This is a genomic window from Lysinibacillus sp. G1-3, assembly GCF_056322905.1.
The window spans coordinates 230,685-288,355 of sequence record NZ_JBWHYQ010000002.1; the positions used below are offsets into that span (position 1 = coordinate 230,685).

At 35.7% G+C, this 57,671-nt stretch carries 50 protein-coding genes and 1 riboswitch (2 of these 51 cut by a window edge); of the genes, 18 read left to right on the forward strand and 32 right to left on the reverse strand.

Features of this window, described 5'->3' with window-relative positions:
* On the forward strand, positions 1-326 hold the 3' portion of the coding sequence (locus ACVYAD_RS03090) for an alpha/beta fold hydrolase (protein WP_476424510.1). 1,531 nt of this gene lie to the left of the window's left edge; the window shows 326 of its 1,857 coding nt (coding positions 1,532-1,857); its start codon lies off the left edge, out of view; the stop codon is at positions 324-326.
* A 975-nt stretch (positions 327-1,301) separates the two neighbouring features.
* Complete coding sequence (locus ACVYAD_RS03095) at positions 1,302-2,864, forward strand: glycoside hydrolase family 10-like protein (RefSeq protein WP_476424512.1); 1,563 nt, start codon at positions 1,302-1,304, stop codon at positions 2,862-2,864.
* A gap of 506 nt (positions 2,865-3,370) precedes the next feature.
* Here the strand turns inward: ACVYAD_RS03095 and ACVYAD_RS03100 are convergent.
* From ACVYAD_RS03100 to ACVYAD_RS03145, 10 genes are all read right to left on the reverse strand, one after another.
* Entirely contained in the window at positions 3,371-3,841 is a 471-nt protein-coding gene (locus tag ACVYAD_RS03100; protein ID WP_476424514.1) for a DinB family protein, read from the reverse strand.
* Positions 3,842-4,134: 293 nt separating this feature from the next.
* A complete protein-coding gene (locus tag ACVYAD_RS03105; protein ID WP_476424516.1) occupies positions 4,135-5,061 on the reverse strand; it encodes an alpha/beta hydrolase fold domain-containing protein in 927 nt (308 codons plus the stop codon).
* A 369-nt stretch (positions 5,062-5,430) separates the two neighbouring features.
* Complete coding sequence (gene arcC / locus ACVYAD_RS03110) at positions 5,431-6,363, reverse strand: carbamate kinase (protein WP_349657991.1); 933 nt, start codon at positions 6,361-6,363, stop codon at positions 5,431-5,433.
* A 5-nt stretch (positions 6,364-6,368) separates the two neighbouring features.
* On the reverse strand, positions 6,369-7,139 hold the full coding sequence (locus tag ACVYAD_RS03115) for an oxamate carbamoyltransferase subunit AllH family protein (RefSeq protein ID WP_476424518.1): 771 nt from the start codon (positions 7,137-7,139) through the stop codon (positions 6,369-6,371).
* Positions 7,136-8,401: a YlbE family protein gene (locus ACVYAD_RS03120; RefSeq protein WP_349657993.1), complete on the reverse strand. Its 1,266-nt coding sequence runs from the start codon at positions 8,399-8,401 to the stop codon at positions 7,136-7,138. The genes ACVYAD_RS03115 and ACVYAD_RS03120 overlap by 4 nt, the downstream gene beginning before the upstream one ends.
* The gene (locus ACVYAD_RS03125; protein ID WP_476424521.1) at positions 8,401-10,158 is read right to left on the reverse strand and encodes an acyl-CoA synthetase FdrA; all 1,758 of its coding nucleotides are present in this window, start codon (positions 10,156-10,158) and stop codon (positions 8,401-8,403) included. Before ACVYAD_RS03125 ends, ACVYAD_RS03120 begins: the two co-directional genes overlap by 1 nt.
* 17 nt (positions 10,159-10,175) lie before the next feature.
* Positions 10,176-11,225: an ureidoglycolate dehydrogenase gene (gene allD / locus ACVYAD_RS03130; protein ID WP_349657995.1), complete on the reverse strand. Its 1,050-nt coding sequence runs from the start codon at positions 11,223-11,225 to the stop codon at positions 10,176-10,178.
* Between the two features lie 124 nt (positions 11,226-11,349).
* On the reverse strand, positions 11,350-12,153 hold the full coding sequence (gene allE / locus ACVYAD_RS03135) for a (S)-ureidoglycine aminohydrolase (RefSeq protein WP_349657996.1): 804 nt from the start codon (positions 12,151-12,153) through the stop codon (positions 11,350-11,352).
* A gap of 25 nt (positions 12,154-12,178) precedes the next feature.
* Positions 12,179-13,408, reverse strand: a complete 1,230-nt coding sequence (gene allC / locus ACVYAD_RS03140; protein ID WP_476424523.1) for an allantoate deiminase — start codon at positions 13,406-13,408, stop codon at positions 12,179-12,181.
* Between the two features lie 289 nt (positions 13,409-13,697).
* On the reverse strand, positions 13,698-15,320 hold the full coding sequence (locus ACVYAD_RS03145) for a lactate permease LctP family transporter (protein ID WP_476424525.1): 1,623 nt from the start codon (positions 15,318-15,320) through the stop codon (positions 13,698-13,700).
* A gap of 291 nt (positions 15,321-15,611) precedes the next feature.
* Here ACVYAD_RS03145 and ACVYAD_RS03150 point away from each other — a divergent pair, with 291 nt between their 5' ends.
* The gene (locus tag ACVYAD_RS03150) at positions 15,612-17,225 is read left to right on the forward strand and encodes a PucR family transcriptional regulator (protein WP_476424527.1); all 1,614 of its coding nucleotides are present in this window, start codon (positions 15,612-15,614) and stop codon (positions 17,223-17,225) included.
* 913 nt (positions 17,226-18,138) lie between these two features.
* Here ACVYAD_RS03150 and ACVYAD_RS03155 read toward each other — a convergent pair.
* The 10 genes from ACVYAD_RS03155 to ACVYAD_RS03200 form a co-directional block, all read right to left on the reverse strand.
* Positions 18,139-19,392 carry an MFS transporter gene (locus tag ACVYAD_RS03155; protein ID WP_476424528.1) on the reverse strand — a complete coding sequence of 418 codons (1,254 nt, stop codon included), beginning with the start codon at positions 19,390-19,392 and terminating at the stop codon, positions 18,139-18,141.
* A gap of 424 nt (positions 19,393-19,816) precedes the next feature.
* Positions 19,817-20,191: a cupin domain-containing protein gene (locus ACVYAD_RS03160; RefSeq protein WP_476424530.1), complete on the reverse strand. Its 375-nt coding sequence runs from the start codon at positions 20,189-20,191 to the stop codon at positions 19,817-19,819.
* A 107-nt stretch (positions 20,192-20,298) separates the two neighbouring features.
* Positions 20,299-21,258: a 2-hydroxyacid dehydrogenase gene (locus tag ACVYAD_RS03165; RefSeq protein WP_476424532.1), complete on the reverse strand. Its 960-nt coding sequence runs from the start codon at positions 21,256-21,258 to the stop codon at positions 20,299-20,301.
* 636 nt (positions 21,259-21,894) lie between these two features.
* Positions 21,895-23,091, reverse strand: a complete 1,197-nt coding sequence (locus ACVYAD_RS03170; protein ID WP_476424534.1) for an MFS transporter — start codon at positions 23,089-23,091, stop codon at positions 21,895-21,897.
* 93 nt (positions 23,092-23,184) lie between these two features.
* Positions 23,185-23,733, reverse strand: a complete 549-nt coding sequence (locus tag ACVYAD_RS03175; protein ID WP_476424536.1) for a MarR family winged helix-turn-helix transcriptional regulator — start codon at positions 23,731-23,733, stop codon at positions 23,185-23,187.
* A gap of 383 nt (positions 23,734-24,116) precedes the next feature.
* Entirely contained in the window at positions 24,117-24,506 is a 390-nt protein-coding gene (locus ACVYAD_RS03180; protein WP_476424537.1) for a hypothetical protein, read from the reverse strand.
* Between the two features lie 258 nt (positions 24,507-24,764).
* Positions 24,765-25,457, reverse strand: coding sequence for a stalk domain-containing protein (locus ACVYAD_RS03185; protein WP_476424538.1), 693 nt, complete (start codon positions 25,455-25,457; stop codon positions 24,765-24,767).
* Positions 25,458-25,592: 135 nt separating this feature from the next.
* Positions 25,593-25,781, reverse strand: a complete 189-nt coding sequence (locus ACVYAD_RS03190) for a hypothetical protein (RefSeq protein ID WP_476424539.1) — start codon at positions 25,779-25,781, stop codon at positions 25,593-25,595.
* A gap of 498 nt (positions 25,782-26,279) precedes the next feature.
* A complete protein-coding gene (locus ACVYAD_RS03195) occupies positions 26,280-28,604 on the reverse strand; it encodes an ABC transporter permease (RefSeq protein ID WP_476424541.1) in 2,325 nt (774 codons plus the stop codon).
* A 2-nt stretch (positions 28,605-28,606) separates the two neighbouring features.
* Positions 28,607-29,311, reverse strand: coding sequence for an ABC transporter ATP-binding protein (locus tag ACVYAD_RS03200; RefSeq protein WP_476424543.1), 705 nt, complete (start codon positions 29,309-29,311; stop codon positions 28,607-28,609).
* A gap of 787 nt (positions 29,312-30,098) precedes the next feature.
* On the opposite strand from ACVYAD_RS03200, the gene ACVYAD_RS03205 reads away from it, so the two are divergent.
* A complete protein-coding gene (locus tag ACVYAD_RS03205; RefSeq protein WP_476424545.1) occupies positions 30,099-30,947 on the forward strand; it encodes an MBL fold metallo-hydrolase in 849 nt (282 codons plus the stop codon).
* Between the two features lie 74 nt (positions 30,948-31,021).
* Here the strand turns inward: ACVYAD_RS03205 and ACVYAD_RS03210 are convergent, their stop codons facing one another.
* On the reverse strand, positions 31,022-31,609 hold the full coding sequence (locus tag ACVYAD_RS03210; RefSeq protein ID WP_476424547.1) for an SCO family protein: 588 nt from the start codon (positions 31,607-31,609) through the stop codon (positions 31,022-31,024).
* 589 nt (positions 31,610-32,198) lie between these two features.
* Between ACVYAD_RS03210 and ACVYAD_RS03215 the strand changes: the two genes are divergently transcribed.
* From ACVYAD_RS03215 to ACVYAD_RS03235, 5 genes are all read left to right on the forward strand, one after another.
* Positions 32,199-32,534: a DUF485 domain-containing protein gene (locus tag ACVYAD_RS03215; RefSeq protein WP_476424549.1), complete on the forward strand. Its 336-nt coding sequence runs from the start codon at positions 32,199-32,201 to the stop codon at positions 32,532-32,534.
* Entirely contained in the window at positions 32,535-34,088 is a 1,554-nt protein-coding gene (locus ACVYAD_RS03220) for a solute symporter family protein (RefSeq protein ID WP_349658010.1), read from the forward strand.
* 486 nt (positions 34,089-34,574) lie between these two features.
* A complete protein-coding gene (locus ACVYAD_RS03225; RefSeq protein ID WP_349658011.1) occupies positions 34,575-34,913 on the forward strand; it encodes a DUF485 domain-containing protein in 339 nt (112 codons plus the stop codon).
* Positions 34,914-34,921: 8 nt separating this feature from the next.
* Positions 34,922-36,466 carry a solute symporter family protein gene (locus tag ACVYAD_RS03230; protein ID WP_476424593.1) on the forward strand — a complete coding sequence of 515 codons (1,545 nt, stop codon included), beginning with the start codon at positions 34,922-34,924 and terminating at the stop codon, positions 36,464-36,466.
* Positions 36,467-36,565: 99 nt separating this feature from the next.
* Entirely contained in the window at positions 36,566-36,748 is a 183-nt protein-coding gene (locus ACVYAD_RS03235; protein WP_476424552.1) for a hypothetical protein, read from the forward strand.
* Here ACVYAD_RS03235 and ACVYAD_RS03240 read toward each other — a convergent pair.
* The 4 genes from ACVYAD_RS03240 to ACVYAD_RS03255 form a co-directional block, all read right to left on the reverse strand.
* Positions 36,745-37,167, reverse strand: a complete 423-nt coding sequence (locus ACVYAD_RS03240; protein ID WP_349658013.1) for a DUF5360 family protein — start codon at positions 37,165-37,167, stop codon at positions 36,745-36,747. The two genes, ACVYAD_RS03235 and ACVYAD_RS03240, sit on opposite strands and share 4 nt — an antisense overlap.
* Before the next feature lie 13 nt (positions 37,168-37,180).
* Positions 37,181-37,756 (reverse strand): TetR/AcrR family transcriptional regulator, encoded by a 576-nt coding sequence (locus ACVYAD_RS03245; RefSeq protein WP_476424554.1) that lies wholly within the window; start codon positions 37,754-37,756, stop codon positions 37,181-37,183.
* Between the two features lie 196 nt (positions 37,757-37,952).
* Complete coding sequence (locus ACVYAD_RS03250) at positions 37,953-38,615, reverse strand: MBL fold metallo-hydrolase (protein ID WP_476424595.1); 663 nt, start codon at positions 38,613-38,615, stop codon at positions 37,953-37,955.
* A 130-nt stretch (positions 38,616-38,745) separates the two neighbouring features.
* Positions 38,746-39,669 carry a DMT family transporter gene (locus ACVYAD_RS03255; protein ID WP_476424556.1) on the reverse strand — a complete coding sequence of 308 codons (924 nt, stop codon included), beginning with the start codon at positions 39,667-39,669 and terminating at the stop codon, positions 38,746-38,748.
* A gap of 113 nt (positions 39,670-39,782) precedes the next feature.
* Here ACVYAD_RS03255 and ACVYAD_RS03260 point away from each other — a divergent pair, with 113 nt between their 5' ends.
* On the forward strand, positions 39,783-41,201 hold the full coding sequence (locus ACVYAD_RS03260) for an aminotransferase-like domain-containing protein (RefSeq protein ID WP_476424557.1): 1,419 nt from the start codon (positions 39,783-39,785) through the stop codon (positions 41,199-41,201).
* A gap of 232 nt (positions 41,202-41,433) precedes the next feature.
* Here the strand turns inward: ACVYAD_RS03260 and ACVYAD_RS03265 are convergent, their stop codons facing one another.
* Genes ACVYAD_RS03265 through ACVYAD_RS03285 form a run of 5 tightly spaced genes read right to left on the reverse strand, consistent with a single transcriptional unit; the run spans position 41,434 to position 44,957 of the window.
* Complete coding sequence (locus ACVYAD_RS03265; RefSeq protein WP_476424558.1) at positions 41,434-42,183, reverse strand: TatD family hydrolase; 750 nt, start codon at positions 42,181-42,183, stop codon at positions 41,434-41,436.
* Positions 42,173-42,922: an ABC transporter ATP-binding protein gene (locus ACVYAD_RS03270; protein ID WP_476424559.1), complete on the reverse strand. Its 750-nt coding sequence runs from the start codon at positions 42,920-42,922 to the stop codon at positions 42,173-42,175. Before ACVYAD_RS03270 ends, ACVYAD_RS03265 begins: the two co-directional genes overlap by 11 nt.
* Positions 42,900-43,670 (reverse strand): ABC transporter permease, encoded by a 771-nt coding sequence (locus ACVYAD_RS03275; protein WP_476424561.1) that lies wholly within the window; start codon positions 43,668-43,670, stop codon positions 42,900-42,902. The genes ACVYAD_RS03270 and ACVYAD_RS03275 overlap by 23 nt, the downstream gene beginning before the upstream one ends.
* Complete coding sequence (locus ACVYAD_RS03280) at positions 43,670-43,960, reverse strand: thiamine-binding protein (RefSeq protein ID WP_349658021.1); 291 nt, start codon at positions 43,958-43,960, stop codon at positions 43,670-43,672. Before ACVYAD_RS03280 ends, ACVYAD_RS03275 begins: the two co-directional genes overlap by 1 nt.
* 1 nt (position 43,961) lies before the next feature.
* Complete coding sequence (locus tag ACVYAD_RS03285; protein ID WP_476424563.1) at positions 43,962-44,957, reverse strand: ABC transporter substrate-binding protein; 996 nt, start codon at positions 44,955-44,957, stop codon at positions 43,962-43,964.
* 177 nt (positions 44,958-45,134) lie between these two features.
* A riboswitch (TPP riboswitch) is annotated at positions 45,135-45,245 on the reverse strand.
* A gap of 275 nt (positions 45,246-45,520) precedes the next feature.
* On the opposite strand from ACVYAD_RS03285, the gene ACVYAD_RS03290 reads away from it, so the two are divergent.
* Together ACVYAD_RS03290 and ACVYAD_RS03295 are read left to right on the forward strand one after the other, a co-directional pair.
* A complete protein-coding gene (locus tag ACVYAD_RS03290) occupies positions 45,521-46,129 on the forward strand; it encodes a TetR/AcrR family transcriptional regulator (protein ID WP_476424565.1) in 609 nt (202 codons plus the stop codon).
* A 227-nt stretch (positions 46,130-46,356) separates the two neighbouring features.
* Positions 46,357-47,643, forward strand: coding sequence for an MFS transporter (locus ACVYAD_RS03295; RefSeq protein WP_476424567.1), 1,287 nt, complete (start codon positions 46,357-46,359; stop codon positions 47,641-47,643).
* 160 nt (positions 47,644-47,803) lie between these two features.
* Here the strand turns inward: ACVYAD_RS03295 and parC are convergent, their stop codons facing one another.
* Positions 47,804-50,236: a DNA topoisomerase IV subunit A gene (parC, locus tag ACVYAD_RS03300; protein ID WP_349658026.1), complete on the reverse strand. Its 2,433-nt coding sequence runs from the start codon at positions 50,234-50,236 to the stop codon at positions 47,804-47,806.
* Positions 50,233-52,209 carry a DNA topoisomerase IV subunit B gene (gene parE / locus ACVYAD_RS03305; protein WP_476424568.1) on the reverse strand — a complete coding sequence of 659 codons (1,977 nt, stop codon included), beginning with the start codon at positions 52,207-52,209 and terminating at the stop codon, positions 50,233-50,235. Before parE ends, parC begins: the two co-directional genes overlap by 4 nt.
* Before the next feature lie 694 nt (positions 52,210-52,903).
* Here parE and plsY point away from each other — a divergent pair.
* The 6 genes from plsY to ACVYAD_RS03335 all read left to right on the forward strand — a co-directional run.
* Complete coding sequence (gene plsY, locus ACVYAD_RS03310) at positions 52,904-53,506, forward strand: glycerol-3-phosphate 1-O-acyltransferase PlsY (protein ID WP_349658028.1); 603 nt, start codon at positions 52,904-52,906, stop codon at positions 53,504-53,506.
* A gap of 19 nt (positions 53,507-53,525) precedes the next feature.
* A complete protein-coding gene (locus tag ACVYAD_RS03315) occupies positions 53,526-53,816 on the forward strand; it encodes a HesB/YadR/YfhF family protein (protein WP_349658029.1) in 291 nt (96 codons plus the stop codon).
* 127 nt (positions 53,817-53,943) lie between these two features.
* Positions 53,944-55,491, forward strand: coding sequence for a spore germination protein (locus ACVYAD_RS03320; RefSeq protein WP_349658030.1), 1,548 nt, complete (start codon positions 53,944-53,946; stop codon positions 55,489-55,491).
* 14 nt (positions 55,492-55,505) lie between these two features.
* On the forward strand, positions 55,506-56,705 hold the full coding sequence (locus ACVYAD_RS03325; RefSeq protein WP_349658031.1) for a Ger(x)C family spore germination protein: 1,200 nt from the start codon (positions 55,506-55,508) through the stop codon (positions 56,703-56,705).
* A 3-nt stretch (positions 56,706-56,708) separates the two neighbouring features.
* Complete coding sequence (locus tag ACVYAD_RS03330; RefSeq protein WP_349658032.1) at positions 56,709-56,942, forward strand: hypothetical protein; 234 nt, start codon at positions 56,709-56,711, stop codon at positions 56,940-56,942.
* Between the two features lie 35 nt (positions 56,943-56,977).
* Positions 56,978-57,671: the start of a GerAB/ArcD/ProY family transporter gene (locus tag ACVYAD_RS03335; protein ID WP_476424570.1), read on the forward strand. Its footprint extends 704 nt past the window's final position; only the first 694 of its 1,398 coding nucleotides appear in the window; it begins with the start codon at positions 56,978-56,980; its stop codon lies off the right edge, out of view.

Below are 57,671 nucleotides of genomic sequence, written 5' to 3' on the forward strand. Positions count from 1 at the left end.
GTTATTTATTAAGTAATGGTTTATTTGAAAGTACGGAGAGTATCCCTGAACATTATATTGAAAAAATAAGTAAAAGTTTTACTTCTCCTAGAATTTTAAATACTACCGTTCAGCTTAACAGTTTACTATCAAAAAACGTTCAAGGTGATTTCAATGAAGTAACAAAGTATAATCTTCGCATTATTTGGGGGGATTATGACAGAGGCTATTCTGCTCCTTCGCATCTGGGTAAGGTTGATGTTGTTCCATATGGTCATCATTTTCCTCTTAACCATCCGAGTGAAACGGCTAATTTGGTAATAAAAAATAGTAGTACTAGCAGATGAGAGTGTGGGATAAATAAAAAGCGTGTAGTAAGATCGTTGTGTCTTTGAAATAAAGTCGTACTGTTTGAAAAAAAAGATTGTCTACATGAACGCTGGATATATTTACTTAAGAATCTAACAGCTAATCTATTACAGCGTACATATCAGTATCCTGAGGTAGTAAAATGAGAATTGAACAAAGTATTGCTCCTTACGCATGGCATGTAATCACCTTGTGAAAAAATATACTTAAACTCCCATGAAAGAACGTAATAATCTTTCATAAAACAAACAGATTATTATATGTTGCATGTAGTCGAGCCATTAAATCCCTAGTGCTGATTATTTATACAGCCGACCAGCAAAAAGTAAAGTTTAAAGAAAATGAATTTGCAAAAGAAGATGAGATCTTGCTTCTGTAAAAACTAATGTTGAGTATCCTTTTTACAGGTAGAAGTAAAAATTGCTAATATATTACAGTCGAAAAAGTATACACCTAACCAGTTGTCGAAATTTATTTGACGACTGGTTATTTAGTATTGTTCTTCAGAATAATAAAAATCATCTCTACAGTTATCCTTTGAGATGATTTTTTTATTGGACATTTATGTTAAACTGATGTTTATCTTGTGAAGAATTTCTTCCAATCCTTCCAACGTATGGTCCACTTTATCAAACAAACTTAACAATTGAGCAAATAATTGCTATTCAACGCTATCATAAAATTGGCGTCAAGAATTTAATTAAATGGAGATTACCGGTGAAGGGAGAATAATTGGGGATTTGTGGTATTATATAGTGAGCGAAGATACAGAATAAAATTTTCCATCGAGCTTTGCAAACAATTGAAATTACCAATAGGGGGTCCTGCCGACAAAATTTAGAAGGATAAATCAGTTCCTACTTTTATAGAATAGGCTGAAATGGTATTTACTTAGGTTATAGTAACAGCTAGGTTTTAATAGCTGAGAATTAAAAGGAGAGATTTCATTAATTATGTTTAAAATTTTTTATGGAAAGTGCTTAGTAACTTTTTTTGTTTTACTTTTACTTATTCCTATTTTTACAAATCAAAAGGCTACAGCTAATTCACTACCTAAAAATGAAATGCGTGCAGCCTGGATTGCAACAGTATCTAATATTGATATGAAGGCAGGTATGAGTAAAACCCAATATACTCAATGGGTTCAAAGTACCTTAGACAAATTAAAAGCTGATAACTTTAATACAGTTATTTTTCAAGTTAAGCCATTAAATGATGCACTGTACCCGTCTAAGCTTGCTCCATGGTCATCGTATATAACAGGCAAGACACAAGGGACCAATCCAGGTTTTGATCCATTGCAAATAATGCTGGACGAAGCACATAAGCGAGGATTAGAACTTCATGCTTGGGTAAACCCATATAGGGTCACTATGCCATCGCAATCTTTGACTAATCTTGCTGCCGATAATGTAGCCCGTAAAAATTCTAATTGGGTAGTGAAATACGGTAAACAATATTATTTAAATCCTGGTTTGCCGGAAGTTCAAAATTACTTATTATCAACCATAGAAGAATTAGTAAGAAACTATGATATCGACGCTGTACATATGGATGATTACTTCTATCCTTATAAAATAAAAGGAGAGACTTTTCAAGACCAACAAACTTTTAAAAAGTATGGTGGCTCATTCAAAAATATTGAAGACTGGCGCAGAAATAATGTTAATCAATTAGTAAAAAAGGTTTATGCCAGCATTAAGGCAATTAAACCTCATGTTCAATATGGAATATCTCCGTTTGGAATTTGGCGAAACAAAGGGCAAGATTCTACTGGTAGTAACACGAATGGAATGAGTAACTACGATGATCTTTATGCTGATACAAGACAGTGGATTAAAGATGGAAGTATCGATTATATTGCTCCTCAAATCTATTGGTCCAGAAATCATAAAGCAGCAAATTACTCAGTTTTACTAGATTGGTGGGGAAGAGAAGTTCAAACGTACGCAAAAGTCCACCCTATTAATCTATATATTGGCATGGCCAATCATAAAGTTGAAAATGATTCTGATACTGCATGGAATAATAAGACGGAACTTATCAGCCAAGTAATCGCCAACAGAGCAAATAAAAATGCTCAAGGACAAATGCATTTTTCTCTAAGAAGTATTAACAATAACGCTCTTGGATATGCTTCTTATCTAAATCAGCAACTATACAATTATAAAGCTTTAACACCAACAATTTATTGGAAAGGCTCTGCAATACCTTTATGTCCAACTGATGTTAAATTGAGTAAAGAGTCTTTCGGCAGGAAACTTACTATTACAGATGAAAATAGTACTCAACCAAGGAAATATGTAATATACCGATTTGATGGAACAAAAGAAGGATCATATGAAGACGTTAAAAATATAGTAGACGTGGTTTATAACACACAAGGTAATACTGTTTATGTAGATACTATTGCAAATAATAGTAAAGTATACACATATGGTATAAAGTCTATATCTGCTACAGGTGTGGAAAGTAAAACTGCTTTTGTTCTAAAAGATGGAAATCCTCACCAGTAGCAATAGAGCCAACACCTGAAGGGCCAGAGCAACCAGAAAAACCTGTAAATTCAAAGCCTGTTGGTAGAAAAAAATCGATCTTTTTTATAAAAACCAACCTTAAATTTGAGGGATAAGAATCCATTTTGAGCAATCTTTTTTCAAAATGGATTCTTTTTATTTATCGTAAAATGCTGGCTTGTGAAGAATTTTTGAACAAACTTTATTTTAAAGCAACATTTTAATGAATTTTTATTAAAAGACTACACTTAATTTTATATGAGTGTCTATATACAGATGTCCATGTACAGTAGTAGACGAATCCAAGCCCTCCTCCACGACAAATGATTTTAGTTTACATAATATAAATTATAGGAAGTTACGTATCAATGAAAAGTATACTAATAATAGTGAGACGAAACAGCTAAAAAAGTTAATTTAATTAGTATTGTTGTTTTTTAAGTATAAAATCTGGGAACATCCAAATCGGACGTTCCCATTCTTAGTATGAAATCTCGTTTACCTGCCTAAGCTCCTTGTATTTTACTTAGAAAGACAATTTGCCCAATATGGTATGCGTCATGTAATGCTAAACTCTTCATTTCAAGCACTAATGATCTTTCTCCAGGAATTTGTCGATACAAATCTTCTTGTTCTGCTTTTACTAGTATTTTTTCAAGTTCACGATGAACTTCATAATATTCTTGTTTGGTTTCATTCCAATTTTGAAGCGTCATCGTTGGTAATCGAAATGTTGATTCGTTATTATCTGCCTGTGGTTCATTCGCTGTATCACCAAAAAATCGCGTCAAAAGTCTTTTTTTATAGAAAAATAAATGACAAACTATTTCCCAAATGGAATTCATTGCTCCTTCAGTTGGTTTCCAAATTGCCTGTTCAAAAGTAATTTCCTCCAGTACTTTTTCAAGTGCTGGAAACCAGTCTTCTTCATCTAAGCAGCTTGCCCATTGTTGTAACAATAGTGTCTTTGCATCCATTGTTTGTTCCCTCCAATTTAATCCCTTTAATACATAATCCACTTGAACTACTTTTACCGACCAAACGTCCATATATCGCCAATAATTTCCTTTTATTTATAATACATTCGTACTTCTATGCCCTTTTATGCTCGAAATGATCAGAGTCTGCGATTTCATCAGCTGCAGTTAACCTTCAATTGGAGAATAAAGGTTAAGACATTTATAAATTGTGACTTCTAATAAACCATATTCGCTAGTTTAAATATAAATACGCACAAAGAACATATGTTCTTCACTTGAAAAAACAGCACTTAATTATTAATTATAGAAATAATTTTCTGTTGAGCATCTAGAGCTTCAGGGATTGGCATAACAACAAACACATGATTCATTTTCGGATAAACAAAAGTATTGAGTTCAATTCCCTGTTCAGTTAGTTCTTCATCAAGTCTTATTGCATCTGGATATAAACATTCGTGCGTTCCAATAAAATGAGTTATCTTTCCAAGTCCTTTAAAGTCACCGAATATTGGACTAATCAATGGATCTTTTAAATCTTTATCAGCTGCCCATAACTTAGTAATGACTACCATTCCTTCACTTGCTAACATCGGATCGATTTCTTCATATTCAGCTATAAGAGGATTTTCAAAAGTCAAATCAACACTTGCTGATAATAAAATAATGTCTTTCGGTTGAGGCAAATTGTTCAATTTTATAACATGGGCCAGGCCTAGTGCTATATTACCGCCCGCCGAATCCCCCATGATCGTTAATTGATTTGAATTTTCAGCAGTTGCAAGCATTTCTTTATATAGGTTTAGAATTTTCGGGTAAGTATCCTTATAGTTAAAATGAGGCACTTTAGGATAAATCGGTACAATTATTTTCGCATTCAAAGATTGCGCCATTTTATCCAAGAACAACCAATGGAAACTTAAAGGTTGCTCCGTCCAAGCACCACCGTGTAGATATAAAATAGCTTTTCGCTTCAAAGACTTTTCGTCATTTAATGTGAAAACTTGCATTCCCTCGAATACATGCTCCTTAACTTCACTTAAAAATGTAACATCCTCTCCAATAACATATGGTTTAGTGTTTTCAGTTCCTCTTTCCTTAACAAACTGTTCAGTATTTGCAATACTAGAAAAACTCTCTTTATTACTTTCAGCAATTATCCATTTTTCGAATTGAATACTTTCTTCAGAACGTTCTCCGTTATAAATAGTTACACTCATCTTTTAGTTTTCTCCCCTTTAAATAATCATTTTTATCGTCCATTTTGTTTCAAAACACAGAATAATGATATGTAATAGCCGTAAATCTTAGAAGTTTTCAAACTGTTTTACATCTTCATTATACTTTATTATCCTTTTTTTCCTAAATATAAAAAAGCCCAAAACTATTTCTCCACTTTTAAGACAAATAGTTTTGGACTCTTAAATTAAAACAATCGATTCATATACTTTCCTCTAGTTCGTTTAAAGGCTATTAGAATCCCTTTTAAGAGCAATTCAATAATTTCGAAGTAAGTAAACGACAAGAAGTTTGCAACGTCTAGAAAACGCTATATTTCGCTCTAGGACGTTGCAAACAACTAATTTAGCTTATTTTGTTATACGTGTACCTGCTTTTCCGTCTAATGCAGCTATCGCTTGATCTAATGAACAAATAATTGCCTCTTTACCTAATTTCGCAAATTCTATAGCTGCTTGCATTTTTGGTAACATACTTCCTGCTGGGAATTGTCCTTCTGCAACATACTGTTCAGCTTCTGCTACTGTAATGTGGCTTAATTTTTGCTCATTTTCTTTCCCAAAATTAATATAGACATTTGGTACATCTGTTAGCATCATGAAAACATCCGCCGCCACTTGTTGTGCAAGCTTTAATCCTGAACGATCTTTGTCAATGACTGCTTCAATACCATGTAATTGACCATTGTCTTCACGATATACAGGTATACCGCCGCCACCAGATGAAATAACGATTGTATCATCAATTAAACGTTTAATTTCGTCTATACCATGAATGACTTGTGGTTCTGGTGAAGGGACTACTCGTCTGTAACCCCGTCCTGCATCTTCCGCCATCGTAAAGCCTTGCGCTTCTAGACGTTTCGCTTCTTCCTCCGAGAAAAATACACCAATCGGTTTAGTCGGATTTTTAAACGCTTGATCTTCCTTGGCCACTTCAACCATTGTGAGCAATGTCACCACGTTTGTAGCAATGCCTCGTTCTTTCATATGGTTTTTTAAAGCTGTTTCCATCATATAACCAATGAACCCTTGTGATTCTGCGTTACAAACATGGATTGGTAGTGGTTCAACAACATTTTTTGCAGCTTCGTTCTGAGCAATAATATTTCCTACTTGCGGACCATTGCCGTGTGTAATGACAATTTTATGCCCCGCTTCTCGAATTTCCACCATATGGCCTGTTGCCGACACTACGTTTTTAAATTGATTATCATAAGTTGCTTCTTGTTTTGGCTGTAAAATGGCATTACCGCCCAAAGCAATAACTACACTTTTCCCCATTTCTTTCACTCCTTAGTTAATGACATATAAATGCCATATAACGTATCCATCCCGGATGATGATCCTACATCTATCAGCCGTTTCATGCTTTCTAAAGATGGATCATGTTGCAATGCTGTAATCTTCGAACTAAATAGACCATCTAAAGCACATGTTATAAAACTCTTGCTAACAATGGTCGTTAACGGTTCCTTCATTAAAGCTTTTAACGTTTCGAGATGTTTATGTTCGATAAAATAATTGATAAAATGCCCGTACAAAATGCCGACCAGTATATCGTCACCAGTTGGTGTTAGGCCTTGTCCACGTCCAATGAAGTAACGAAATGTCTCTTCAAGATTTTCAGTTGGATCGTGTAATCGATTGATCAAGGACAACACACGTGCACGTTCAAAATCTGTTGATTCATAGCAATTAAATGAAATGTCTTGAAAATTTTCTTTTAATTGAGTAATATTTGCATGTTCAAAATCCATATTTAAAGGGAGTGTTTTTGAATTAAACAACATGTCAAAACCGTTATGAGACAGACGATTATGACGAACTGTTAACGTATCTCCCACTTGAATAAAGGCCTTCATCGTTTCTTTCGTTTGTGGATTAAGCAATATACCAAACGGAAATGTCCCATTTTCATCGGTACCAGCAAATATCAATTCACCATTTTGATCAACGATATTCAACCCTTTTTCAAAAATACTATGCACGGAAAAGGTATTACCTTCATTTAACAATTGAAGTGCGGTTAAACCAACCGCACTTGCTTGTAAAATCATCCTTTAAAACCTAGCTTTTCAGCATAAGCTGTAATAGCTTTCTCGAAACATTCGATTGGTGGATGGACTGTACCGGCACCAATTTGTCCGTAACCCGCAATTTTGTGGGCAATACCTGTGTTGATGACTGGAGTGATTCCTGTTTCAACAACTTTCCTAGCATCGATACCTAAACATGCGCCTTTGAAGTCCCAAGTTGGGATGACAAAGTTCGGGTTTTCACTAATACAAATTTCAGTCATTTGATTACTAGTTTCAAGCGCATCATTAAATCCGCCCGTACCTACAAAGCGTGTAACTGCAGGAGCTGCAATCATTGCCATACCGCCAACGCCAATTGTTTCAGTAATCGCTGAATCACCCATATCTGTGTTTGCATCTTCTGCTGAGTAACCAGTGAAATATAATCCTTGTGGCGTATTAACAGGAGCCGTAAACCATTCGTCTCCCATACCCGCAATGCGAATACCAAAGTTTTCACCGTTTCGACACATCGCAGTAACAACTGTACCGTGTTCGATCGTACGTGCTGCATCCATCATCGCTTTACCAGCCGCCATGGCAATGTTTAAGAAAAATTGGTCTGTGTCAGCTAAGAACTGGATTACTTCTGTACATTGTTCTTTTTCAACGTCTTCTAATGACGTAATGATTGGCGCTATTTCTTTTAAAAACGCAAGTGAAGCAGCAATATTACGTTGGTGGAATTCATCACCCATGGCAATCGCTTTCGCAAACAATACGTTAACGTTCAAGCCTTCATCCAATGTTCTTAATGCTTTACTTAACACTGGACCTAATACGTCTTTCATCCAATGTAAACGGTTGATTACTTGCTCATTATAAGCACCAAAGCGTAATACGGCTCCAATGCCTTCGTTCATTTGACAGTACGCCTCGTGACCACTCTCTTTGTTAACAACGACAAGGACTGGCATATTAGGTGATGTGATACCACCCATTGGCCCAACCGCATTCACATGGTGACATGGAATGAATGTAATCTGATCGTTTTCAAGTAAATCACGTGCACCCTCCTCGTCTTTTGCCCATCCTTCAAAAAGGATTGCGCCAACGCAGGAACCTTGCATAGGATCTGTCATGTTTTCATATTTCATTGGAGGTCCAGCATGTAATAATACATACTCTTTTAATTCTGGAATAACAGACTTAGCAGGTACAACATCCGTTAAGAACGGTGCTGCTACTATGATCTTTTGAATAACGGCTTCGTTCGCTTCATTTATTGTTCTGAAACCCATTAGATTGTACCTCCTTCATAATAGTTTAAGAATTGAAGTACTTTCATTAACTTCTCATCGCCACCAGCAATAGGACGCCAGTTAAATTGAACACACTCCGAGCCACTGTTTTGAACAGCTTCTGTAAAGCTTTTTAGCCCAATATTGATCACGCTTGGTTTCATATTGATTAAGGACATAATTTTCTCATCCACTACTAAGTTTTCTTTTGTATAGTCAAATTTTTGTACATCAGTAATAGGTTGTTCCACTTTGCCGCCAACAAGTTGGATAGCAGTGCGAACCATTTGGTCGTTTGTCTTACAAATAATTGCGCCACTCTCTTTTAAGATCTCAATTTGTTTATCGTAACCTTGGATGTCCTGTGCTGTACCTACAACTGTTGCAAGCACTGCAAGTTGACGACCATCTTGACGTGCGCTGTCTAAAATACGTTTGATTGCTGGTGCTAGTTCACTGGCCATATCTTCATGACCACCGTTACCGATTACGTTATCAATCATAATGACCGCTGTTTCAGGATCGTTAACGGATTTTTCAAGCATTTCGATACGTTTTTCAGGATCAATCATCGGGTGTGGTTTGCCTTTTGTATAAACATCATCACCTAAATCGATAATTTCATGATTTTTTGTTTTTAAAACAAAGTTATCGTTCTGTTCTTCCGATATCGTATCTTTGAAAGCATCTCTCACTAGCATCGCTGCTTCAGATGCTAACGTACCGCCTGAATAATAACCTTTTATACCAACTTGTGATTCTTGTAATAAAACGTTTACACGTTCAGCTGTTGTTGGTTCAAAATTCGGTTTATCCCCATTTGATAATTGGACAGCTACAACTGCTGCTTCTTCAAGTGTATAAGCATGATAGATGTTCTCTTCTTGATAGGAAGGTTTGTCACCTAAAAATAGCGTAACAATTGGTTTATCAATATTTCTTAATAAGTTTAATACTTTGCGTTGTACTTCCTCCGCAGGTGGTTTGGAGATCACTGTAATTACTTTTACTTTCGGATCTTGATTTAACGCTTTGATGCTATCTAACATAGTGATGGCACCAACTTCCGTCGATAAATCACGTCCACCTGTACCAAGAGCGTTTGTAACACCTTTACCATAACGGTCAATAATTGTTGTGACTTCTTGGATTCCTGTACCAGATGCCCCAACAATACCGATATCACCTTCGTTGACGTTATTTGTAAAGGCAAGAGGTACGCCGTGAATAAGTGCAGTACCACAGTCTGGACCCATCACTAATAACCCTTTTTCATGCGCTTTTTGTTTCAATTTCACTTCGTCTTCTTTCGAAACATTGTCACTGAACATGAATACATGTAAGCCTTCGTTCAATGCGTTTTCCGCTTCCATTGCTGCATATTGACCAGGAATTGAAATTAACGCTAAGTTCGGATTGTTCGCGAGCTCCATTGCACGTTTCCAGTTATGTGCTTCTTGATCTTTAGACGTATTTTGTGAATCTGATTCACCTTTTAAAGCGATCTCAACTTCTTCTTTCACTTCGTCTACTTTTTCTTCTTGATCTGTATCTACAACGATGACAATATCATTTGGCTTTGCGTTTTCTAATTCATCCGTACCTAAGCCAGAAGATTTAAAAATGTCTTTGTTCGCTGGTGTTCCCATCATGATTGATACTTTGTTTACACCATCAATTGCAGATAATTTATTTGATAAAAGCATTAACACGATAGAGTCTTTATAAGTGTTTTCTTTTATAATTGTGTATAACATGATGATCCTCCAATTTATTATTCTGCAAATCTGTTTTTTCCATGATAACGATCGTAATGAACGTCGTCTGACACAAGATAGTTGTAAATGTCGTCTACGATTTCAATACCTTCCTTATCATATTCTTTACTTCTTAATATACCGCGTTCACCTGGATAATAAATTTCTCCATAGCCCTCTGCCGCTGGCTGCGCTTTTAATTCATTAAGCATCGTTGTAATTTGTTGTTTAAAAGTATCTAAATTTGTGAAATAGGCAGGGTTAATCACGATATGAATTTGACCTAAATCGCGCCCTTTAGTTAAGTCTTGATACATAGAAGACACATGTATACCATGTGGGACTCCTAGAAGACTACCTGATAAAATATCTACCATCATCATCAAGCCGTATCCTTTTGGACCTGCAATTGGCAGGAGTGCATGAACATCTCTTGCATTCGTTGTTGGCGCACCAGTAGCATCAACAGCCCATGTATCTGGAATCGATGCATTTTTACTTCTTGCATCTAAGATTTTGCCCCATGCTTGGACAGTAGTCGCCATATCAAATGTAATGATACGGTCATCAGCAGAAGGTGCACTATAGGCAATTGGATTTGTCCCAAAATAAGGTTCTGTTCCGCCAAACGGTACAACCATTGGATCTGATTGACACATACTTAGAGCAACCATATCTTGTTCCGCTGCCATTTCAACAAAGTAACCTAATGCACCACTATGTGAGATATTTTTCATACCAACTACGGCAACACCTGATTTTTTAGCCATTTCAATCGCTTTTTCCATCGCTTGTTTTGCTATTTGGTGACCTGGACCATTATCCCCACCAAAGACAGCAGAGCAAGGTCCTGTTTGTTCAAATGTATAGTTTGGATTTGTTGTAATACCACCTTTTGCAATTCGTTCAGAATAGTATTCAACACGTACGGCACCATGGGAGTGAATACCTCTATGATCGGCGTATGTTAATACGTCTGCAACATCATGTGCCGCTCCTTCATTTAATCCCGCTTTTATAAACTTTTGTTTCATTAAATTAAATAGTTCTTCCTTCGATACACGCATATTGTCAGCCCCTTCTCTTACATCACTAAAATATTTTGTCAGATTCTACATAAGTGAATTTCTTTTGTAACGGATATACCTAATGAACCTTTCAATAGCTTCAAAGATTCATTAGGCCTCCTCTTTATAGGTCAATGTCTCGGTTAGCATCTTTAGAATAAATGTATGAGAATGGTTCATCTAAACCAATTGCATAAGTTGCCTGAGGTACATAAGCGCCCATAAAGATATAGTCCCCTTTATCAACTGGCATCCATTCGTTGTCTAAGTTGTACATGCCTCGCCCACTTAAAACGTACGCGCCGTGTTCTTGGACATGTGTTTCAATGTAACCATGTGAAGCACCTGGTTTGAATGAAAGAATATGAATATTCATGTCATATCCAATTTCTTTTGGTAATAAATCTTGGATTAATACTTCTTTCATACCTTCATAAGCTTCTTGTTTAATGTCGTTCACATTACCTGTCACTACATCAGGTGTATGCCCTTTAAGTGGATGGCCTTTAAGTGGTTGATAACGTTTTTTATATAAAAATAAGCGGCTATCCTCACCGTTATTATTATTTTCAAAAGTTAACTGTAAGTGTGGCGGTACATATAAGTATCCACCTGCCGTTAATTCGTATTTTTCACCAGCTGCATAAGCGTTGATTGTGCCATAAATAACGTATACAAACGATTGAATACCTTCACCAGCGAAACCAGTTTTATTTCCACCTTCGTTTTTAACCGTTACTAAGTAATCTACGAATCTTGCGCCTAAACGTGGAGATCCTAAGATTGTTACGTCACAATCTTGAAAGCCAGGTACAACATTATTCACTAAGCCGTCTGGTGTGATTAATGCGTAATTATCTTTTTTAATGACAGAACGTGTTTCTAATAAACCTTCTCTGTATCCTTGATTTAGATTTAAGTAACCCATAAATAAGTCCGCTCCTGTTCAATGTTTATTCTTTATACGCCAGTTCATAAAGTACTTCTGCTAATACTTCGATACCTTTAACAAGGTCTTCTATCTTCGTCTCTTCTGTAATATTGTGACTAATTCCACCAATAGAAGGTACAAACAACATCGCCGTTGGAACATATTGCGCGAAGATTTGTGAGTCATGTCCTGCACCAGATGGCATCACTTTATAACGATCACCTACATTATTCTTTGCTGCTAGTTCAATGATTTGAACGATATCTTTGTCCATCAATGTTGGTGCCTCATCCATCCATAAATTAATGTCGTAAGTCATGCTATTTGCTTCGGCGACTAATTTAATTTTGTCTTCGATTTCTGCTGCAAAATCATTTAGTATTTGCTGATCAATATGACGACAATCTATTGAGAACGTAATTTCACCTGGAACTACATTTACTGTGTTTGGTACAAGTGTGACATGACCGAACGTTAACACCAGTGGTTCCCCAATTTCTCTAGCACGTTTTGTTAAGTCCGAGACAATTTCACTATAGGCAACAACTGTATCGCGACGTAATGACATTGGCGTAGTACCAGCGTGGTTTGCTTCACCTTTTAAGTTAATCGTGAAGCGTTTTTGACCGACGATGCCATTAACAACACCGATTGTTTTGTTTTCTGTCTCTAACACTTTACCTTGTTCAATATGAATTTCAACAAATGCTTTGATGTCCTTACGAACGTCAGTAGTTTTTCGATAATCAAAGCCTGATTGACGCATCGCATCTTCGAACTTAATACCCTCAGCATCTTCAATTGTGTCAACATCCGATTTTTCAGCTAGGTTAAAGAAGTTTTTGCTACCCCAAAATGTATAAGGGAAACGACTACCTTCTTCTTCTGCAAGTGATAATACTTCTAGAGATCGTAGTGGTTGACCATATTTTTCTTTTAAATATTTCACAGCAACAAGTGCAGATAAGATACCGTATTGCCCATCCAGATGCCCACCTTCAACAACTGTGTCGATATGTGAACCTGTCAAAATTGTTTCTTTTGGATATTTACTTCCAACAAGACGTCCAGATAAGTTCCCTATGTCGTCAAAACTTGCTTCTAATCCTTCTTCTTTGAATGTTTTTTCCAGCTCACGAACTGCCTCATTCCATTCTTGAGAATATAAAAGGCGTGTAATTCCACCTTGTTCTAAGCCACCAAAACCTGTGAATTTCTTATCTAAAGCTTCAAAAGTTAATTGAATATCCATTACTCTTTCACTCCTTCCTTCTACACTTTTATTATAGGTCCTTCCTCATAACCATTCATTGACACAACGAACAATAATGGAGGGTCGTTTTATGCACTTTAGACAAAAAAATTGGTAAAGAGCTGTGAGGTAAAAAAGAATGCTGTTCGCTATCGATTATGTAAAGGTACTAATAAGGCGTTTGAGCGGAGCAAATAATCGAGTTTATCTTTATGTAAAAACAAAAACCACATAGTAAATCTATGTAAAAACTTAGATTTACTATGTGGTATATTCATTATTTACGTCATTAGAGGATAAACGATAACCCAAGTGTCATGATACATACGAGTAGAAGCAAGCCTAAACTGTATCGTATTGTATATTGAAAGATTTTTGACTCATTCCCGGTTTGATTAACAGCTGCCGCAGCAATCGCTATAGATTGTGGTGAAATCAATTTTGCTACGCTTCCTCCAGCAGTATTAGCTGCCATTAGCAACGATGGTGAGATGCCGATCTGCGTTCCGGTAACTACCTGCAAGCTGCCAAATAATGCGTTATTATTCACAACAGACCCCGTGAGAAAGACACCAATCCATCCTAACACTGGACTAACAAATGGGAAAAATTCACCCGTTTTAGCAAGCGCCAGTCCTAGAGAAGTGCTAAGACCAGAAAAGTCCGAAAGATTAGCAAAAGCCATTACAAGTACGATTGTAAGAATCGGTAACCATAGTTCTTTAATCGTGTCACCTAACAAATGAACGGATTGTCTGATGTTTAACGCAGGAAACAGGACACTTGTTAAAATGATGGCCAATAAAATTGCCGTTCCCGTAGCAGAAACAAAGTTAATATTTAAAATAGCTGGTATAGAATTTGCTTCTGTTACGATCGGTGGTGTACGCATAATTTGATCATGTAATCCTGGAATTTTCAAAGCGACAGTCGTAAAATCAAGTACACCACCATCTACAAATAATTGTTTAAATATAGGCAAGCTCCAAATGGCAATAACACCTGTAAGTATATAAAATGGTGACCATGCTACCAAAATCTCTTTCATCGTATAGTTTTTTAATTTACCTGTAAGTTCTACTCCGGGCTCATGGTAAATCGTTTTCGGTTGCCATTTCCTTAAGAATAACGCTAAAGCAACCATACTAACTAAAGAAGGAATAATATTCGCAAGCTCCGGACCGATCATAGTAATTGTCAGTAAATGAAGCACTGAATAGACACTACTAACGACTAAAATAGCTGGGAATATTTCTTTTATTCCCTTGATTCCATCTAAAATAAAAATGAGGAGAAAAGGTACGAGAAATGAAATTAAAGGTAATAGATAGGCTGTCATTCTTGACAGTTCTAACGTTTCCAACCCACCTACTTCAGCACCAGTAATGACTGGAATTCCAACTGTACCAAATGCGCCCGTAGAGGCATTGGCGATTAGACAAAGTCCAGCAGCTTTAATCGGATTAAAACCAAGCGTCACAAGTAAGGCTGCACAAATAGCGATTGGAACACCTAATCCGGCCGCTCCTTCCAAGAAGGCATTAAAACAGAAACCAATGAGCAATAATTGCAGTCTTTGATCCTCGGTAATATTCGCTATACTACCACGTACGATTTCAAATTTTCCAGTTTTCACAGAAATTTTGTACAACCAAACAGCCATTATGACGATATAACCAATAGGCCACAGCGCTTTGCCTGTTCCTAGAAGAATGGCCGCGAAAGCTTTGCCAATCGGCATATCAAAAATTCCGACTGAAATGATCATAGTAACCCCTAAAGTTAAGGCTGCTGCATAAATCCCTTTTAACTTAAAGATTGTTAAACTAAGTAGAAATAGGAGTATAGGAAGAAAGGCTATGATGCCACTCACTATTTCGTTTCCAAGTGGATTGTATTGTTGATCCCACATCGTTGTCACTTCTTTCTAACATGGTTTAGTTGAGTAAAGGTGATTTCTTTGTTCGAGCTACTTTATCATGCTATCCTTGTTGTAACCCGCTTTTCAAAAACAAAGCATTACATAGAATATTTTGACCTAGTTCAGCATATGAATCTCCTTTACTATTTCGAAATAAAGAATTATACGTATAATAACCTTCGAAAATAGTATACAATCAGAGAGATAGCTTATCCTTGTAGCATCTTACATATTTAAATAATATTTTGGCTTTTTCTAACAAAGATAGAGGAGATGATTCTTGTGACAACATTAAAAGAAATTATGTCTGTCCAACAATTTTCTGATTTAATATTGTTAAATGATGAGGGCGATTTAGAAAGAGAAGTAGAAATGGTTGATATTACGGAAACGCCTGACATTAAAGATTTCACAGCACCACATTCATTTATCGTCACTACGGGTATGTGTTATCAAGACGACCAATCCGGATTAATAGATCTCATACGAGAATTAAATGATATACAAGTTGCCGGTATAGGCGTTAAGTTATCGCGCTTTTTAGAAAAGATCGACGAGGAAGTATTAGAATATGCAAATGAGTTAAAATTCCCCATTATCAGAATCCCTGATAGTTGGAATCTTGGATCCATTACACACCATATATCATCCTATATATTGGATGAAGAAACTGAAAAGTTATATTTCGCATTAGATATCCAACAAGAATTAAATACAATGCTTATGAGAGGTTTGAGCTTGGAAATGATGATTGAACGTATGAGCAGACTCCTCAGAGTCCCGGTGATGCTCTTAAATCCTTTCCATCAAATTAAATCGATGAGCCATCACTTCCACGAACACTCAGAGCAAGTTCAAAAAAATCTTAGTTACTTCAAAAGATGCGTTAATTCCAATCAAATTTCACCTAATAATAAAGCATCTTTCCAAGAAGAACATATTATATTTGAGGTTCCAGCATTTAAATATTTTCCATATTATTTGATGGTCTCAAATGTCAATACGCTTACGTATCCATTTAGTTTGCTTGCCATAGAACAAGCTGTCAATACACTCAGTCTTGCCATCTATAAAAATAGTAAAATCAAAGAAGCGGAACAACAAGATGTAAACCGCTTTTTCGAAACGTTAATGTCTGAACATCCTGATAATCTTATTTCAGTTAAACAACACCCTGAGTTTTTAAAAAAGCATCTTATCCAACCATCTAATTTCTATCAAGTGATCGTTTGTGCAATTGATCAAGAAAGAGATGTGGAAAATAATATTTATTTGAATGAGCGCTATCAGATGACCTTTGAATGGCTCACACATAAGTTGACGGACATTGATCCTTCTATCAGTGTCTATAGGTCTCCAGGGAATCATCGGTTTACGATACTATTACAAACGAAACATCAATATTATTTAGATTACTGCAAATATATCCAAAAAGAATATCAAAAACTTTTTAATAGTACACTTTCATTTGGTATTGGAAATGAAGTCACTGAATTCTCACAGTTACCACTCTCTTATTTCGAAGCGAATGAAGCTTTTGATCACAAGTCTGAAAGTGGGAAAATAGAATTTATAGAACTCTATAAATCTAAAAGTGTAGAAGAATTATTACAACTTATTCCAGCCAATAAATTAAAGCCGTTTATCACGTATACGCTAGGTTCATTAGCCTATCCGAAAACAACGAAAGAAAAAGAACTAAAACATACATTGAAAATCTATTTGGCGAACCATTGTGATCTTACAAAAACTTCAGAGGATATATTTATTCATCGCAATACGGTCAAATATCGGATTAAAAAATGTGAAGAGATTTTAGGCCAGCCTATCGAAGCGCCTGATATTTCACTGGATTTACGATTAGCGTTATTTGCATCAGAGAAAATAACGTTTTAATGTTAAAAACCCGCTAAAAAGCTGTTATGAATGCTTTTTAGCGGGATTCTTATTGCCTACTTTACCGCTACACTTGCTTCCCCACCTCAATTATGAGCATGCAAAATGTAGTAGCTCCTCTTCAGCTAAAGCTCCAGTTAACCATCCGTGAAGCACAAAAATCAGCACTTTACCACAGAAAATGAAAGATGATTATGTTCTTTCGTGGGAGTTCAACATCAATAGTTCATTAATTTTTTATTTTCCTTTATGTAGAAACTTCAAATATAGAAAGAAGGAAATTAATAATACTATTGCATAAAACCAAATTGAAAGATACCAAACATTTTTAAATTCTACCCAAAAACCCCTTCCACCTAGTTCTGGAGGCAAAGCTGAATAAATTGACACTTCCATATATAGCATTAAACTGAAAAATAAGAATAAAGGAAGAAAAAATACCCACATTAAAAGATTGGATTTCATAAAAGTCTCCTTTCTATTTCACAAAGCTATTAATAGCAGTATAGAATTTAAAAGTTTAACGTTTATCATTGGGTGAAAGTTCCAATTTTAAAAGAAGATTGTACTCCAACTACACTGCTTAGTTAGCTCAATAAGAAAAATGAATCCATGTTGCGGTTGGTGATCCTGCCGAAAAACACTGCCAAACCAATAATAGATAAAATACTATATACACACTAAATCGAAAAGGCAGTAGTGACAAGAATTTGTTTCTTGTTACTACTGCTTAATTCAGTTGTTATATTGAACACGGATTGCATGGGGTTGTACAACTCTTGTTTTATATAAATTTAGAACATTAGCTTGTAAGACTTCGATAAATTCCGCTAGCTTTAGACAGGAATTAGGAATAACAAAACTACCTATCAGCGGGAGAAGTATTAAACCTCCACTGATAGGTAGCTTTACTTTATTCATTAATTAGGGGGTTGATTGTTTTCTTCTCTTTCAACATCACGACAAGGAAGAATAAAATCGTTGCTGCTACAAGAAGTATTGCTGCAATATAGAATGCCAATACTTTCGAACCAGTGATATCACCAATATAACCAGTAAGAGTTGGCGCGATAACTGATGAAGTCATCCCAAAGAAGTTAAAGATACCTAGTGCTTTAGCCATGCTGTTGGAAGGTACTGAATCAGTTACATATGTGATTAAAACTGGATCAATAGCAAGTTTACCTAATAAACCATATAAAATTAGTGCTCCATAAAGGACAGCAGGGTTAGGTGCAAATACGGTTAAACTAATTGTTACGGCTGCACCAATTAACAAGAAGATAATTAATTTCTGACGCATATGTGCATTTTTATCAATATACTTAGAAAATATCAATGCACCAGGTACTGCTGTGACTGCAACTAAAGCAGCTACATATCCTACTGAACCTTGTTCGAATCCTTTTTCTGAGACAAGGAATGATGGTAACCACGTCACAATCATGTAATAACCATAACATGTTGCAAAATATACGAAATAAATAACTAATTTTTTTGGCGAGAATAATTCTACGCCTTGAGATACTGTGTTTTGTGCTGTTTTCTTATCTTCAGATGTTTCATTTGTAGCTGTTTTTTTGTCTTGTTTGACAAATAACATAAACACAAATGTTACAGCTACTATTAAAACTGCTATAATATACAGCATGAAATTCCATTTAATTTCAAGACCACCTACTAATACAGATGATCCTACTAGACCAATGACCATCCCTAATGCCGAACCACTGTTGATGATCGCATTAGAAAAACTTTTCTTATCTTTTGGCATATGTTTAGCTGATAAGGAGAACGCTGCACCATAATATGAACCAGTCGAAAGACCTGCCATTAAGGCGCCTATATAAACTTGAGTAATTGTCGTGCTTGATCCAATGACGAATGCTGCTAATGCAAAAATGATAAACGCAGGGATTAATACTCGTTTTTGTCCAAATTTATCGACGAGTATTCCTGATGGAATTTGCATACCAGTATAGGCAAAGAAATAAATTGAAGCAATAAGTCCTACTTGTGTATCGCTAATATTACCAAGCGATTCTTGAATTTGTGGATAGATTGGCGTAAGTATTGTACGATAAATCCAAATAACTACCCAACCTAAACATAGTGCAAAAATGATTTTTTTGTAATAATTCGGGTCATGTTTAACTGTTTGTTCCATGGTTGACACTCCCACTTTTTTAGTATTTACTGCTGTTATTACTTAACTTGATTGTAGATTACGAGTAGGTAAATAACATTGTTCACTTTGAACAAAAATAAAAATGACTTTAAACACTTTAGACAAAAGAGCATTCTCAAAATAAATAAAATTTCGTCTAAACCTATAAACCCTTGCTTTATGTTACTGTTGAATCTTTGAGAGGCTGTCTAAAAAGCCGAAAAAAAGCGGATTGAGAAAAACCTTTCGTTTCCTCAATCCGCTTCTCTAATTATTATGAAAAGGCTGATAAACAGTCAGATTTTGATCTGACTGTTTGGACAGCCTCGTTCTAAGATTCACATATGCCTGTGAAATATGTTAACCTCTCTTTTTTACGATGAAAACTAGTTAACCAACAGACGTGAAAGTTAACTCAATACTATTAATGCGGAATAAAACCAATTGGTGTTGGACCCGCAATTCCTAACATTACAAAATCTTTATTAGAATTATTTGTCATACCGTGCTTTTCACCCGGACGTGCAACAACAACATCACCAGCTTTAATTTGCACCATTTCACCACATTCTGGATAAAAATCTGCAGTTCCTTCAATAACAATCCAAATATCATCCGCTTGCTTATGCGAGTGAATGGGCAAATCTTGTCCTGGACGCATGCACCAGATAGCTCCAACTGTATTAGGTGTTTCATAGAAAATATGTTTTGTCGCTTCTTCATCTCTAAACTCTTGAATATCTGGCCAATGGAAAATACGATTTTTCAAATCATTTCTTGCTACTTTTTTAAATGTCATAGTATTTTCTCCTTGTTTCAAATTTCCAACTTCACCATACCCAAATGATTTAGCGTTATTAAACAACAAATAAAAACTTGTCGGATTTGCAAAAATACATCAAGGAATTATCTATTCATAATATTTTGAGGTTTACCCTCTAAAAATGCGATCGTGTTATCGAATGCAATTGTAGCACGCAATTCCATCGCTTCATTAGTAAGGAAACCTACGTGTGGTGTTAAAATTACATTTTTAGCGTGTAATAGTTTATAGTCTTCAGGAATAGGTGGTTCCATATCAAAAACGTCGATACCAGCCCCTGCAATTCGCCCTTTATTTAATGCATCTGCCAATGCATCATTATCAACAATCGGACCTCGTGCGCAGTTGATTAAAATAGCTGATTCCTTCATTAATTCTAATTTTTCTTTAGAGATTAATCCCTTTGTACTTGGTAGTAACGGAATATGTAAGGATACAATATCAGATTGTTTTAATACCTCATCTAATTCCATATACTCGATTCCTAAAGCTTCAGCTTCTGGATTTCTTCGGGATCGGTCTGCAGCCACAATTTTTGCGCCAAATGCTTTAAACAAATGAGCCGTCATCATGCCAATTTTACCTGTACCAATCAAACCAACTGTTTTCCCTTTAATTTCACGACCTTGGAATGCTCCTGGGAAATTAGCGAAACGAATCTCTTTATCCCCCTGAGTAATATGACGATACACATCTAATACTAAACCAATTGTTATTTCCGCAACTGCTTGATTTGCATAACCAGCCGCATTACATACCATAATATCTTGGTTTTTAGCTTGAGCGATCCCTACATGATCAACACCTGTAAAGGCAACATTGATTAGTTTTAGATTGTCGTTTTTATCAATGACTTCTGTAGGATAAGGATTATTAGCAATCATAATAACATCTGCACCTTCACTACGTCTTGCTAATTCTGCCGAATCTGTTGTTTTCTCGTTGTAATAAACAAATTCATGACCTCGCTGTTTAATTGGTTCCGCTAATTTTTCAATGATCGAATCCGAAACATTTAATGGTTCTAATAATTTAACTAACATGTCATCAATTCCCTCCTATTATTTTGCAATACGTCTGTTGATTAACTAGGTACCATAGTTTAAAAATAGAAAGATCCCCGTTAAAATCACATATGAAGAGGTGAATGAAATTTCAGTTTTCACTTTGTATATTTTGCACAAAAAACAAAGTATTTTCATTTTTACTCACTTCTACTTTCTCCTATTTCCTTATGGTATTCCTTAATGCAATTGTAAGATAGGAGCATTTAAATAACATTGTTCACTTTTAACAAAAATAGAAACAACATTACATGTTTTTGACAAAAGCAAATATGAATAATAACTAAGGAACTATGTTTTATCGACCTTTTGAGTACTTTCTCTTTCTGCTTTCCGCGCGGTATTTTTTTCTCTACATTCAATAAAAAGCCCGTCTACCTCAAAGGTAAACGGACTGTTATAGCAAGTTTAATTGAAAAGTTTATAGTAATATTGCCAATTTTAAATCCCTCTTTTCATTATTAAGTAAGTAGCTATTACTAGAACAAACCCTCTCTCGCAACAATAAAAAGGGGTTTGTTTAGTCTGAAGCAACCATTTTTAATTGCTTTCTAAAACAAGTTGCCTTATTTTAAAAGTCAATGATGCTTTTTGATGCTGATAGTCCATTAATAATCAATTTAGTATTTTCTTTGTTTGCATTTTTATCATCATTGCAGAAACTAATCCGATACTAAGTGTTGTAGCAAGAAGAATGAATGCTAATGTAAAGCTACCAGTTTTCATAAAGTAAACAGATATAATGGGCGCAACACTTGTTCCAGCAAATAAAATAACCGTGTACATAGAGACTGCAATGCCACCCATTTTCCAGCCTAATTGACTAACAAGTGTCACTAATGAAGGGACAGCAAGAGCAATTCCACTAACAAATATGATACTAATGATGGATAAACCAATTATGTTTGAAATAACGCTCATCATGATTAGTGCGATAATCGAAAGAGTCAAGGCAACTTTAAGTACAAACAACACATTGAATCGTTTTGCTAATTTTCCTGCAAAAGGTGACATTATCATTCCTAAAATACCAAAAGATCGAATGTAAATTAGTTTCTGACTACTCATTCCAAAAGAAGCACTCGTAAGATACTCACCCAAAATAATATACATACTGACAAAAGACATTAATAGAACGAATGCAATTATATAACTGAATAATAAATTTCCATTGGTAAAAATAGTACCGATCTTTTTCATGGGCTCCCATATATTTTTGGTTTGCTTATGAACCACTCCTTTTGGTATAAACCACGATACTAGGAAGGCAGTAAAAATATACACTATAGAAAGAACATAAAATATTACATGCCAATGAGTATGTTCACTAACATATCCGCTAAATACCTGACCGACAATACCAGCTACAAGAAACCCCGTGCTTATAAAACCAACTGCCCCTACTTTTTTATCATTTGGAAATACCTCAAGAGTATATGCAAGTGCTACTGGTGAAAATGTAGCCGCCGCAAGTCCCTGTAACCCTCTTAGTAGTAGAATTAAAGAAAAATCAGTAACCATTCCTAACAGCAACGTTATAATACTTAATGAAAAAAGTCCTATAACAATCACATTTTTTCGTCCATATTTTTCTGATATAGCTCCATAGAAAAAACACCCAGTAGCAAATCCAAGTGAAAAAATACTTGAAGTGATGCCTGCTTTGGACAATGAAATATGATAATAATCACTGAAAAGACTAATAAGAGGTATTGTTAAATATAAACTAGACATAACTACCATCCCTGACCATGATAAAATAATTGTCATCAGAGAATAATTCACTTGGTTTCCTGTAATTGCTTTGTTCATACAATAAATCACCCTTTTTAATTTGATTGACTTATAGTTAGATAATCTAATTAAATGATTAAAAAAATTAAACTGCACCAACGAAGCTACAGTTTAACGTTCCACCTCAAGTCTTCTTTGTATAGATTTTAATAATTTATTAACCAGCTTCTCAAAGACTTTTCGTTCATCGGGTTCCAAATCCATCATGTTAGAAGCACAAGACGACCAATAAGTTGGCAAAATCTCAGCAACAAAAGTACGACCTTCATCTGTTAAACTCACATAAATTTTCCTACGATCTTCTTTACTATGATTCCGTACGACAAGGTTTCTCTTTTCTAACCAATCTATCATTGAAGTTGCCGATGCCCTCGTAATCCCTAATCGTTCAGCTATAGCAGAAGGTGTCGCCCGTCTTTCACCATGTAGTGTAAGTAATATTAGTAAGTCTAATTTACTTTCTGTAATTCCGAAAGGAGCCAGCTCAATATCCATTACATCTAAAACGTAGTCACTTAACCACAACAACATTAATCCTAATTTTGCATCTTCTTGATTCGTATTACCCGAAGAAGTCGTTTGAATCAACTCAATATACGGCTCTAGGCCTAATACGGGTAAATCATCTTCATTATTGGTCATTTTTTTGAATTTTGTCATTTAATCACCTTTTAATTAGATTATCTAACTATATACCATTCTAACTAAAAATCTAAATGGATGCAAGAAGTATTATTACCATAAATTTCTTTAATCTAAAGCAACACAAAAAGCATTAATTTAGAAAGGTGCTTCCCATATTTCAAATGACCCTCACTTATTGTAGTAGTACTTCCTTTATTTCTGATTGAGGAATTTTTGCACAGCATCCGACTCATTCCGGCTTAATTTGACTCTCATGATCAATGACACAAGCCCCACCCAATACATTAATGAATACACCTACTTACAAAACAAAGAAGTACACCACTTATAAAAAAGTGATGTACTAATTATCCTATAATGTGCGACATTAAAGATAAGTTACTGTTTTTATAACACATTCACTTATCTTTAATATTACAAAGAAATTGTTTTCTTTTATTCTTTTTTGTCAAAACCAACAGGTTCATTGTATAACTTATAACCAAAATGGCGTAAATAGTAAATATATGATCAATTTTTATAAAAGTGAGCTCTGAGATAAGATATAAAATTAAAATCGACAAATATAAGATTAAGATCGTATGATATGCTGCCTTGTTTCGCAGTACCTTCGCCTTTTCATCGCCAGATTTAATCTCTTCAAAGAGAACAAAATAGGTAAAGGGGAAAAAAGCCAGAATAAAGAAGTAGCTTACTATAGATTGCTTTATAAACATATCAAGAATCCCAATGATTAATAGTAAAACAACGAAAAATAGATAGGATTTCTTATGTAAACTCCATTTCATAAACCAACACCTCCTCAAAAAATCATCTTCAATCTTTAATTTAATACTTTAAATGATACGATACCATGGATGACTTATGGATACGAGGACAAGTCAAGATATATGGTAGTAGTACCAAAACAAGCTTGATAATTAGATATTTTACGAGACCTGAAGCAAAAAAAGAAAGAACGTATGAGTGAGTCTACTCGTTCTTTCTTTTTTATCACCGAACACATGCTGTATTGGCTTCAGATTCTTCTATTTTACTTTGTCCAATTATTGAATAAATTTAGGATCTAATATACCTAAGCCACCGCCTTCCATTTCAAACTTCACTTTTGAAACTCCGTCTAACTTAACATTAACTTTTACCTTGTCTTTTATCGATCCACTATCATAAATCAATTTATTATCCGCGTAAATTTTCATATAACCTACGCCGAAAGAGCCCGCCGATAACTTTTTAACTGGTGCTAAATACATTTCGAATCCTTTGTAATTTCCATTCGCTAAGTATTCAACAGTATGATCTTGTACAGCCCCTCCACCATGATATCCACCAAGTTGATAGGATCGTTCAAACTTTTCACCTGTACTAATCACAATAGAGCTTGCGTTATGGAAGAAGTGATCCTCATCACTCCCAATAGGTTTTACATCTTTTAAAGCGACGAATTTTGGAACATCACCAATATAAACGGATTTTGATTTTCCATCCCATGTCACTTTTTTCCCTAATGATTCAGCAACAAAACGCATTGGCACATAAGTAGTACCTTCATAAATAAAGCCAGATTGACCCGCTTGTGGTTTTTTTTCAACCTTATCAAAATAGTAATTGATTGTATCCTGAAATACGCTAATCTTTTTCAAATTGCTTGCCGCTTCCGTTGTTGAGAGGTATGTAAAGGTTAATCCTCCTAATATAAAAAAGCCTAAATAACTAGTTACTATAAGTATTTTTTTCATATTGTCACTCCTTAATATACATAGTTATATGTAATTATACCAAAAATTACATACTATATTCCAAGATATTGTTCAACCATCCAAGCTTTTTATACAATTTTTATTACCCTTTTTTAAATCCCAAAAGCAGCCAGATTATTTACGATAGGCACGTCTTTCAGCATATTCAACACATAGATAACATACTTTAATTTTTTTATTTTTTTCATTCCGATAATTTCTTAAATCAGCTACTTTTCGTTTACAAAAATAGCAAGCATTTTTAGGAGGTTTCGGAGCACTAGTTATAAAATATTCTTTAATTTTAATTAATATCGACTTCATAAAGGTATTCTCCAATTCAAATATACTGTTTTAAATTTCAGTATAAATATTTCTTTGTTGTTAAATTAAACCTTTTTAACCCCTTTTTATTCTACCATATTCTTCAAGTATTTTTAATCATATGACCTAAACATAAGGGATTATCTATTACACACGAACCTTTTAACTAAATTCGAAACCTCAATACATAGAAAACATTGTGTACTTAAAAAAGTTGTCCAATTCTGTTGCCATATACAAACCCCACTTTCAAAATCGAGAGTGGGGTTTGTATACGGCCTTAAGACAGCTTTAATACTAATAAGTTCATGAAGAAATGTACTTAAACAAAACGCAGGCATAAGCTTAACAAGCCAAAATCTTTAAAGGACCTCATTCATTCGCATGTTGGCGAAAGATGAGTTATTGGAAAGTCCTCCTCAGCACTCCTGTAATTAGCTATGAACTACCTTCGCAACTTGGGTAAAACTGCTATATTGTCCGATCATCTTAAAAGGTCTATTCCACACTTTTTAATGATTCAATCATATTGATTTTCGTAACTTTTCTTCTAAGAAGTAAATTTGAAACAATCGTCAGTAAGAATGCAAGCAATACAGAAACCAAAATGATTAAAATATTTAATTTATCAGGGATTTGCTGATGGGTGCTTGATAGAGCCTTGACAATAACTTTATAAACATAACCACTAATCGGTAAAGCCACAATGACCGCAAATGAAGTTAATATAACGTTTTCCAAAAATATTAGTCTGTTTATTTTATTTTTTTGATAGCCTAGTACCTTAAGTGTTGCAAGCTCACGATTCCTTTCATAAATGTTTATGGAAGATATCGTATAGATGGCGCCAAAAGAAAGTATGATGGCACTTGTGATGAACATGATAAAAACAAAACTGTTTTGTTTCACAATGTATTGGGCTGATTTTTTCAAATCATTCTTATCCGCAATTGTTTCTACATAACGATCTTGTTCAAAAAAGTCACGGACGCTCATCAGATCCGCGGCGCTATTTGCTTGAACTAAAAGCGAGGTTGGATTGTAGTCTATGTTAAAGCTCTTTAAGTACTCTGGTGTACTATAAAACGATGGATTCGAGTATTGTGTAGATATATTTAAAACTTTCATATCTACAGTAGTGTTTTTAAGCTCGGGCGATGTGAACTTTATTTTGATAAAATCCCCTTTTGAAATATCGTATTGATCCGCGTAAGATTTGGGTACAAGTAAGCCGTTATTTTCTATAGGTATGCTATTGTTCTTTTCATCAAAGAAATGAATGAGATTGTTATTTTCTTCAGTTACAATTAAAGTAGCATTTTCTTTTTCAGCGTCTTTGATGATTTCAATAGGAAAAGTGGATAAAAAATAACTTTCTTTCATACCAGGAGGTTGTTTTATCATATTAGGAGATGTACCGATCGTATAATCTACTTTTAAATCATAGCTATAAACATCTTCAATTTGATTAGCTACTTTCAGCAAGGATGCCTGAGTACCGAAAGCAGTGATTAGTAGAACCGTGCTAACAACAACACCAATCGAACTCGCTAAAGCCTTTTGTTTATTTAAAAATATATTTCTTAATATGAGTTTATTACTGTAGGAAATTGAACTCCAGAAACCTGGAACTCTTTCTATCAATAGCTTTTTCATCTTCTTTGGTGGTTTAGGACGCATAGCTTGTGCTGCCCGTTCTTTTAATATAGCTCTACCGCTTAAGTAACATGCTAGTACTCCAAAAGCACTTGAGAAAATAATCGGAGGAATGATTGAAAATAGAGAGAGCGAGAATTTAATGTCAGGCAAAGAATAGGCCCTTGCACACGACGTCGTTACTAAAGGGATAAAAACGAAAGCTGCCAGAACACAGCCAATGATTGAGCCTAGTATACTTGCCAACACAGGGTATCCCATATAGTGAAGCATAATGTTGCTATTTTTCACACCTAAAGCCTTCATAATACCAACTTGGATTCTTTGAGAATCGATCGTCCTCGACATGACTAGAAAAAGGATAACCGCTTCAATCAAAAAGAGAACTAAAGGTATAACCTTACTCATTAAGTTATTATTATATATCGTTTGATTGATTTTAGAATAATTCAAAGTCCGTTCCTTGTTTACTTGATCTAAATAACTGAGCTGTTTAGATTGTAGCTCAATTGATTTGCCTAATTGTTCAATATCTTGCCCTTTTTTGGCATCAATGATGACCTCATTATAATAAAAGCCATCTAAGATTTCAGGTAATGTTTCTTCAGCAATATAAGCTACCCCATAAGTTTTATGGTCTTGAATTTCGTTCTTTTTTGCATATTCCACATTCTCACCCAAACCACTAATTGTAAAATCAAGATTTCTGTCATTCGCTCTGATTGTGAATTGATCGCCAACACGATAATGATGTTCTTTTGCATAGTGAGAATCTAATAAAATTTCCCCCTTGTTTAATGGGATATTCCCTTCAATGATAGTAGGCATATTTATTTCATTGTTTTCAGGGATCGAATGTATTTTTAATGCAGTTTTGTAATCTTCAAAGGCTTGCGTTCCATCAAAGGTATAACGTCCTTCAATTTTATGGATCCCTTCAATTTTACTCAAACGCGTCACATCATTTTTAGAAAGGTGACTGTAATACACATTTAAATCGCTTAAATGATGTTTTTGGAAGTAATCCTTCGTATAAGCACTTAGATTAGTACTATACGTTACTAGTCCCGCATAGAAAAAAGCACCAACTGCGATAATAATCACTATGGCTATAAATTGCCCCATAGATTGTTTGATGTCCCTCAATAATTTTAAAAACAATTTCATGTTTACCACTCAATCCCTTCAACACTTTGTTTTTCATTATTGATCGTGACGCTTTCGATGTATCCGCTTTTAACTTTAATAATTTTGTCTGCCATAGGAGCAATTGCTGAATTATGTGTGACCAAAATAACGCATTTCTTCGTTTCGCTGTTTAAATCTTGCAAAGTCTTTAATACGGACTTACCGGTTACATAATCCAAAGCACCGGTTGGTTCATCACAAAGTAAAAGCAAGGGATTTTTTGCAACCGCTCTAGCTATAGCAACTCTTTGCTGTTCGCCACCAGAAAGTTGTGAAGGGAAATTTTTGAGACGATTCTCTAATCCGACTTGATGTAAAATCTCCTTTGCATCTAGAGGGTGTTTACATACTTCAGTAGCAAATTCAACATTCTCGAGAGCATTTAAATTCGGAATTAAGTTATAGAATTGAAAGACAAAACCAATTTTCTCACCACGATATTCTGTTAACTTTTTTTCATTCAATCTAGTTATTTCTTGATTCCCAACAAATACTTGACCTGAGGTAGCCGTATCCATACCACCAAGAATATTCAAAATCGTACTTTTACCCGCCCCACTTGCACCCAGTATAACGACAAATTCCCCTTCACAAATGGAAAAATTAACACCATCAAGAGCCTTGATTGGGACTTCTCCTATTTTGTATTCTTTCGTTACGTTTATAAATTCGATAAGCTTATTCATTTATTTCATCCCTTCATATCATTTTTGGTCAACGTCAAGTAACTCTAAAATAAACAACGATTGTCGTATATTTTAGAGTTACAATTTTTTCGCTTCATTTTTGTCGATACACATTATCAAGAAGCCATTTAACCTGGCAAAATAGTAGAAATTTAAAAGCATTGCTAACGACCGTTTTTTGTAGAAGTTTCACCTGAACTGAACATGATGGCACTACCTACCTTGCAGCTTAAAGATGTTTCCATTGCGATTGATGCCGTTAAATCTCGAAATAAATTTTGCCTATAATCGGACGCCAGACGTTACATCATTCTAATAATATATAAGCTGATAAAATTAAATATATACACGTTTGGAAAAAAATACATTTAAAACTCAACGGTTTTCATGATACTTTATTTAGTTTTGGTTTTTAGTAGACATAATAAAATTATTAAGCGAAAAGGTATACATGAAGAGCTTCTATAGATCGGGCGATATTTCACTTTTTTTCTTTAAATCGTCCATAAAAAAACCACTCCATTTGCGATTAGTTACGTCACCCGAAGCGGTTTCCTTTTCTTCGATATGTATAGTGATCATACACGAAGAAAATTATTTTATTTTTCCGAAAAAACAGTTAATTCTGTTAATAATATGGTATACTTTTCCTTATTAAATAAGGAGGTACAGGTCCAATGGTAAAAAAATAAAAAAGAGAAAATCTCAAATTATTTTACATTTTTTAAAATACACATGTAGATTTTCTCTTTCATACAATGAATATGTAAAGTAGAGGAGAAATAACATGTTAAATAAATTAAGTGATACTATTTATTATTTATCCCATCAAGATGATAGAGAACGACCAACTTTAGGATTGGTATGTGGTGAGCAGCATTGTCTAATTATAGATTCTGGTAATTCAACTCAACATGCTAAAGATTTTTTACTAGAAATCAAAAAACTAAATGTACCACCTATCAAATATTTGGTCATTACCCATGCACATTGGGATCACTTCCTTGGAATGAATGAATTTGATGCAACTGTTATCGTTAATAATCAAACAAACGAACGATTAAAAGAATGGCAAGTTTATAAATTTGATGATCATTCCCTTCTAGAGTATGTGAATACTAATCAGATGAGTGCTAAGTGTATGGAGATTATACAAGCAAACATACCAAACCGCGAGAGTTTTAAATTGAACTCTCCGAATGTAATTATTGAAAATACATTAACCATTGATTTAGGTAATAAAGTTTGCATCATTGAAAGAATCAAAAGTACTCATACAGACGACTCCACCATTATTTATATTCCAGATGAAAAGGTTGTTTTTTTAGGTGATGCTGCATATGGTACAACTACAAATTCCCTTTTTCATTTCAAGCAATCATTGTTATTGCCTATGATAAAAGACATTCAAAACTATGATGCTGAAATATTCCTACTTGGTCATGAATCAATCTGTGATACTGATGAAATGAATATTTATTGGGAAGAGTTAATAACCGCAAGTCGAGCTGTACAATCTACCTCACTAGAAAATGCTATGGAGTGCTTTAAAGTAGAAAATAATAGGAACCCTAATGATAATGAATTATTTTTCATACAGGCGTTTGTGAATGACCGTATCATTCAATCCTATTAGGTGCCACTTCATTTAATTGATGAGCTGGCTAAAAAATAACTCAGAAGTTCCTCCGAACTCCTGAGTTATTTTTTTTATTTAGTTAAGGCCTTCATATCTGCCACGATCGTCTCAACTGGTACATCTGTAGTACCGTCATAATCCTTCACAACCATACCATCAGCATCCACTAAGTAGTAACTTGACATATGTACGACTTGATCAGAATTCGGATCGTTCTTTACTAAGGAATTAAACGATTTCCTCGCAAACTGTTCAATATACTTTTGTTCATAGCCAGTTAACAGTTGCCATTTGCTTGCATCGGGCACTGAATACGTTTTCAAATAATTCGTTAAAACTTCTGGCTTATCAACCTCAGGATCAACACTAAAAGCTACAATTTGATAGTCTTCCAGACCTTTATCTTTAAGCGCCTTTTGCACCTCTGTCATGTTATACGTCATTGGTGGACAAATCGTATTACAATTAGTAAAGATGAACATCGCTAACCATGGCTTACCTTTTAAGTTATTTAGGCTAACTTTTTCATTATTTTGATTTGTTACCGAAAAATCCTGTACTACTATGTTCATCTCTGGTTCAAATTTATAGCTTCCACAAGCAGCAAGTACGCTACTTAATGTTAGTATCAATACGAGCATGACACTCTTCTTTTTCATTTATTTGCTCACTTCCCTTCAATTTACCATCGATGTTTATTGTATAAATTAAAGTTGCATAATACAAGATATGAGCTTATCATTTCACTTTTTATATCCATTCAATGTATGTTGTACGATTTTAGTATAATTAACCTCCTTTGCATTCCAGATAATTCACACTTTTTTAAAAATTTTTTCAAAGCTGTTTTTTACTATTTCGGTTATTTCCCAAGAGTTCGAACATTTGTTATATAACAATATTTCATTACTTTTCAAGTTCCTCCTCATCTAATAATGGAATAATAAACCACTTAAAAATTCTCTTTCGCGCTCGATTTTTCTATTACATTCAAAATTATCATTATTAAACTATTATAGGAATATTATTCTTATAGACAATGCCATTCTCTTTCGTGCGGTTTTTTTCTACTAAACCCTTATTATTTCTATGTTATTTCCGTAATTTAGAAATGATTAAAAATTAAAAAAACTCAAAATTTAGTATTGCATTATAAGAATCTACCCCATAAAATAAGTGAATATAACGACGAACAAAAAAGAAATATGTCGTCTAAAACAGAAATATATCACTTTAGGGGGAATAATAATGGCAAATCTTTCTGAACACAAAAATATAGCATCAATTGATTATAATGCAATTGAAGCTATGGAATCGTTCAACAAGTTCGTAAAAAAGAAGAATACCTTCCTTTTCTCGATCACAGCAATTTTTTTATTACTTTATATTTTATTACCTATCCTTGCTTTCCAACCTGTACTACAACAAAAAATCATCGGAAATATTACGGGTGTTTGGATTTATTCAGCTGGATTATTCATTATGACAATTGTTCTTTGTACGGTATATGTAAAAAAAGCAGCTTCATTCGATAAAGCTGCCGCAGCAGTACTTGCTGAGTATCAGGCGAAAGGTGGAAAATAAATGAACTTAGTATCCGTTGGTTTCTTCTTAGCGATCGTTGGTTTAACACTCGTAGTAACATATATCGCAGCAAAGCGGACGTCTTCAGCGTCTGATTTCTATACAGCTGGTGGTGGTCTTAAAGGTTGGCAAAACGGCTTTGCGATTGCTGGTGACTATTTATCAGCTGCTGCATTTCTAGGGGTGTCCGGTGCGATTGCATTAACTGGTTTCGATGGTTTCTTCTTCTCCGTAGGCTATGTAGTAGCTAACTTAGTTCTTCTTTATGTAATTGCAGAACCTATGCGTAACTTAGGTCGATATACGTTAGCAGACATGCTTACTGCCCGCTTTAATGAAAAACGCATTCGTGGCGTTGCGGCGTCAGGAACAATTATTATCGTCATTCTTTATATGATTGCACAATTAGTAGGTGCAGGTGCTCTTATTAAACTATTATTTGGTATTGAGTACTGGATTGCCGTTTTAATCGTAGGTGTCATGATGACTACTTATGTTTTATTCGGTGGAATGACAGCTACTTCTTGGGTGCAAATTATTAAAGCTAGCCTTCTCTTATTCGGGACAGGCGTATTAGCTACATTAGTATTAATTAAGTTTGACTTCTCACTAATGAAAATGTTTGATACGATTGCCACGGATCATGGTGAGAAATTCCTTGTACCAGGGATTAAATATACAAGTACAATCGATTCTGTTTCAATGATGATGGCACTTGTATTAGGTACATCTGGGTTACCACATATTTTAATGCGCTTCTTTACAGTGAAAGATGCTAAAACTGCGCGTTCTTCTATTTCATGGACAACTTGGATTACAGCTATTTTCTTCTCACTAACTATTTTCTTAGGCTTTGGTGCGTTAAATTTTGTAGGGATCGATAAAATTCTTGCTGAAAGTAAAGCTGGTAACACTGCAGCCCCACTTCTTGCTAATTATTTGGGCGGTGATGTGTTAATGGCATTTATCGGTGCAGTAGCATTTGCAACTATTTTAGCGGTAGTTTCGGGCTTAGTTTTAACAGGAGCTTCTGCCATCTCCCACGATATTTATGGTGAAATCATTAAAGGTGGTAAATTAACAGAAAGGCAACAAGTTGTAGCAGCTCGTACTGGCTCTATTTCTATTGCCATTGTTTCTATTATCCTTGCGTTATTTGCGCAAAACTTGAATGTATCATTTTTAGTATCCTTTGCATTTTGTATCGGTGCTTCAGCAAACTTACCAGTTATTCTTTACACAATTTACTGGAAAAAATTCAATTCAACGGGTGCAATATCAGCGATGGTAACTGGTTTAGTATCTTGTTTAGTGTTAGGTGCTATGGGGCCTAATGTATGGAGTCCTGTTGAAGGTGCAGCCATTTTTGTTGGTAATCCTATCGTTCCGTTAGCCGTTCCAGCAGTTATTACGATCCCACTTGGCTTTATCGCAGGTTATTTAGGTTCTGTTCTTACTTCTAGTAAAGTACCACAGGAAGAAGCAGAACGTATTTACAAGGAAATTCGCGTTAAAGCAAACACTGGTGTATCAGTTTCTGATATCTCTCACTGATCCATTCTGAACATCCAAATTATTGAAAAAATATCTATCATTTATCCTATCCATATTAATAAAAAACTCGATTTTTCATCGAGTTTTTTTATGTTTTCTTTCGAAATATTTCCCAATTTACTTATCTAGCAATACTATTCTCTTTCAAAAAAAATGAGAAAAGAAATGATTTTCACTAAATAAACAGTGTTTATTTTTTATAAAAAACCATTTCTTTTTTTAATTTTTTTCCATATTCCTCCCTCAAAAATCTAGAATTGACCTACCTCTGTTTATTTATCAGAATTTTCTAAAACCCCTTTATTTCTTAGCTTTGGCACGTATATTCTCTTTCAAGACTTTTTTTCACAAAAATTATTTTTTCATAATTTTTCTGAAATGTATTGCAATTTTGTGAACTCTCTCATAAAATGAAGATGTGAATTCACTAATCTAGCAAAATCAAGTCTTTAAGCAGTAAAAATAAACACAAAATGGGGAATGTTAATGGGGAACAATAAAGCTAGCAAAAGTGTCGTGATTGACTATGATGCGATTGCAAATCAAGAATCATTTAAAGCACTTGTTCGAAGGAAGAATTCATTTCTTTGGTTAATGACCGCGATCTTCTTAGCAGCATATATGTTGCTACCAGTTCTGACTTCGTACACGAAAATACTACACCAAAAGGCATTTGGGGAAATCACTTGGGTGTGGGTATATTCAGCGGGACTTTTCATCATGACTTGGACATTATGTCATTTATATGTAGCAAAAGCGAATAGCTTTGATAAAGAAGCAAAGGCAATTATCGCTGAGTACGAGAATGGAGGTGGCCGCCGATGAATAACGGGATGAGTTTAACAGCCATATTCTTCTTCGTATCCATTGTTGGTTTAACATTAGTTATTACATGGTGGGCATCAAAACGAACTTCATCTGCAAGTGATTTCTACACTGCAGGCGGAGGGTTAACAGGCTGGCAAAATGGACTAGCCATCGCAGGTGACTACTTATCAGCAGCATCTTTCTTAGGAATCGCCGGTGCAGTTGCATTATTTGGATTTGATGGATTCTTCTTCTCTATCGGTTATTTAGTAGCTTACTTAGTGGTTCTATACATCGTCGCTGAGCCATTACGTAATCTTGGTAAATTCACATTAGCTGACATGATTACAGCGCGTTTTGATAGCGCTAAAGTTCGTGGTACAGCAGCTTTAAGCACTATTACAATTGTATTATTCTACATGATTGCACAACTAGTTGGTGCAGGAGCACTTATTCAATTACTTTTAGGAATTGATTATTGGATTGCAGTTTTAATCGTTGGTTTTATGATGACGACTTACGTACTATTCGGTGGTATGACTGCAACATCTTGGGTACAAATTATTAAAGCTTGTCTTTTAATGTTAGGTACAGTTATTATTTCATTCTTAGTATTAAAAGAATTCGGCTTTAGCATTGCAACGATGTTCAAAGAAATGGGAACTGCAACTGATAGTGGTGCAGCTTATTTGAATCCAGGTCTTAAATATACAAATGGTATTGATACTATTTCAATGTTAATCGCTTTAGTATTAGGTACAGCTGGTCTTCCACATATCCTAATGCGCTTCTTTACAGTAAAAGATGCGAAAACAGCTCGTTCATCAGTTATCTGGGCTACTTGGATTGTAGGTATCTTCTACATTCTTACAATCTTCTTAGGCTTCGGTGCAGCTAAATTCGTTGGTAAAGAAGATATTATTGCTGCAAACGCCGCTGGGAACATGGCGGCTCCACTTCTTGCGGAAGCACTTGGTGGCGACATTTTATTCTCATTCGTATGTGCGGTAGCATTCGCAACAATCTTAGCGGTAGTAGCTGGTCTTGTACTTTCTGGCGCATCTGCCCTTTCACATGATATTTACGGTCAAATTATTAAAAAGGGCAAAATTACAGAAAAAGAGCAAGTACTTGCAGCTCGTATCGGTTCCATCACAATCGCTGTTATTTCTATCCTTTTAGCACTTGGTGCACAAACATTAAACGTAGCATTCTTAGTATCACTAGCATTCTGTATTGCAGGTTCAGCTAACTTACCTGTAATCATCTATACAATCTACTGGAAACGCTTTAATACAGCTGGTGCTATAACGGCAATGTTAACAGGTCTAATCTCTGCTTTAGCTCTTGTTGCTGTTTCACCAAATATTTGGAATCCAGTAGAAGGAAAAGCAATTTTCGTTGGTGATCCGTTAATTATGTTGACGAACCCAGCAATCATCTCTGTTCCACTTGGCTTCCTAGGAGGCTTCATCGGAACAATGCTTTCTAAGGAAAAAGATGATAAGAAATATCGTGAAGTGGATGTTAAAGCGAACACAGGTATTTCTGTACAGGACGTATCTCACTAATAATACGACAACCGCCTCGTAAGTTAACACTTACGAGGTTTTACTTTTTATTCCTTATTCGGTATTATATTCACAAATGACAGTTGGGGGTAAGAAAACATGACAAACTCAAAAGCAAAAAAGAAACGTATGCATGTAAAGCGCACTAAAGGGAAGGACGTTGAAAGAAATCGTCAAACTTCCTCTTTCAGTACACATGAGCGTGTAACGAAAACGAAAAAAGAAAGCATTGAACAAAATTTTACAAAGCACAAAAAACACAACCACATTGAGGATTGTTAGTGGTTGTGTTTTGCTTGTAATGAGACATTTTGCTGTTTAGAAGTAATAAGTTTTGGAATAAAGTACAACGGATATAGTAATAAGAAAAGGTTTGGTAACCACCACATAAGTTCAAAATCAAGTTTTATAGTCCAAAAAGCAATCGCCTGTAATCCAGAACAACTTGTGAGTGTTAAAGATACTAAGGCAAAGCTTCTCCACTTTTCATTTTTTATTTTAAATAGATAGAGACTAATAAAACCGGTAATTGAGATCAAAATATCTAATGGAAAAAACGACCAATTCCATATAACTAATAATTCATTTTGATAATCCTGATATAAATACTCTTCTGGAATCAAATGAAAAAAAGTGACAAGCCAATAGAGTATAAAAAAGAAATCTGTACCTAAAAATAGCATTCTTAAAGTTTTACTCATTTACAGCCCCCATTTAGTTTTCTTCATGAACGTTACCATTAAGAATACCAAGCATAAGAATATCCACCATTTCCTGCATCGTATCCTGAAGTGAAATCATATTTCTGTTTTTGGATGCATGATCCATCAATCGATAAAGCCCTCCAATATAGACTTCTATAAATATCTCTTTATTAAAGGGACGTATTTGATTTGCCACAATCCCTTCATCAATTAACGTAATAATGCCTGTCCATTGTTCTTGAATAAATTGATCAACTGTTTCCCATTGCTTTGGATAATAGCGTTGAAGCTCCTCTAAATACTGGAGCTGAGCAAATGTAAAATCAGCTGGAATTAATACAAGACATTTCTGAAGTTTTTCTAGAAGATTTAACGTTGAATCATGCAGTATTTCATTTTCTTTCAACTTCAATTCATGGATTGCAAAATCTATCATTTCATTGAGTATTTCTTCCTTTGAGGGATAGTAACTATACAATGTTTTCGTGCTCATACCTAGTTGCTTTGCTAAATCCCCCATCGTAAATCGGAATCCTTTTCGTTCAGCTTCACTTATTGATACTTTTAAAATTCTATCTTTCAACATGATCACCTGCTTTCAGGAAAACGAAAAAAGTTTCTTATTTTCCTTGTTTTCCATTTAATGATAGAACCAAATGAAAATAATGTCAAGGTTATATCATTAAAGTTAAATACTTCTAAAGCGCATACCCCCGTCCTGTTTTGGATGGGGGTAAAATAAAGTTTTATTCAACACTCGCGCCCGTTTTAGTTCTGGAATTTTAATATGACATTACTTTTTGTATCTGTTCATTAATATTCATCTTAGTTAATCCCCCGTGGTAACAAACCACAGATTCAATGTCGAGGTCTAGGTATTTCTTCAAAGAGAGTAGAGCCTCTTTGAAATCCAGTACGGTCGGGACATGAATTCCCCCAATTACTCCGTCTACACTGTACATCGAATCCCCGGCAATCAGTGTTTTAGTTTGTTTCAAATATAGGCTGATATGGCCAGGAGTATGCCCGGGAGTATGAATGACACAAATTCCTCCACAATACGACAGTTCTTGGCCGTCACTCAATGTATCATTCACTTTTCCCTTCGGTGGATTTTCTATGTGCCCATCTTTTAGAAGCGGTAAATCCCCCTGTATATAAGGCTTATCTAGTTCGTGAGCATACACTTTAATATTCCTTCCACACTTCTGTAATATCTCAGGAAGACTTCCTATATGATCTATATCCTGATGCGTCAAAATGATAACTTTCAGTTTGTCGAACGACACGCCTACCTTTTCCATTGCCACGCGTAAATCGTCAATTTGTCCAGGGAACCCAGTGTCAATTAAAACAGCCATTTCTTGATCCCATAATAGAGTGGGATGAATAATATTTCCGTGAAATTCAAGTTGGAGCATCTCTACTCCCTTAGAAATTTCTATACTTTACACTCCTTTATATTTAGATTTTATTGACGTAAAAAATTAGGTTTTGTTAGATTAATTACGCAGTATCACTAATACCTCATTATCACTTCTACAAATATAATTTACCTGAACAAAATCGAGCAGGTTAATTTTTAATATCCTGAAGAACAGTCCCCTTCCCCCAAAACAACTTCCGTAATGTTTCGAAATTAACTAAAACCGTTCCTACAATAATTGTCAAAGTTCCTATACCTGTTAGCCAAGAAATATATTCATGATAGAAGATAACACCTAGCATAACGGCAATTAATGGTGAGATATACAGCCATGTAGAAGGAAAAACAGGATTTGTCCGTGAGACAAGCCAATAATAAATACTATGGCCGATCATTGAACCAAAAATAGTTAAATAAAGAAGAGAGCCAATTGAAGCTGGGCTTAAAAGATAATCAAGCTGAATATTCTCGGAAAAAAATGATAAAATGATTAATAAAATCCCACCATGCATCATTTGTGCTGCATTTAAAGCAATCGGTGATGTCGTTTCAAATTTTCGGATGACATGTTTCGAATAAATCGTTCCGGATGCGTAAAAAACTTCACCTAATATTATGGCGAAACAACCAACCATCCAAAAGGGACTAATCTCAATTGAAAAACTAGGTAGGATCAAAAGCATGACACCAATGACTCCGACGCCACAACCTATGAATGATTTCCAATTTCCTTTTTGCTTCATTATGAACGTCTGAATAATGATGATCATCATTGGGCCTGTAGCAGATAAGACAGCTGCAATCCCTGATGTCACATACTGTTCTGCCCAGTATAATGTGGCGAACGTACCAAAGGTTAAACCTACTCCTGTAAAAAACATCTCTTTCCGAAAAAATAACCCTAATGTCGTTTTTTCTCTCCAAACCATAAAACTAAATAGCAGCAAACCAGCAATGAAAAAACGAAGGCCAGCTGATAAAAATGGAGGCACTCCTGCATCAACACCAATTTTAATCGCTAAAAATGTCGTTCCAAAAATCAAACACATGAAGAAATAATTAACAATTACCATATAACACTCCTCCTCTTTTTCTATCATAAAAGAATGACATTAGAACAGATTGAAAAAGATAGAACAGATTAGATTGGATCATGGTACAATCGTCTTGAATAGGAGGAATCGATGTGAGTAAAGCGATTCAAAATGGAGACTATCTTTTTAAGAAAGTATACGATTATGTACTGCACAGAATAGAACGTAAAGAATGGAAAGAAAATGAAAAGATTCCCTCCGTTCGACAATTAGCATCTGAAATGAATGTTCATCGATTAACAGTATTAAAGGCTTATCAATTACTGAAACAGCATGACAAAGTTTATGTAAAAGATAAAGCTGGTTATTTTGTCCAATCAAATGTGACGAAAAACCTTAAAAATCTAGATCTTGACAATCCAATTGTATCTGCATATGTACAAAAAAATCATTTATCTGAAATCCATCAATCACCTGTTTCTTATCATTTTTCTCAAGCGTTAATTGATCCAAATCTTTTGCCTAATCATTATTTTTCAGATTATGTGAAGAAAGTGTTTGACCTTTATCCAAAAGTACTTGCAACCTACTCAACTGTGCAAGGTGATTTAGAACTACGTGAAACACTCACTCAATATTTTATCAACCAGTATAAAACTCATCTGGGTGCAGATGATCTGTTAATCACTTCTGGCTCACAGCAAGCGATTCACTTAATCGCTCAAACTTTCATTAAGCCAAGAGACGTCGTATTATTTGAACGTCCAAGCTATAGTGCTGCGATTGATACTTTTAGAGCACAAGGAGCACAGATTGTAACAGTTGATATCCATCCAGACGGGTACGATTTACAGCAGGTCGAATTATATATGAAACAATATAAACCACGCCTATTTTATCTCAACCCAACATTCCATAACCCGACTGGTTATACTGTTTCAGTTGAGCAGCGAAAAAAATTAGTAGAATTAGCTGAACAATATCGATGTCTATTAATTGAGGACGATGCCTATCACGACATATATTTTGATCATGCCCCTCCACCACCAATTTACACATATGATACTGCTGGTACAGTCATTTATATCCGAAGCTTTTGTAAATATATCTCACCTGGTTTGCGAATAGCGGCTGTTATTTGTCAATCATCGTTAATGAATTCACTACTAACAGTAAAATCGTTAGCTGATAATGGTTCTCCACTTCTCAATCCAAAAATTTTTCTCCATTACTTTTCATCAATAAGATTGCAGCAGCACTTGGAGAAGATCCGGATCGCCCTTCAGATTCGAAAGGAAATCATGGAGGAGGAGCTAGCAGTAACAGACTGGAAATGGACCAGTCCAAAAGGCGGTCTTAACTTATGGGTAGAACTCCCAGATAAAATTCCGACTGAATTATTATTAACCAAATGTATCGAACAATCTATATCCTTCGTGCCAGGTCAAGTTTGTGATCCATTAAAACAACCTTCATCCTTGATACGTTTAAGCTATTCGTATGCAAATGAAAAACAACTAAGGGAAGGGGTAAAAAGGTTTGTTGCAGTGGCACAATCTCTTTCTAAGTGAGAAAAGGGGCTTGGATTAAAGGTTTTGCATAGCTATATCAGGGCTTGCCTTCCTATTTTGCTATACAAAAGTTGTGTTAATAATTAGATCCCTTTTTAAACTTTCGCTTAAAAGTGGACGTTCCAAAGAACACCTTCGTAACTGAATGTAGGCTATCGTGATTCTAATCTTTTATCAGCCATTAGATACTATAAAAAACACAGCCACTCTAAAAGAACAGCTGTGTTTTTTGCTATAAATTATAAAATATTGTCGTATTTCTTGTAATGATACGCGCCGCTTCCTCTGTTGTAAGCCCCTTTATCGAAGCAATAACCCCCATGGAATGATCCATCATCCAAGGAGATGTTCGTTTATTGTTAAAAGGACCTTCGAACGGCCAAGGTCCATCTGTTTCTACCATCAATAGCTCGATTGGGTATTTTTTGATCAGATCTTGAATTTCAGTCTCATACGTACAATCAGGCGTCACAGAAATGAAATACCCATTATGAATCATCCGTTCAATCACTTCCTCATCGCCTTTAAACCAATGAAAATGCGCTTTCGTTACATGATGTTTTTCTAGCAGGTCACAAACAATGGCCGCATCCTCATAAACAGCATGTAATACAATCGGTTTATTTAATTCCTTTGCCAATACAATAAACCGTTCTAACAAAGCCTCATACGAACGATCATCAATTGCCTTCTCCTGCCTCAAATAATAAGGCAACCCTACCTCGCCAATTGCCACCATGTCATGAGCGTGATGACGTATCCAATCGAATAATGCCTCTTCCTCCGCATTACTAAGTAACGGTTGCTCTGGATGAAAGCCAAATGCCGCCTTTACCTTTGCAAAGGCTTTTGACAGCTTCAACGTCTTCTCACATGATGGTAGATTCATGCTTACGGCAATGACATATTCCGCTTCCTCTAGCAAAGGAGGTATGTCGTTCTCTTTATACTTGTCTAAATGAATATGTGCATCAATCAACATTCACCTCATCCTTTTCTTCTTTTAAATACGAGAATAATTGTTGCTTCAATGCCGTAAAAGAAGCGGAATGGCGAATTTCTTCTTGTCGTGGCCTTGCAAAAGGTACGATTATTTCCTTTTTCATCATCGCTGGTCGTTTTGAAAGTACAATAATACGATCAGCTAAAAACAGAGCTTCCTCAATATTATGTGTAACGAACAATATAGATTTTCGATATTTCTCCCAAATCGATAATAGCCACGCCTGCATTTCAAGCCTTGTAAACTCATCCAGTGCTGAAAACGGTTCATCTAAACATAAAATAGGTTTATTACTGACAATTGCACGAATAAACGATACCCGTTGTTGCATACCACCTGACAGCTCATTAGGATATGCATTTACAAATGCTGCGAGCCCCACTTTATCTAACCATTCCTTCGCAACGTTAACATTAGGTTTTCCATGAAGCTCCTCGACCATCGTGACATTTTCTAGGATCGTCCTCCACGGTAATAAACATGGCTGCTGAGGCATATAGCCAATCGTCCCTCTTTTTTTCTGGATATCTGTGCCGTTTAATAAAATAGCACCTTTATCTATAGAAGAAACACCACCAATTAATTGAAAAAGTGTACTTTTCCCACTGCCTGACGGACCGATAATCGCCACAAATTCCCCGTCCTTCACCTCAAAAGATAAACTACGGATAACTGGAAGGGAATCAAAGGATTTATCAATGTTTTGAATGCTTAGCATAGTTTCCTCTCCCCTTCACAACAAGTTTTTCTATTAATCGAATAGCACTAAATAATAATAAACTTAAAAATATGATAGCGAAAATCGCTACAAATACACGATCCGTTCGAAATGAAGACTGTGCCAATGTCATATAAACGCCAATCCCCATTTTCGCTCCTAACCATTCCGCAATAACAGCCCCCATGACGCTATAGGTAGCAGCAATCTTTATGCCTGAAAAAATCGCTGGATACGCATAAGGCCATTCTAACTTCCAAAAGGTTTGGGCTTTCGTAGCACCTATCATCTCAAAATAATGCTTTAGCTCAGGCGAAGTTTGACGAAAGCCATCCATTGCCGAAATAACAATAGGGAAAAAGCACACAAGACAAATAATAATGAGCTTTGGCAATAAACCGAAGCCAAACCAAATGATTAATAATGGTGCTAGGACAAGTACTGGGACATTTTGCGACATAATGAGAATAGGGTAAAATAGCTCCCTTATAAACGTAAAACGATGTAATAGCACCGCAACTGTGAGCCCACATAATATCCCGATAGCAAGTCCAAGAAGTGCTAATTGTATAGTAGCTAAAGCATGAGGCACAAACGTCTCATACGATTGAAAGCCCTCTTTCAAAATGGCACTTGGTGCAGGCAATAGCCAATGTGGAATATCAGCAAAACGGACAATTAGTTCCCATATGAACAAGAGGAAGGCGATAAAAATTATCGTCCTTCCTTGTTTAACAGCCTGCTTCATTACTTATATTTCTCCGTTAGCGTATCCATTGTAATACCGGATGGCTGATATAAAATTTTCACTTGCGTAATGACATTGATTGCGCCAAGCTCGATCATCTTGGCATTCATTTTTTCAATAATTTGCAGCAAAGTCGTAAGCTCGCCTTCCATTGTCGTTTCTAATGGATGAACTTCATATTTCACCCCTGAAGCATCGATAACTGCAATTGCTGCATCGACAAACGGGATCACATCTTCATATGTTTCAGTTTTCGGGATAATTTGTACACTTATTAAAGAGTTTGCCATATTACTTTGTCTCCTTTTTCGGTAAAAAGTCGTTTGTAAATGCTTGTTTTGCGTTAAATTCGCCCTCTAAAACTTTGTTGTCGGCCATCCATTTCGCGTAGTTTTCCCAGACAGCTAATTTTTGCTCGCCCCATTGTGCAGCATCGTCTTGATACTTATCTGCTAACCATTCCTGACTTTTATGCACAAGGTTCTTATCTAAATCAGGTACCGCTTCTAGTAAACTATCAGCTGCCTCATTAGGGTGTTTTATTGCATATTCATAGCCCTTTGCTGCAGCAGCGACAAATGCTTTTACCGTCTCAGGATTATCCTGAATCATTTTTTCATTTGTAGCAAGTACAGGTGTGTAATAATCTAACTGCTCACTATAATCTGTTAAATAAAGCATGTTCAGCTTTTCGCCACGAAGTTCTGCTTCAATACCTGTCCATGCATAATAAATCCACGCAAAATCAATATCTTTTTTCATCATAGTGAAGAAATCTAAATCACCTGCATTGACGATATCTAACTTATTAACATCTGCATCTTCTGTTTGCATTAGTGATTGTAGTACAGCCTTTTCAAGCGGTGCACCCCAGCCACCGTATGTTTTCCCTTCAAAATCTTTTGGTGACGTAATGCCTTTTGATGCGGTAGATGCGAAGCCAGAAGTATTATGCTGTATAATCGCTGCAATCGATACTAAAGGTACATCCTGCACACGAGCTTGTGTAATTCCTTCCTGATAGCTTACGCCAAACTGTGCCTTTCCTGATGCTACAAGCTGATCAGCACCCGTTTCACCAGGTAATAAAATATCAACATCTAAGCCTTGTTCCTTAAAGTAGCCAAGTTTTTCAGCTACATATAAACCTGTATGATTTGTGTTCGGTGTCCAATCAAGAACTACCGATACTTTTGTTAATCCTTTAGCATCCTTTTTAGTTTCTTTTTCGCTACAGCCCACTAATGTTAAAAGTGCAACCATTAGGACCAATAACCATTTTTTCATGCTGAATCCTCCAAGTTAGTAGTGTGAAAGTGTTCATGAATGAATGAATGTCTTTACCAGAAGAAACCGTTCACGGTCTGTTTACACGTAAGGTATGTGCATGCAACAAAAGTCTGAAAACATAAAAAACGCCTAGGATTCCTCCCAGACGTTGTACAATCAGTATCAAAAACTTTCTTTTTTTGAATAGATGTTCCCTACGCTGGTACGAGCCAAATCAGGTTCAAAGGGTCAGCGTCTATCGGACACAATCTCAGCTGGCAACTACCAGCCCCCCTACATTCTTTCGATATGAACTTTTCGAGATTATTATAACCATATCTATCCGTAAATGACAAGGGTCTGTTTATCGATAGCGCTGAATTATTATTTAAACAGCCTCATTTGTAAAACGTTCCTTCAAGAAAGCAAAGTAAAAATCACCACTGTAACGGAGTCATCATGCTTTTAAAGTAATTTATAACTAAAAATACAAAAAATTCTTTCATTATATTGACAATGGAAACAAATTACAATGAAATTTGATTGATTAATCAATCATTTATTATGAAAGGAGTATCAACATGAATTCGATACTTACTAATGATGAAAAAAAGAAAAGAAAAAGATCTACAATTTTAGACGCCGCTATTAAATTATATAGTGAAAATGGTTTTGCAGAGACCAAAGTGGCCGATATTGCTAAGGAAGCAGGAGTTAGTTTCGGCACCGTATTTACGTATTTTGATTCAAAAGAAGTACTTTATGAAGCAGCTATTTTAGAGCCATTGGAAAAAATCAAACCATATTTTATTGAGATACAAGAACACTTTAAAGGTGAGCCTCTTGAAATAATTAAGGAAATGATAGATTGTCATGTGCAACTTTTTGCAACGAGAAGTGAATACTTACGTTTAATTCAACAGGTTCTTGCAAGACCTGAACGATTTCCAAAGCTTTTTAAAGAACTAGATGATTTTGTAAAATCATTTCTAGACTGTATTTATCCGGTTATTGAAGCAGGTCAACGGCTTGGTTACTTTTATGAAGAAGCACCTTCATTAATTGCTGAGTCATACTTATCCATCTTAAACGGAATGCGTTTAACGTTTATTGATGAGTATACAAACATGGTGTGGAAGGATATAACGAGACAAGCTCTAAGATTATTTGGACCTATTTCTAATTTATAAACATTCTCTATCCTTCAGCCGTACCTATAAAATTAGGAAACTCATAACAGGGCGGAATCTATAGACATATTTTGTTCCCTATGAAAAATAGTTTGGATGATTTTCTTTTTGGCTCCCCTAGCTATGCAGGCCTCAAACTGGAAAACATAAAAGAGTCAATGAGACCACCACTTCCTTTAGGAATTCTATCGGAAAAAGCTATTACTTAAAGTACGAGGAGTGATTATATGAAATTGAGAGATATCCATCCCAACATCAAACTTCGCCTAGCCATGCAATTTCTAGGCGGCCTTATTTCTATGGCTGTTATCCCTTTTCTCGCTATTTATTTTACTCAAAATATCGGCGCTACTAAAACGGCTTTTATTCTTATAATTATTGTCATTAGTGGGGGCATTGGAGGGTTTATTGGAGGGCATGTTTCTGATAAAATCGGACGAAAAAAAATAATGATTTATTCTGAAATTGGTCTATTGCTTTCGTATCTGTTTATAGCACTTTTTAATTCTCCTTGGTTTAACCTTCCTTATATTTCTGCAGCATTCTTCATCATCAATATGTTTTGTGGAGGCATGTTTCAGCCAGCCGCACAAGCTATGATGATTGATGTTACTAATTCTGAATCGAGAAAGCTCGTATTTACAATTAGCTACTGGTTAGGGAATTTATCAACTGCAATTGGAGGAATTATTGGAGCATTTCTTTTTAAAAACTACTTATTTGAGTTATTTATTGGAATCTCACTGATCTCTTTGTTATCTGTTTTTATGACTATATTTTTCATCACAGAAACTTATTCACCAGAACCTTCACCTAAGTCTTCTCATCATAAGAAAAAATCTTCATCTGTAGAAATGCTTCAAACTTATTCAAGTGTTTTAAAAGATAAGCTATTTATGTTTTATATTTTAGGAGCAATCTTGATCTTTACTTTGGAACAGTCTTTATCAAACTATATTGGGATTCGGCTCGAAAAAGATATACCTCAACATTCAGCCTCTTTATTTGGAATAGATTTCATAGTAGATGGCACAAAAATGCTTGGTTTTCTTCGAACAGAGAATACTATTCTTGTAGTTATCCTATCTAGTGCTGTATTGTTCTTATTTAAAAAATGTAGTGATCGCTGGACTCTTGTTATAGGAATGTTAATCTTTTCTATATGTTTCAGTGTTTTCGCTTCTTCAAATAACGTGTTGATTCTTTTTATTGCCATGTTTATTGGAACAATTGGTGAGCTGATGTTTGTTCCTAATAAACAGGCGATGATAGGAGAACTTGCCCCATCTAACGCTCGTAGCACCTATATGGCTTTTAATAGCTTAACTACCTATGGAGCAATGATTGTAGCTTCGTTATTGATTATCATTGGAGAATGGATTCCCCCTATATATATGAGTGGATTGCTCCTTATCCTAGGATTAACTGGTACATTTTTGTACTATTTAGTAACAAAAACACTATACGCTAATGTTTGTGAAAAGAATGAAAGAAAAGTGCCTGTTTCTTCTTAAAGGTTGTTTTTCCACTTATTTCGGCTCGGTCAAACTTGTTATCGTTAGGTAAAGCATCACTTTACAATCCTCCAGTATGTTAGACAAAGAACCGAGCTCTTTGGTTTCAATTAACTCAAAAAAGCCCAGCTCTCAAAGGAGCTGGGCTAGAAAACTAATGTTATTTCTCTTCTTTTTTGACTGCGAAGACATGTGAAATGGCACCGTCTGTAGCTATATCCACTTTAAAGGAGCCATTTGAATGGCGATCTGCTCGAGTTAATGCTTGTACATCAAGGGACTCTTGCACACCTTTTTCCGTTTCAATCATTAGCTGTTCCCCATCAGTGACCTTGACTACAGCCACGATTCGATGTGGGTTCGCTTTTAACTCTGTTAATACTTTTAAGCCGCGTTTTGCACGACTAGTCATTTCTACTTCGGCTACATTCATTTTCTTCACAGCACCGCGTTGCGTAACAATTGCCACATAGGACGTTTTATCTGGTGGTAAAACATTGATGCCGACTAATGCTTCTCCGTCTTTCAGTGTAATCCCTTTGACGCCACCTGTTTTTACACCTGTTACTGGTAATTCCTCTATTGGGAAACGAATTGCATAGGCAGTATCTGTCGTTAACATTAGTTCTACCTCGTCCGTCACAATACTTGCAAAAATCATTTCATCGCCTGATTTGACATTCATCGTTTTTATCGGCTTCGAATAGCGTGTTACAGCATAATCTGCTACTGATGAGCGTTTAATTTGTCCATCTTTCGTAGCCGTTAAAATATACGTATTGGCCTGTTCGAATGTCTCAAAACCATATACAGCAATAATAGATTCATCTTTTCCGGTTGGCACAATACTTGAAATATGCTGACCAAGATCCTTCCAACGAATATCAGGAAGCTCATGGACTGGCTGATAAATATAATTGCCTCGATTTGTGAACAGCAGTAGATGATGCTGTGTATTTAAATTTGCTTCATATAATAAATAATCGGAATCCTTCATTGCAAAATCCTGACCGTTTGAAGCTGCATGTGAACGTGTAGATGTTCGTTTAATATAGCCATCCTTTGTAACAGTCACTACGACCTCTTCACTTGGTACAAGGACATCTAACGTAATTTTGATTTCTTCAATTTCTTGCTCGATTTTTGAGCGACGAGGCTCTGCAAAGCGTTTTTTTATGTCGAGCAATTCTTGTTTAATGACACGTACAAGCTTTGCTTCACTATTAAGAATCCCTTCAAGCTTGGCGATCAGTTTATTTAATTCATCTTGTTCATTGCGAAGCTCTGTAATATCTGTATTCGTTAATCGGTATAATTGCAAGCTAACGATTGCCTCTGATTGTACTTCTGTAAAGTCAAACTTCGCCTGTAAATTCGTTTTTGCATCTCTCTTATCATTCGACGAACGAATCGTTGCAATGACTTCATCTAAAATAGACAATGCCTTTATCAAGCCTTCAACTATATGCGAACGATCTTTAGCCTTTTGCAAATCATAAATAGATCGGTTCGTCACGACTTCCTTTTGATGGGCAATATAAGAATCCAATAACAATGGCAATGTCATCATTGTCGGACGACGATTATGGATAGCAATCATATTAAAATTATAGGCTACTTGTAAATCAGTTGTTTTAAACAAGTACTGTAAAATCCCTTGTCCTGGAACATCTTTTTTCAGTTCAATGACAACACGTAGGCCGGTACGATCTGATTCATCGCGAATTTCTGCAATTCCTTCAAGTCGTTTATCCACGCGCTGCTCATCGATTTTCTTCACAAGATTTGCTTTATTGACATCATACGGTAATTCCGTAATAACGATTTGCTCTTTGCCACCTTTAATTGGCTCTACGACTGCTTGAGCGCGCACAATGATTTTACCGCGTCCAGTCTCATATGCCTTTTTAATACCATCGACACCTTGAATGATGCCACCTGTTGGGAAATCAGGCCCTTTAATAACGGTCATTAATTCATCAACCGTGGAGTTTGGCTTATCTAAGCGCATAAGAACACCATCTAGCACCTCATCAAGTGCGTGAGGTGGGATGTCCGTCGCATAACCCGCCGAAATACCCGTTGAACCGTTGACTAATAAGTTCGGGAAGCGAGCTGGTAAAACAGTCGGCTCCATATCCTGATCATCAAAGTTTGGCACAAATTCAACGGTTTTCTTGCCAATATCGCGGAGCATTTCCGCTGCAATAGCAGATAGTCTTGCCTCTGTATAACGCATCGCTGCCGGTGGGTCACCATCAACAGAGCCGTTATTCCCATGCATTTCAATAAGCATATGGCGCGCCTTCCAATCCTGACTCATGCGCACCATTGCTTCATAAACTGAGCTGTCACCGTGTGGGTGATAATTACCGATAACATTACCGACAGTTTTGGCTGATTTACGGAATGGTTTATCGTTCGTATTGCCCTCTGTAAACATCGCATATAAAATACGTCGTTGCACAGGCTTAAGACCGTCACGTGCATCTGGCAACGCGCGGTCTTGAATAATATATTTACTATAGCGACCAAAACGGTCACCCATTACTTCTTCTAAAGGTAAATCTTGATACTTTTCCGTACTACTCATGCTTGGTCCTCCTCTTGTTGGATGAATTCATTTTCTAAAATATTTGAATCATCCTCCATACCGAAGTCTACATTAGCTTCGATCCATTTACGGCGTGGCTCTACTTTATCGCCCATTAATGTTGTCACACGTCTTTCAGCACGTGCACCATCTTCAATCGTTACACGAATTAATGTACGCGTATCAGGGTTCATCGTCGTATCCCACAGCTGGTCAGCATTCATCTCACCAAGACCTTTATAGCGCTGTAATATGTAACCCTTTCCAACTTTTTTAATGGCCTTTTGTAAATCATTTTCGGTCCAAGCATATTCAATCACTTCTTTTTTACCAGTGCCTCTTGATATTTTATAAAGCGGTGGTAATGCGATAAATACCTTTCCAGCTTCGATCAATGGTCGCATATATCGATAGAAGAACGTTAGCAGCAACACTTGAATATGTGCTCCGTCCGTATCAGCATCGGTCATAATCACGACCTTGTCATATGCTGCATCCTCGACAGAGAAATCTGTTCCGACACCAGCACCAATAGCATGGATAATCGTTGAAATCTCTTCATTTTTCATAATATCCTGAAGCTTTGCTTTTTCAGTATTAATAACTTTACCACGCAATGGTAAAATCGCTTGGAACGTACGATCTCGCCCTTGTTTTGCAGACCCTCCTGCAGAGTCACCTTCGACTAAATACAGCTCGTTTTTCGCCGCATTTCGCGATTGTGCAGGTGTTAATTTTCCGGAAAGAATCGTACTGCCTTTTTTGCTTTTCTTGCCGTTTCGTGCATCTTCACGTGCTTTACGAGCAGCTTCGCGTACTTGCTGCGCACGAATAGCTTTACGCACAAGAGATGCAGATAATTCAGCGTTTTCTTCAAGCACATATAAAATTTGCTCCGAAACAACACTATCTACCGCCGAGCGCGCTTCACTAGTTCCGAGCTTACCTTTCGTTTGACCTTCAAATTGTAGTAAATGCTCTGGTATACGAACAGAAACAATCGCAGCTAAGCCCTCACGAATGTCTGTCCCTTCAAGGTTTTTATCTTTATCTTTTAACAGGCCAATTTTCCGCGCATATTCATTGAAAACACGTGTTAATGCTGACTTGGCACCTGTTTCATGTGTACCACCATCACGAGTACGAACATTGTTAACAAATGAAAGGATTGTTTCTGAGTAACCATCATTGAATTGGAAGGCGAATTCTACTTCAATATCGTCTTGAATCCCTTCCACATACTTAACAGGATGAAGGACATCCTTCTCCTCATTCAAATACGCAACGAAAGCTTCAATGCCGTTCTCATAAAAGAAAACATCACCTTTGCCTTCCTCGCGTTCATCGATTAGCTCAATTTTTAAGCCTTTTAATAAAAATGCGGACTCTCGTAAACGTTCTGCAAGCGTATCATAATTGAATTTTGTTACAGAGAAAATTGTGTCATCTGGTAGAAAATGTACAAGTGTTCCTGTCTGTTTTGTTTGTCCTATTTCTTCTAATGTTGTTTCAGGGTGGCCACCGTTTTCAAAGCGTTGACGATACTTTTTACCGTCACGATGAATCGTTACTTCTAAAAAAGTGGATAAAGCATTAACAACAGAAGAACCTACACCATGTAAGCCACCACTTGTTTTATAGCCACCTTGCCCGAACTTACCACCAGCATGTAAGACAGTAAAGATAATTTCGGGAGTGGGTTTCCCCATCTTATGCATACCTGTTGGCATTCCACGGCCGAAGTCTCGAACGCTGATACTTTGATCTTTATGAATATTGACAATGATATGAGAACCAAAGCCAGCCAGTGCTTCATCCACCGCATTATCTACGATTTCATATACAAGGTGATGAAGTCCACGGCCATCTGTAGAACCGATATACATGCCGGGTCGTTTTCGTACCGCTTCTAATCCTTCTAATACTTGAATGGCGTCATCATTATAGACGCTTGGTGACTGTTTATTCGCCAAAAAATTCCCCTCCAAAAAACAAAACGCATGTTCTATTTATGTTCTCTTCCTAATAATAATAGCATTTCCTGTCAATAGCTAGTGACAGACCCAATAAATTTTTAAAATTTCCTCACAGCTTTGTCGTTTTGAGCATGTTACCGGAAGAAAAAGTTGCAATATATGCATTATTATGTATTACTAACTATCCTATTCCCTTGACGCAGGATCATAAACATTAGTTCCATAAATAAAACAACATATGGCTAACTTCTGGTCATTTCTCTCATTTCAAAACGATGCCGATCGGTATAGGTTTTGGTCTTCCATACAGAAGCATTTGAAATTCCACTGCAAAATATACAGAACTGTACTTCATAGCTTCCTTCTGTCTATTTGAAAATTCATACTAACTTACTCTAGAAATTAAAGATAGACTTCTATTCTACCAAAGGAATGGATGATTGACAAAATTGCCTTTTTACCTATATTTTTAGAAAGGGCTTTCATGCTGCCAACATGAATCATGTCAAAAAGCCTAACATATAATCAAATACATATTAAAATCCTTGAAAAATAGTTATCTTTTATAATGAATTCAAGATACACGAAGAAATCTCCTTCATGTCATTGTAGATTGTAGAGAAAAAGTGTAGAATATTTATTACATATTATTAGTACCAAGTAATAATCAATGAATGAAAGGAGTCCAGCTATGCTAAATGGACTTATTATTTTATGTGCTTATCTAATCGGCTCTATACCTTCGGGATTATGGGTAGGCAAAATTTTTTATAAAACGGATATTCGTGAACACGGAAGTGGAAATTTAGGTGCGACAAACACATTTCGTATTTTAGGAAAAAAAGCGGGAATAGTCGTAACGATTATGGATGTCTTAAAAGGTACAGCAGCCGTATTACTTGTAGCTCTTCCTGTCTTCTCTGACGTTTCCATTCACTCGCTAATTCTTGGACTAGTAGCCGTTGTTGGTCATATGTTCCCTATCTTTGCAGGTTTTCGCGGTGGGAAAGCGGTGGCAACATCAGCAGGCGTTCTCTTAGGTTATTCATGGCCTCTATTTATCTTACTATTTATCGCTTTTGCATTAACATTAAAAATAACGAAGATTGTAAGCTTAACTTCGATGATTGCCGCTTTAGTAGCACTTATTTACTCAATCGTTTATTATTTTGTTACAGGTGATTTTGCGTTAGGTATTTTAGTAGCTTGTTTATTTACCTTTATCATGTATCGTCACCGAGCAAATATTGCCCGCATTAAAAATGGTACCGAACCAAAGGTAAAATGGCTGTAACGAAGAGAGGAGCATTCTAATGAATATCACACTAACAGATGTAGCCCTACAATGGTTTAAACAAGAAATGGAAGTAGAATCCGGAGATACGATTCGTTTTTATGCTAGATATGGTGGTTCCAGTCCTTTTCACGAAGGCTTTTCTCTTGGTATGACACGTGAAGAACCAATCGAAATTGGTGTAAAGACAGTTATTGACGATGTGACCTACTATATTGATGAAAAAGATTTATGGTTCTTCAATGACCACAATTTAAATGTAGATGTGGATGCTACTAATGACGAACTTAAATATACGTATACAAAATAAAGCAGTGTTTCCTTTCTTTATACGAAAGGAACACTGCTTTTTTCTATGAAATCACTTCCAACCTTAGTTTATCTTCTCTCAAAGTTGTACATTCTATATTTATGTAAAAACTTGAGGAGGAAAGAACATGTCTATTTCTAAAATTGCTGATACCTCCCAAAATAACGACCAACTATATAGTTCTCTTTCTCAAAATTTAAAGTTGATTAAAAACACACTGGGGAATAGTAATGACCTTGTCATACGAGAAATAACGATTGGAAAAGCTGAACAATATACGTTAGCAATCATTTATATAGAAGGCTTATCCGATAAAATAAGCATTTCTAATTCTGTGATTGATAAACTAATGCTTGATATTGAAGATAATCAAGATACAGAAATAGAAAAGATTATTCGATATTTGAAAGATTCTTGTTTAACAGCTGGCGATGTGAATGATATTTTTCATTTTTCAGCACTGTACAATTCTATTTTAAAAGGTGATACGGTCATCTTATTAGATGAATCTTCAACTGGTATTGTGACAAGTACACAAGGTGCAAAAGATAGAGCCGTTATGGAACCAGCCACAGAATCGGTTATTAGAGGACCAAGGGAATCTTTTACGGAAACATTACGTACGAACACAGCCCTTATCCGTCGAAAAATTAAAAGTCCTAATCTTTGGATCAAGACCCGGATTGTCGGTGAAGTAACAAAAACAGAAGTTGCAGTTATGTATATAAATGACATTGCCAATGACAAAATAGTAGCAGAAGTTCTTGCCCGATTAGATCGTATTAATATTGATGGTATTTTAGAAGGCGGCTACATCGAAGATTTTATTCAAGATAACAAATTCACTTTATTCCCTACTATTTATAATTCTGAACGGCCTGATGTTATTGCAGGTGAGCTATTAGACGGTAAAATTGCCATTTTAGTGGACGGTTCACCGTTTGTCCTCATTGTGCCGGCATTATTTACATCCTTTTTGCAATCTGCTGAAGATTATTATCAGCATTGGATGATTAGTTCACTTGTACGCATTTTGAGATTTTTTGGAATCGCTCTTGCTTTGGTGGCACCATCGCTTTACGTAGCAATCACCACCTTCCATCAAGAAATGCTACCGACTCCGATGCTGATCAGTATTGCGTCTCAACGTGAAGGAGTCCCCTTCCCTGCCGTTGTGGAGGCACTCATTATGGAGATTGCCTTTGAGGTATTAAGAGAAGCAGGTCTTCGCATGCCAAGAACCATTGGACCAGCCGTGTCCATTGTTGGCACATTAGTAATCGGTCAAGCTGCTGTAGAAGCAGGAGTCGTATCAGCCGTAATGGTCATTATTGTAGCCTTAACAGCCATTTGTAGCTTCTTGTTTCCTGCTTATGGCTTATCCAATACAGTTCGTGCTCTTCGTTTCCCATTAATGATTGTATCAGCAATCGTTGGATTATTTGGTTTGATGTTTGGCCTGATGATCATCCTACTACATTTATGCAGCATACGAACTTTCGGTGTACCATATTTAAGTCCATTCGGCCCATTAATTTTAAAGGATCAAAAAGATGCACTAGTCTTGTTCCCGCGTAGAGCTTTATTGACTCGACCACGCCTAGTTAGCAATAAAAACACTGTCAGAGGTCATAAATATTTTAATACGAAAAAAAGGAATCAAAAGAATGTGTAAACGAGGAATAAACTATGTCAAAATGTAAGGCACTATGTTTACTAATTATTCTTACTATACTTTTAAGTGGTTGCTGGAGTAAGCGTGAACTCAATGAATTAGCAATTGTCGCAGCATTAGGAATAGATAAAGTAGATAATGAATTTGACATAACTGTTCAAGTTGTAATTCCTGGTGAGATCTCTTCCAAACAGCCTACTTCAGGACGGTCACCGGTTATTACCTATCATTCAAAAGGTGCAACAGTGTTTGAGGCCATAAGAAAAATGACAACATTAACAGCTCGAAAACTTTATTTTTCTCATCTTCAAATAGTTGTGCTCGGCGATGAATTAGCTACAGAAGGAATTGGCAAGCCATTAGATTTAATTTCAAGAGATCATGAATTCAGAAATGATTTCGATGTCATCGTTGCTCATAACGCGACTGCCGAAGAAGTATTAAATGTATTAACACCTATCGAAAAAGTACCAGCTAATAAAATGCTAAATTCTCTTAGAACGTCGGAGAAAAGTTGGGGTACAACCCAATCAATTAAAATAGATGAATTAATCAGTACTTTAAATAACAAAGAAACAAGCGTAGTCATGTCTGCCATTGAAATTCATGGAGATAGAAGTGTGGGAATGGAGCAAACGAATGTTAAAAAATCAAAGTCTACTGCGGTCTTGAAGTACGCAGGCTTAGCTGTTTTTAAAGAAGATAAATACATCGGGCTTTTATCGGAAGATGAGAGTAGAAGTCTAAGCTTTTTAAAGGACAAAATAGAAAGTACAATTGAAACTCTTACTTGCCCTAAGGGAGGTACTCTATCAACTGAAATTACACACTCAAAGACAAAAATAAAAGGTAAATTTAAAAATGGATCACCCAAAATCAATGTTTCTATAGATGTTAACCAAAATGTCGGAGAAGTTGAATGTGATATAGACCTTACAAAAGAAAAATCGCTTCAATACGTCAATAAAAAAACGGAAGAACTTATTAAAAAGCGAATCGAAAAAACAATCAGTACAGTTCAGCAAAATTATCGGGTCGATATTTTTGGATTCGGCGAAGCACTTCATCGCACAAATCCGAAAGAGTGGAAAAAAATAAAAAAAGAGTGGCTAACCATATTTCAAGAGCTACCTGTTAAAGTTGACGTACATGTCAACACGCAAGGATTAGGGACGATGGAAAACTCATTAGTGAATAAGACGGAGGGAGAATAAGCTATGATGATGGCGATATTCATACTAATCATTTCTGCTGTTATAGCCTTTGCCTTTATTCCTTCATTAAAAAAAAATAAAGAAACAAAAACAATCGTTATTTTTTCAATTTTTTTATTGCTTGGTGCCGCATTAAATATTGCAATCTTATTAAAGGTCAAAATACCGAGCCCACTAGATTTGATTACCTATATTTTTTCACCTATTAAAGATTACATTGTCTCTCTAACAAAGTAATAAGGCAATATTATGTTAAGAAAAAGGGGTAGTTCATGATGGAAAAAGAAATAATTAGTTCAAGACAATTTATGATCATTACCCTTCTTTTTTCAATTGGTACAGCCATTTTAATTATCCCTGCAAGTGTAACAAGCGAAGCAAAGCAAGATGCATGGATTGCAGCGATCATTGGTGTCGTTATAAGTTTGCCCATAGTAAAGCTATTCGTTGCTTTAGGAAATAAAACACCTACCCTTACATTTGTAGAGGCTAATGAAAAGATATTAGGTAGATTTTTCGGAAAATTCACTGCAATCGGCTTTGCTATTATATCTTTACTTTCAGCCGGTGAATTATTATATTTCATTGGAATTTTCATGAAAACAGAAATAATGCCAGAAACACCCACGATGGCGTTTGCATTTATGTTCAGTATTATCATTATTTATGCTACATTTTTAGGAATTGAAGTTTTTGCCCGTTCTGCAGAAATACTATTTGCAATATTTATATTAATTTTTATTTTCTTTGTCCTTTTTATTGCACCATCTATCCAGATTGAAAATATTCAGCCAATAATGGAAACACCAAAAAAATCATTATTCTTTAGTATAATTCGATTTATAAGTCTTTTTTCATTCCCCCTTGCCGTATTATTAACGATTTTCCCTTCCGCAGTTAACGTCCAAAAATCTGCGCAAAAAGGTTTTTACATTGGTGCAATTTTGGGAGGAATTGTCTTAATCA

Excerpts from the sequence above, each read along its gene's own strand:
- ACVYAD_RS03205 (WP_476424545.1), top strand. The coding sequence starts at position 30,099 with ATGTTAAATAAATTAAGTGATACTATTTATTATTTATCCCATCAAGAT.
- ACVYAD_RS03230 (WP_476424593.1), top strand. The coding sequence starts at position 34,922 with ATGAGTTTAACAGCCATATTCTTCTTCGTATCCATTGTTGGTTTAACA.
- ACVYAD_RS03170 (WP_476424534.1), bottom strand. The coding sequence starts at position 23,091 with ATGAACAAAGCAATTACAGGAAACCAAGTGAATTATTCTCTGATGACA.
- ACVYAD_RS03175 (WP_476424536.1), bottom strand. The coding sequence starts at position 23,733 with ATGACAAAATTCAAAAAAATGACCAATAATGAAGATGATTTACCCGTA.
- ACVYAD_RS03325 (WP_349658031.1), top strand. The coding sequence starts at position 55,506 with ATGTCAAAATGTAAGGCACTATGTTTACTAATTATTCTTACTATACTT.
- ACVYAD_RS03100 (WP_476424514.1), bottom strand. The coding sequence starts at position 3,841 with ATGGATGCAAAGACACTATTGTTACAACAATGGGCAAGCTGCTTAGAT.
- arcC (WP_349657991.1), bottom strand. The coding sequence starts at position 6,363 with ATGGGGAAAAGTGTAGTTATTGCTTTGGGCGGTAATGCCATTTTACAG.
- ACVYAD_RS03200 (WP_476424543.1), bottom strand. The coding sequence starts at position 29,311 with ATGAATAAGCTTATCGAATTTATAAACGTAACGAAAGAATACAAAATA.
- ACVYAD_RS03095 (WP_476424512.1), top strand. The coding sequence starts at position 1,302 with ATGTTTAAAATTTTTTATGGAAAGTGCTTAGTAACTTTTTTTGTTTTA.
- ACVYAD_RS03220 (WP_349658010.1), top strand. The coding sequence starts at position 32,535 with ATGAACTTAGTATCCGTTGGTTTCTTCTTAGCGATCGTTGGTTTAACA.
- ACVYAD_RS03195 (WP_476424541.1), bottom strand. The coding sequence starts at position 28,604 with ATGAAATTGTTTTTAAAATTATTGAGGGACATCAAACAATCTATGGGG.
- ACVYAD_RS03245 (WP_476424554.1), bottom strand. The coding sequence starts at position 37,756 with ATGTTGAAAGATAGAATTTTAAAAGTATCAATAAGTGAAGCTGAACGA.
- ACVYAD_RS03160 (WP_476424530.1), bottom strand. The coding sequence starts at position 20,191 with ATGACATTTAAAAAAGTAGCAAGAAATGATTTGAAAAATCGTATTTTC.
- ACVYAD_RS03225 (WP_349658011.1), top strand. The coding sequence starts at position 34,575 with ATGGGGAACAATAAAGCTAGCAAAAGTGTCGTGATTGACTATGATGCG.
- ACVYAD_RS03275 (WP_476424561.1), bottom strand. The coding sequence starts at position 43,670 with ATGAAGCAGGCTGTTAAACAAGGAAGGACGATAATTTTTATCGCCTTC.
- ACVYAD_RS03330 (WP_349658032.1), top strand. The coding sequence starts at position 56,709 with ATGATGATGGCGATATTCATACTAATCATTTCTGCTGTTATAGCCTTT.
- plsY (WP_349658028.1), top strand. The coding sequence starts at position 52,904 with ATGCTAAATGGACTTATTATTTTATGTGCTTATCTAATCGGCTCTATA.
- ACVYAD_RS03270 (WP_476424559.1), bottom strand. The coding sequence starts at position 42,922 with ATGCTAAGCATTCAAAACATTGATAAATCCTTTGATTCCCTTCCAGTT.
- ACVYAD_RS03235 (WP_476424552.1), top strand. The coding sequence starts at position 36,566 with ATGACAAACTCAAAAGCAAAAAAGAAACGTATGCATGTAAAGCGCACT.
- allE (WP_349657996.1), bottom strand. The coding sequence starts at position 12,153 with ATGGGTTACTTAAATCTAAATCAAGGATACAGAGAAGGTTTATTAGAA.
- ACVYAD_RS03215 (WP_476424549.1), top strand. The coding sequence starts at position 32,199 with ATGGCAAATCTTTCTGAACACAAAAATATAGCATCAATTGATTATAAT.
- ACVYAD_RS03190 (WP_476424539.1), bottom strand. The coding sequence starts at position 25,781 with ATGAAGTCGATATTAATTAAAATTAAAGAATATTTTATAACTAGTGCT.
- ACVYAD_RS03280 (WP_349658021.1), bottom strand. The coding sequence starts at position 43,960 with ATGGCAAACTCTTTAATAAGTGTACAAATTATCCCGAAAACTGAAACA.
- allD (WP_349657995.1), bottom strand. The coding sequence starts at position 11,225 with ATGCGTGTATCGAAGGAAGAACTATTTAATTTAATGAAACAAAAGTTT.
- allC (WP_476424523.1), bottom strand. The coding sequence starts at position 13,408 with ATGGATATTCAATTAACTTTTGAAGCTTTAGATAAGAAATTCACAGGT.
- ACVYAD_RS03180 (WP_476424537.1), bottom strand. The coding sequence starts at position 24,506 with ATGAAATGGAGTTTACATAAGAAATCCTATCTATTTTTCGTTGTTTTA.
- ACVYAD_RS03155 (WP_476424528.1), bottom strand. The coding sequence starts at position 19,392 with ATGGAACAAACAGTTAAACATGACCCGAATTATTACAAAAAAATCATT.
- ACVYAD_RS03255 (WP_476424556.1), bottom strand. The coding sequence starts at position 39,669 with ATGGTAATTGTTAATTATTTCTTCATGTGTTTGATTTTTGGAACGACA.
- ACVYAD_RS03145 (WP_476424525.1), bottom strand. The coding sequence starts at position 15,320 with ATGTGGGATCAACAATACAATCCACTTGGAAACGAAATAGTGAGTGGC.
- ACVYAD_RS03115 (WP_476424518.1), bottom strand. The coding sequence starts at position 7,139 with ATGATTTTACAAGCAAGTGCGGTTGGTTTAACCGCACTTCAATTGTTA.
- ACVYAD_RS03185 (WP_476424538.1), bottom strand. The coding sequence starts at position 25,457 with ATGAAAAAAATACTTATAGTAACTAGTTATTTAGGCTTTTTTATATTA.
- ACVYAD_RS03120 (WP_349657993.1), bottom strand. The coding sequence starts at position 8,401 with ATGGGTTTCAGAACAATAAATGAAGCGAACGAAGCCGTTATTCAAAAG.
- ACVYAD_RS03105 (WP_476424516.1), bottom strand. The coding sequence starts at position 5,061 with ATGAGTGTAACTATTTATAACGGAGAACGTTCTGAAGAAAGTATTCAA.
- ACVYAD_RS03240 (WP_349658013.1), bottom strand. The coding sequence starts at position 37,167 with ATGAGTAAAACTTTAAGAATGCTATTTTTAGGTACAGATTTCTTTTTT.
- ACVYAD_RS03210 (WP_476424547.1), bottom strand. The coding sequence starts at position 31,609 with ATGAAAAAGAAGAGTGTCATGCTCGTATTGATACTAACATTAAGTAGC.
- ACVYAD_RS03165 (WP_476424532.1), bottom strand. The coding sequence starts at position 21,258 with ATGTTAGTTAAATTATTAGAACCATTAAATGTTTCGGATTCGATCATT.
- ACVYAD_RS03285 (WP_476424563.1), bottom strand. The coding sequence starts at position 44,957 with ATGAAAAAATGGTTATTGGTCCTAATGGTTGCACTTTTAACATTAGTG.
- parC (WP_349658026.1), bottom strand. The coding sequence starts at position 50,236 with ATGAGTAGTACGGAAAAGTATCAAGATTTACCTTTAGAAGAAGTAATG.
- ACVYAD_RS03320 (WP_349658030.1), top strand. The coding sequence starts at position 53,944 with ATGTCTATTTCTAAAATTGCTGATACCTCCCAAAATAACGACCAACTA.
- ACVYAD_RS03315 (WP_349658029.1), top strand. The coding sequence starts at position 53,526 with ATGAATATCACACTAACAGATGTAGCCCTACAATGGTTTAAACAAGAA.
- ACVYAD_RS03125 (WP_476424521.1), bottom strand. The coding sequence starts at position 10,158 with ATGTTATACACAATTATAAAAGAAAACACTTATAAAGACTCTATCGTG.
- ACVYAD_RS03290 (WP_476424565.1), top strand. The coding sequence starts at position 45,521 with ATGAATTCGATACTTACTAATGATGAAAAAAAGAAAAGAAAAAGATCT.
- ACVYAD_RS03295 (WP_476424567.1), top strand. The coding sequence starts at position 46,357 with ATGAAATTGAGAGATATCCATCCCAACATCAAACTTCGCCTAGCCATG.
- ACVYAD_RS03265 (WP_476424558.1), bottom strand. The coding sequence starts at position 42,183 with ATGTTGATTGATGCACATATTCATTTAGACAAGTATAAAGAGAACGAC.